The following is a 55698-nucleotide window of genomic DNA, read 5'->3' as shown; positions in this document are numbered from 1 at the left end:
AGCAGGTCGGTGTTGAACCGCCTGCCCTTGTCCTGGACGGAGACGTTGCGGTAGCGCTCGCGCAGCTCGCCGATCTTCTCGACCGCGGTCTTGATGGTCTGCTCGGTGCGGAAGACCATGACGTTCGCGTCCATGCACTCCTGCAGCTCGCGCCGCAGGTCGGCGACCCGCTCGGTGCCGGTGGACTCGCGCAGCCGCTCGACCTGCGAGACGACCAGCTCGGCCGGGTTGTCGGGCAGCGGCACGAAGTCGTGGGCGTGCGCGTACTCGGCGGCGGCGATGCCCGAGCGGCGGCCGAAGACGTTGATGTCCAGCAGCGAGTTGGTGCCCAGCCGGTTCGCGCCGTGCACGGACACGCAGGCGACCTCGCCGGCCGCGTAGAGGCCGGGGACGACGGTGGTGTTGTCGGCCAGCACCTCGCCCTGCACGTTGGTGGGGATGCCGCCCATGGCGTAGTGCGCGGTCGGCTGGATCGGGATCGGGTCGGTGTACGGCTCGATGCCCAGGTACGTGCGGGCGAACTCGGTGATGTCCGGCAGCTTGGCGTCCAGCTGCTCCGGCGGCAGGTGGGTGAGGTCGAGGTAGACGTGGTCGCCCTCGGGGCCGCAGCCGCGGCCCTCGCGGATCTCGGTGTAGATCGCCCGGGAGACGACGTCCCGCGAGGCCAGGTCCTTCATGACGGGCGCGTACTTCTCCATGAAGCGCTCGCCGTCCTTGTTGCGCAGGATGCCGCCCTCGCCGCGGGCGCCCTCGGTGAGCAGGATGCCCATCCGCCAGATGCCCGTCGGGTGGAACTGGAAGAACTCCATGTCCTCCAGCGGCAGCCCGCGCCGGTAGACCGCGGCCTGGCCGTCACCGGTCAGGGTGTGGGCGTTGGAGGTCACCTTGAAGAACTTGCCGGTGCCGCCGGAGGCGTAGATCACGGCCTTGGCCTGGAAGACGTGGATCTCGCCGGTGGCCAGCTCGTACGCGACCACGCCCGCCGACCGCTTGACGCCGTCGACCTCGGTGAGCAGCTGGTCCAGGACGTAGAACTCGTTGAAGAACTCCACGCCCTCCTTGACGCAGTTCTGGTAGAGCGTCTGGAGGATCATATGGCCGGTGCGGTCGGCGGCATAGCACGCCCGGCGGACCGCGGCCTCACCGTGGTTGCGGGTGTGGCCGCCGAAGCGCCGCTGGTCGATACGGCCCTCGGGCGTCCGGTTGAACGGCAGGCCCATCTTCTCCAGGTCCAGGACCGCGTCGATGGCCTCCTTCGCCAGGATCTCGGCGGCGTCCTGGTCGACCAGGTAGTCGCCGCCCTTGATCGTGTCGAAGGTGTGCCACTCCCAGTTGTCCTCCTCGACGTTGGCCAGGGCCGCGGCCATGCCGCCCTGGGCGGCGCCGGTGTGGGAGCGGGTGGGGTAGAGCTTGGTCAGGACGGCGGTGCGGGAGCGCTTGGTGGCCTCGATGGCGGCGCGCATACCGGCGCCGCCCGCGCCGACGATGACGGTGTCGTACTTGTGGATCTGCATGGGGTCGCTTTCCCTGTCCCAGCCCTGGCCTAGCGGATGTTCGGGTCGAAGGTGAAGATCACCAGCGAGCCGAGCGCGATGGTGAACGCCACGGCGGTGAACAGCAGCGTCTTGAGCCAGACCCGGGTGTTGGCCTGCTCGGCGTAGTCGTTGATGACGGTGCGCAGGCCGTTGCCGCCGTGCAGCATGGCCAGCCACAGCATCGCCAGGTCCCAGAACTGCCAGAACGGCGAGGACCAGCGGCCGGCGACGAAGGCGAAGCCGACCTTCTGCACCCCGCCGTCCAGCACCAGCTGGATCAGCAGATGGCCGATGACCAGCACGACGAGCACGACACCGGACAGCCGCATGAACAGCCAGCCGTACAGCTCGAAGTTGGTACGGCTGCTGCGCGGGGTGCGCTTGGTACGGGCCCGCGGCGGCTCGATGACCGGGGCGGGGTTGTCCGGGCTGTACGGGGCGACGCTGGAACCGGTCAGCTCGACGGCGTCGGAGACGTCAGTGGACATGGCTCAGTTCCCCCACAGGACTCGTGCGGCGTGGCCCAGGACCGGGTAGATCGCGCCGAGCATCAGCAGGATCCACAGGCCCACCACCGTCCACAGCATCTGCTTCTGGTAGCGCGGCCCCTGCGTCCAGTAGTCGACGGCGATGATCCGCAGGCCGTTGAGGGCGTGGAAGAGGATCGCGGCGACCAGGCCGTACTCCAGCAGGCTGACGATCGGGGTCTTGTACGTGTGGACGACCTTGTCGTAGTCCTCGGGGGAGACCCGGACCAGCGCGGTGTCGAGGACGTGGACGAACAGGAAGAAGAAGATGAGGACACCGGTGACTCGGTGAGCCACCCACGACCACATGCCTTCCCGGCCGCGGTAGAGCGTTCCAGCCGGCACGGAAAAATACCCTCCGGGAGCGGGGCGAGGGGTGCCGGCTGCAGTTGTCGGTCACGCCCGGCCGGGTACGGTCCACCGGCCCCGGCCATCGTAGCGACGCGATACGGCCTGCGTACCGCGGGGTAGGCCAGGTGTGATCGATCCCGCACGGTCGGGTGAACGCGCCGGCTCGAACGCGCGGAGCAGCCGGCTCCGGCACAGCCGGCGCAGCTGCTCGGCGGTGACGGCGGACTCCTCGTCCGCGTCGTGGCCCAGCCTTTCCCGCAGGGCGGCCAGCGTCTGGTCGAGCGCGGCGGCCGGGTCGGCGGCGGTGGCCTCGTCGAGGGCGAGGATGAAGGCGTGGCCGAACCGGGACTCGTAGTGGGCGTGGGCGGCCCGCAGCGCGGTGTGCACGCTCAGGCCGCCGCGGTCGGCGAGCGCGGCGGGCGTCTCACCGGCGAGCGCCTCGGCGAGATCGCCCGAGGTCAGGTCGTACGCGGCCTCGTCCGCGGCGGCCAGCAGCGCCTCGACCGTCGGATACGGGCGGTGCGCGGCCACCCGACGCGCCCAGCGGTGGCTGCCGCAGCAGGCCAGCAGCACTGCCTCGGCGGCGGTGGGCGGCGCCTGGTTGAACCGCGCCAGCGGGGACGGCGCGGCGTCGGAGTCGGGGGCGCTGGGCAGCAGCGTGGCTCCAGAGTCGTCAGAGGGGATGGCCCCACTCTATGCGGTGCCGCTTCGAACACCGCGGGCGCGTAAACGAAGTTCACCCGTACGGTAAGGGGTGGTCACCCCGGGTTGACCGCCATGGCATGGCGGCAGGCTCCTCGGCGGGGCGCGCGCGGGCGCACGCAGAGCACCCGGGTGATGGCACGCGAGTGACGACGGCCGGGGGCCGCCTCCCCCCACAGGAGCGTCCCCGGCCGCCGACTTGTACGGCGTATCCCAGAGCAAAAGTGTCACAGCCCCTCATGAGGCAGGATTGACCGTGTGTTCGAGGGGGTGGGGCCCGAGGTGGAACTGCACGAGTCGTCTCTGGAAGCCGCGGTCAGCGCGGCGCAGCAAGGTGACGAGGGTGCCTTCCGCACCGTCTACCGCGCCGTCCAGCCGCAGTTGCTCAGCTACGTGCGCAGCCTGGTCGGGCCGGCCGACGCCGAGGACGTCGCGTCGGAGGCATGGCTGCAGATCGCCCGCGACCTGCCCAACTACCGCGGCGGCAGCGGCTCCATCCGCGGCTGGGCGGCCAGGATCGCCCGCAACAGGGCGCTGGACCACATCCGGGCGCGCAGCCGCCGCCCGGTCGCGGGCGGCGGCGTGGACGACCTGGTGCAGCTGCCGGACCGGGCGGACACCGCCGGTGAGGCGCTCGACGCGGTCGCCACCGACCGGGCGCTCGCGGCGATCGCGGCACTGCCGCGGGAGCAGGCGGAAGCGGTGCTTCTGCGGGTGGTGATGGGACTCGATTCAACCAGTGCGGCAAGAGTGCTCGGCAAGCGCGCCGGATCGGTGAGAATGGCCACTCACCGCGGACTGCGCCGGCTCGCCGAGATCCTGGCGGACGACGGCAACGGTTACCAGGAGCAGGAGGGCGGCGAGGGCGGCGGGCAGGACGCGGCGGGACCGCGGCCGGTGCCCGGGCAGCGGTCGGCGGACCGGCGGCACGCGGATGTGACCTATTCCGCGTCCAAGGCGCTGTGAGGGAGTGGGATGAGCGACAACACGCGACGCGAGACCGCATCCACGGGCCTGTCCTCCGCGGGGTCGCCCCGCACCCGCCCCGTCCGGCGTACGCCCCGCCACCCGGCGGCGACCCGCCTCGTACGCGCCGACCGCCGGGCGCCGCGCGGCGGTATGTCCGGCTGGCCCGACGCGGCCACGGCCGAGGCGCTGCTGGCCGGCGGCGCCGCGGGCCCGCCGCCGACCGTGCCGGCCGACCGCCTGGTACGGCTGCTCAGCGCGGCCCGCGAGGTCCGTACGACGCTGGACCCGGCGCGCGAGGCGGCGGCGCTGGCCGCCTTCCGCACCGCCGCGCAGGGGCGTGCGCGGGGCGGGCAGCCGGCGGCCCGGGGCGGGGGGCCGCGGGGGCTGCCCGCCGGGAGCGGGCTGCGGAAGGCCGGGGGCCGGCCGGGTACGGCGGGCGCGGGCGCAGGCGCGGGCGCGGGCGGTGGGCGGTTCGCGGCGTTGCGGGCCGCGTTGGCGGTGCGCCGGCCGCGGTTGATGGCGGCGGCGGTGGTCTCGGCGCTCGCGCTCGGCGGGGTGGCGGTCGGCATGGCCGCAGCCGCGCGGTCGCTGTCGCCCGGCGGCGGGGCCGGCACCGGGCCACTCCAGACCCGGCCGCCCGCGGCGGTGTCCCCGGACGGCGGCCGGGCCGGGCCCTGGACCGCGGGGCCGCCGGCCCGCAGCGCCCGGCCGGCGCCCGCGCCCGGCGGCCCGCACCGGGACCGGCACGCCGACGGCCACCGCCCGCGCGGCTGCCGCGCCGTGGCGGACCGGTCCTGCCCGCCCGGCACGGGGGCGGGCCGGACCGGCGCCGAGCACGGCGACGGCGGCAAGGACGTCAGGGACGGCGGGCACGAGGGGTACGAGGGGTACGAGGGTTACGAGGGGCATGACGGGCGCGAGGCCAAGGAGGGCCGGGACGGCAGGGACGACCGCGGCCCGCGGCACACCCGCCCCGGGCACCGCTCCCTGTCCCGCCCGCCCGGCAGGTGACACTTCCGACGGCCCGTGCGCTGTAGGGAGTAAGGCCGACTGGTCATCGGCCCCGATGACCCCGGTTCTCCCCGTACCGGGGTTTGACACGGAGCGCGGCCGGGCGCAATTCCCCCTGCCCGGCCGCGCTCCTCGTCACCCGTACGGGCGGCTCACCAGTAGACGACGACCTTGTCGCCGACCTTCACCTGGTCGAAGAGCCGCTCGATCGCGGCTTTGTCGCGGACGTTGACGCAGCCGTGCGAGGCGCCCGCGTATCCCCGGGCGGCGAAGTCCGAGGAGTAGTGCACGGCCTGGCCGCCGCTGAAGAACATCGCGTACGGCATCGCCGTGTGGTAGATCGTCGAGACGTGGTCGCGGCTCTTGGAGTTCACATGGAAGAGGCCCTCGCGGGTCGGCGTGTACTGCGAGCCGAACCGGACGTCCATCGTCGCCTGGACCTTGCCGTCGATGACCCAGGACAGCGTGCGGGTGGTCTTGCTGATGCACAGCGCGCGGCCGGTCAGGCAGCGGGAGTCCAGCTTGCCGGGCGCGTTGGCCGGGATCGGCGGGTAGAGCTCCTTGTGCGTCGGGGTGTGCGTGAGCGACTTCAGCTTTGACCAGGTGGTCTGCGTGACGGTGCCGGTCGAGGTCAGGCCGTGCCGCTCCTGGAAGTCGCTCACCGCGTTCTGCGTCACCGTGCCGTAGTAGCCCGTGGGGTTGCGCGAGAACAGGTGCAACTGGCCGAGGCGGGCCTGGAGTTCACGCACCTGGGCGCTGGTCTGGCCCATCGTCATCAGGGCCGCGGGCTTGGCGGGCGGCTTGGTCGTCGCCGGTGTCGTCGGTGTCGCCGAGGGGGAGGGCGCGGCGGTGGTGGCCGGGGTGGTCGGCGCCGGCGTGGTCGTCGCCGGGTCGGTCGTGGCCGGGTCGGTGGTGGGGGCGGCGGTCGTGGCCTGCGTCGTCGCCGCCGGGGCCTTGGAGTCCCCGGCGGTGTCGTCGCCCGGCCCGCACGCGGCGAGTACCGCGGCGGCCAGCGCCGCACCGGCCACCGCCACCGTCGCCCGCTGTCTTCTTCTGCTTCTGCCTCTGCCTGTGGACATTGCCCTCTTTATCCCCCTCGGTCGGCCGCTGTGCCCGCATAGACACGTTTCCGGCCCGCGCGGTTGCGACACCCCGGGACGAGGACTCCGTACTGTGAGGAAGGTCCCAGCCCGCGGGGCTGCACGCTGCACAAAGGCGCCGCTACAGTACGTGGCCGTAACTTCACGTGAGCAGCACCAGCGCAGCGGAGGCGTGCAGCATGACGCGCGAGTCGGAGAGCGGCCTGCCGATCGAACCCGTCTACGGCCCGGAGACGCTGGCCGGATGGGACCCGGCGGACAAGCTCGGAGAGCCCGGCGGGTACCCGTACACCCGCGGGGTCTACCCCACGATGTACACCGGACGGCCCTGGACGATGCGGCAGTACGCCGGCTTCGGCACCGCGTCGGAGTCCAACGCGCGCTACAAGCAGCTCATCGCCAACGGCACGACGGGGCTGTCCGTCGCGTTCGACCTGCCCACCCAGATGGGCCACGACTCCGACGCGCCGCTCGCGCACGGGGAGGTCGGCAAGGTCGGGGTCGCGATCGACTCCGTCGAGGACATGAAGGTGCTCTTCGACGGCATCCCGCTGGACCAGGTGTCCACGTCGATGACGATCAACGCGCCCGCCGCGCTTCTGCTGCTGCTCTACCAGCTCGTCGCCGAGGAGCAGGGGGTGTCCGCCGACAAGCTGACCGGGACGATCCAGAACGACGTGCTCAAGGAGTACATCGCGCGGGGCACGTACATCTTCCCGCCCAAGCCGTCGCTGCGGCTCGTCGCGGACACCTTCGCCTACTGCAAGGCGGAGATCCCCAGGTGGAACACGATCTCGATCTCCGGCTACCACATGGCCGAGGCGGGGGCGTCGCCCGCGCAGGAGATCGCGTTCACGCTCGCCGACGGCATCGAGTACGTCCGGACGGCGGTCGCCGCCGGGATGGACGTGGACGACTTCGCGCCGCGGCTGTCGTTCTTCTTCGTCTCGCGCACCACGATCCTGGAGGAGGTCGCGAAGTTCCGGGCGGCCCGGCGGATCTGGGCGCGGGTGATGCGGGAGGAGTTCGGGGCGCGGAACCCCAAGTCGTGGATGCTGCGCTTCCATACCCAGACGGCGGGGGTGCAGCTCACCGCGCAGCAGCCGGAGGTCAACCTCGTACGGGTCGCGGTGCAGGGGCTTGCGGCGGTGCTCGGCGGGACGCAGTCGCTGCACACGAACTCCTTCGACGAGGCGATCGCGCTGCCCACCGACAAGTCGGCGCGGCTCGCGCTGCGCACGCAGCAGGTGCTCGCGTACGAGACGGACGTCACGGCGACGGTGGACCCCTTCGCGGGGTCCTACGTGGTGGAGCGGATGACGGACGACGTGGAGGCGGCGGCGCTCGGCCTGATGGCGAGGGTGGAGGAGCTCGGCGGGGCGGTCGCGGCGATCGAGCGGGGCTTTCAGAAGTCGGAGATCGAGCGGAACGCGTACCGGATCGCTCTTGAGACGGATGCGGGGGAGCGGGTGGTGGTGGGCGTCAACCGCTTCAAGCTCGACGAGGAGGAGCCGTACGAGCCGCTGCGGGTCGACCCGGCGATCGAGTCCCGCCAGGCCGCGCGGCTCACGTCCCTGCGAGCCGCCCGCGACCCCGCGGCGGTCGCCGCGGCCCTCGCCGCCCTCCGCGCAGCGGCCTCCGGCCCGGGGAATGTCCTCTACCCCATGCGCGACGCGCTGCGCGCGCGAGCCACCGTGGGCGAGGTCTGCAACGCCCTCCGCGACGTCTGGGGCACCTACACCCCCTCCGACACATTCTGACCTCGCGCCAGCGCCAGAGCCTTGCCCCGCCGGGCCTTGGCTTGCGGCTGCCGCCGCGTGGGCGCGACCGCCCGGGGTCTGCGCCTGCGCCGGACGCCGGCAAACCAGGGGCGCGGGGCTGTGTTTGTTGTGCGGCTGGCGCCGCGTGGGCGCGACCGCCCGGGGTCTACGTCTGCGCCGGACGCCGGCAAACCAGGGGCGCGGGGAACTGCGCGACCAGCCGTATGCGGCCTGCAGGTCGTCACCGTCCCAAGGGGGCTGTTCGGTTCGGTCCGGGCCACCGGTCGGTGGTGGGTTGCGCGCGCAGTTCCCCGCGCCCCTGGGTGGTGGCCGTCTGGCGTCGAGGTTGCCCTCCCGGGCGGGGGCTTGCGACTGCGCCGCGGGCCAGCACACCAGGGGCGCGGGGAACTGCGCGGCCAGCCAGTGACCGGCGTGCACGTCGCCACCGTCCGTAAGGGGCTGTTCGGTCCGATCCGGACCACCGGCCGGTGGTGGGTTGCGCGCGCAGTTCCCCGCGCCCCTGGGTGGTGACCGTCCGGCGTCGAGGTTGCCCTCCCGGGCGGGGGCTTGCGGCTGCGCCGCGGGGCAGCACACCAGGGGCGCGGGGAACTGCGCGGCCAGCCAGTGACCGGCGTGCACGTCGCCACCGTCCGAGAGGGGCTGTTCGGTTCGTTCCGGACCACCGGTCGGTGGTGGGTTGCGCGCGCAGTTCCTCGCGCCCCTGGTGGTTGGCGTCCGGCGCAAACGTCAGCCCCGCGCCCCCGAGAAAGCGCCCCGCGGCGCAGCCGCGAGCCCCGAAGCTCCCGGGGGGGGGAGGGGCGGGGTTAGCGGATTTTTTTTTGGAGGGCTCGGGCGCGTTTGGCTACGCGGCGGACTACGCGGTTGCGGGGGACGAAGGAGAGCTTCGCGGGGACGCCGCCCGGGAGGGCGAGGGAGGTGAGGCGGCGGCGCTTGAAGTAAGGCCAGGTCCGCTTCGTGAGGTTCGCCGCAAGCCAGGCGGCAGCCTCCTCGCGCAGGTGCGGGTACGCCGCCGACTGCATGCAGAAGCCGACCGTGCGGACCAGCGGAGTGAGGTCCGCGGCGACGGAGGCCGGCGTGGGCGGGGACCAGGCGCGGACGGCCGCCGGGTCGGCGAGGTCGGGGAGCAGCGCGTGGACGATCGTGACGGGGACGCGGTTGCTGTTCTGGTACGGCGAGAGCCGGTCGAGCAGCAGGCCGGTCCCGGTACGGGCGACGGGGATGCCGTACAGCGCCGACGCGGTCAGCAGCGCGGTGGAGAAGCAGCCGGCGACCAGCGCGGGACGCGCCTTCTGGTAGACCACCTCCGCCAGCACCGGAGTGTTGAGCACCGTGAGCGTGCAGCCCAGCCGCGCCGCCTCGGCGACCAGCGGCTCCGTCCAGCTCGCCGGCGCCGTCGGATGCGGCTTGAAGACGATGTCCTTGTGCCCCAGCGCGGCAGCGCCCCGCACCATCGCCAGGTGCAGCTCCTCCTCTTCCTTGACGGAGAGGATCCGCAGCGCGGACAGGTACTGCCCGAGCAGCAGCGCCGCGCCCTGCGGCACCTCGGCGAGGCTGTCCCCGCCGGCGTACGCGGACGCCTCCGCGACCTCCTGGAGCACCTTGGTGAACTCCGCGCTCGGCACGACCTCGGGCTCCACCCCGAACTCGCTGAGCAGCAGCGGCCGGAGCCCCGGCACGAGATCCAGGTGCAGCAGCCGGTCGATACGGGTGTCCACGAGCAGGCCCAGCTTGTTGCGGGTCGGCCCGTACGACATCAGCCCGTCGGCGTAGACGGAGATCGGCGCGCCGGTGAAGATCTGCGCGAACGCCAGCGACGGCGGCACCTGGATCGACTCCACGACCAGCTCGACGTCGTCGTCCCCGAGCTCCCACGCCATCCGCACATGCCGCTCCCACATGGGGATCTCGTTGACCCGCGGGCTCCAGCCGCCCGGGTGCAGCGGGCTGATCAGCTCGTTCCACGACACGAGCCGGTCGAAGCGGCTGCGCAGCGCCTCGAAGCCGGGCGCCTGGTCCAGGCCCGGGTGCGTCTCGGGCACGCCGGCGTTGTTGCTCACGACCAGGATGCGCCGGTCGGCGGGCGGCAGCGCGTCCGCGTCGATCGCGGCGGCGAGCGTCGCGGCGCCGTAGAGAGTGGACGCCATCAGCAGCTGGGTGGTCATCGCGCGACCGCCGTTCCGCCGGAGGCGACCGCTTCCGCGGCGGCTCCCCGGCCGCCGGCCCCGCCGGAACGCCAGCGCAGCCGGCGGATCTTCGTACTGCGCTCGACGTCCATGGAGTCCAGGACACCGCCGAGCACGTCCTGCGGCAGCCGGCCCAGCGCCGCCGCGGCCACCGTCTTGAGCCGCCGGGCGATGGCCGGCTCGAAGCGGTCTATCTGCTCCAGGTGAAAGACGATCAGCGCGCAGAACTGCCGGATCGCCTTCGGCAGGAATCGGTCGCCGTCCGGGTCCTCGGCCAGCATGTCGAATACGAGTTCGCAGGAGCGGACGAAGTCCAATTGGCGTTCGTCGCCGATGCGGGTGAGCGAGGTCGTGACGTCGCGCCGGTAATGCATTCCCAGCAGGCTGACGACGCCGACGGACTTCGCCGCCAGGTGCATGCGCCAGGCCCACAGCCGGTCCTCGGCGGTCCGCAGCTCCTCGGGCATCCGCATCAGGCCCTGGTCGACCGCGCGCCGGTGGTACGCGCCGAAGGGCAGGTTCGGGTAGTCGACGAGCGAGGGCCGCTCGGCGGGCAGGATGCAGGCGCGCGGGTCGAGGACCGCGCCGCGCCGGCCGTGCGGGGCCCGGACGATCTCCCGCTCGGCGCCGGTGCACTTGACGTGGTCGGTGCGCAGGAAGTCGACGTCCAGCTCCTCCATCGCCCGGGTCAGCTGGGCCAGGTAGCCGGGGGCCATCCAGTCGTCGCCGTCCATGAAGGTGAGGTAGTCGCCCTTCGAGGCGTCGATGCCGGCGTTGCGCAGCGCCGAGACGCCGCCGTGGTCGCGCCGGAGGACGCGCGCGCCGGGGAGGGTGCGGGCCCCCTCTTCGAGCAGCCGGGGCGTCAGATCGGAAGAGCCGTCGTCCATGAGCAGGAACTCGAAATCCGGACGGCTGTTCGCCCGCAGGCTGTGCAGTGCATCGGGTACGAATTGCTGCACGTTGTAGAACGTCACGATGACGGAGAGCTTGACCACTCGATGAATCCTATGGTCTTGCCCGGCGGGGCACTTGGCGAGCGGGGAACGTTTGGGTAAACGGAAAATGTCCAGCCGGTGTTGTGGCTGCTCGGCGGCCTTTCGTGCGAAGTAGCGGCATTCTGTTTACCTCCCGTTGGCCTTCACTTCGTTAATTCCACCCGCCCGCTTCCTACTGTCGGCGTGTGCCAACACGTACGTCAGGCCCGCTGCGGGTCACGGTGATCGCCGACTCGGACACCCGGTGGAAGTGGGGCGCGCTCACCGCGCGCCGGATCGACCCCGAGGCCCGGCTCGACGCGCGCCTGCTGCGTGGCCGCGCCACCCCCACGCCCCGCCAGCTCGCCGAACTCGGCATCCCCGCCGACACGATGGTCGAGCTGACCATGGCGGAGATCCTCGCCGAGACCAGCGCCGACACCTGCGACGTACTGGTGGTCTCCTGCGTCGGCGGCACCGTCCAGGCGCTGCTGCACGGCCTCGGCCACGCCTGGCGCGGCCGTACCCGCCGCCCGGTCGTCGTCACCGGATACGTCGGCGTCGTCTACGAGAAGCTCGCCGACGGGCTGCTGCTGCGCGCCGGTGCGGATGTCGTCCTGGCCAACAGCGCGGACGACGCACGCCGTTTCCGCGAGGTCTACGAGGGCGTCGGCTACCGCACCGGCAGCATCGTCGAGACGGCGCTGCCCTTCCTCGGCGGCGACCCGTACAAGCCTGACGAGAGCCGGCCCTTCACCGTCACCTTCGCCGTCCAGCCGTCGGTGCCCGACAGCCGCAAGGACCGGCTGCACCTGCTGCGCCGGGCCGTCGCGCACGCCCGGCTGCACCCGTCGCGCGAGGTGCTGGTCAAGCTGCGCAGCAAGCCGGGCGAGCACACCACGCACATCGAGGAGCAGCCGTACCAGAAGCTGGTCGCCGCCCTCGAACCGCCGGCCAACGTGCACCTGGTGTACGGCAACATGGCCGAGGTCCTGGACCGTACCGACCTGCTGGTCACGGTCAGCTCGACCGCCGCGCTGGAGTCGCTGCACCGCGGCATCCCCACCGCCGTGCTCACCGACCTCGGCATCCGCGAGGCGCTGGGCAACCACCACTTCCTCGGCTCCGGCTGCTACGCCTCCTGGGACGAGCTCGACGACGGGGCGCTGCCGGTCGCCTCCGAGGAGTGGACGGCCACGCACGGCGTCTCCGGCGCCTCGCCCTACGCGACCTTGCGCGGCCGGGTCGCCGCGCTGCTCGACCAGGCCGAACTGCCGCCGCTGGCCCCCTACTACACGGTACGCACCGCGCCGGGCTACCTCCCCGGCGTCCTCGCCCGGCACGGCCTCGACGCCACGGGCGAGCCCGTCGACGGCTTCACCCCCCGCGAGGCCGGCCCCGTCCGCACGGCGGTCCGCGACTTCGTCCGCAACTCCGCGCGGACCGCTTACCGCCAGGGCGTCCAACGCGTGGCCCCCGCGATCCGCCGCTGGGGCCAGCTGTGAGCGCGGGTCGGCGCCGCCGGGCGCCGGCCAGGGGCGCGGGGACCGCACCGCCCGCCGCATCAGAGCCGCACAGTCATGACAGGAGTCACCCCATGAGCAAAGCCGACCGGGCGCCGGTGGAACCGGCGGGAAGCCACACCGTGCTGGCCGTCATCCCCGCGCGGGGGGGCTCCAAGGGCGTGCCCGGGAAGAACCTCGCGGCGGTCGGCGGCGTGCCGCTCGTCGCCCGCGCGGTGCACGCCTGCCGGCGGGCCAGGCGGATCACGGACGTCGTCGTGTCGACGGACGACCCGTCGATCGCCGAGGCCGCCAGGACCGCCGGCGCCGAGGTCGTGCTGCGCCCCGCGGCCATCGCGGGCGACACCGCGACCAGCGAGGCCGCCGTCCTGCACGCCATGGACGCGTACGAGGCCATGGCCGGCCGCGCGCCGGGCAGCACCGACGTGGTGCTGCTCGTCCAGTGCACCAGCCCCTTCATCACCGCCGAGGAGGTCGACGGCGTCGTCGCGGCCGTCATAGACGGCGGGGCCGACACCGCGCACACCGTCGCCCCCTTCCACGGCTTCATCTGGCGCGAGGCGGCCGAAGGCACCGAGGGCCCCGGCTCCACGCCGGCGTCCGGCTCCGCCTACGGCGTCAACCACGACAAGGCCACCCGCCCCCGCCGCCAGGACCGCCCGCAGGACCTGCTGGAGACCGGCACCGCGTACGCCATGCGCGCCCCCGGCTTCCGCGCCGCGAACCACCGCTTCTTCGGCCGCACGGCCCTCGTGCGCACCGACCCGGCGAAGGTGCTGGAGATCGACGAGCCCGCCGACCTCACCCGCGCCCGCGCCCTGGCCCCGCTGCTGGACCCCACGGCGGCCACCCCGACCCGCGACGACGTCGACGCGGTCGTACTCGACTTCGACGGCACCCAGACGGACGACCGGGTGCTGATCGACGCGGACGGACACGAGGCCGTCACCGTGCACCGCGGTGACGGGCTCGGGATCGCGGCGCTGCGCCGCGCGGGACTGCCCGTCCTCATCCTGTCCACCGAGACCAACCCGGTCGTGGCCGCGCGGGCGAGAAAGCTCGACGTGCCCGTCCTGCACGGCATCGACCGCAAGGACCTCGCGCTCAAGCAGTGGTGCGAGGAGAACGGCATCGCGCCCGAGCGGGTGCTCTACGCCGGCAACGACGTCAACGACCTGCCGTGCTTCGGCCTGGTCGGCTGGCCCGTCGCCGTCGCGGGCGCCCATGACGTCGTACGGGCCGCCGCCCGTGCGATCACCACGGCCGACGGCGGCTTCGGGGCGATCCGCGAGATCGCCGCGTGGCTGCTCGGCCCCACTCTGGCCCGCTGACCCGGCCACCCGCCACCTCTGGCACCCCTGTCATCCCCCATCCCCCTAAGGAACCACCCGTGACCTCTCCTCTCGCTTCCCTTCCCGCCAACCTCCGCCCCGTGGGCTCCCGCCACATCGGCAACGGCCAGCCCGTCTACATCACCGGCGAGATCGGCATCAACCACAACGGCGACCTGGAGAACGCCTTCGCCCTGATCGACGCGGCCGTCGCCGCGGGCTGCGACGCGGTCAAGTTCCAGAAGCGCACCCCGGAGATCTGCACCCCGCGCGACCAGTGGGAGATCGAGCGCGACACCCCCTGGGGCCGTATGACGTACATCGACTACCGGCACCGCGTCGAGTTCGACGAGGACGGCTACCGGGCGATCGACGAGTACTGCCGCAAGCGCGGCATCGACTGGTTCGCCTCGCCGTGGGACGTGGAGTCCGTCGCGTTCCTGGAGAAGTTCGACGTGCCCGCGCACAAGGTCGCCTCCGCGTGCCTGACCGACGACGACCTGCTGCGGGCGCTGCGCGCCACCGGCCGCACGGTGATCCTGTCCACCGGCATGTCGACGCCCAAGCAGATCCGGCACGCGGTGGAGGTGCTGGGCAGCGACAACATCGTGCTCTGCCACGCCACGTCGACGTACCCCGCCAAGCACGAAGAGCTCAACCTGCGGATGATCAACACACTGCAGACCGAGTACCCGAACGTGCCGGTCGGCTACAGCGGCCACGAGGTCGGCCTGCAGACCACGCTCGCCGCGGTCGCGCTCGGCGCGGTCTTCGTCGAGCGGCACATCACCCTCGACCGCGCCATGTGGGGCTCCGACCAGGCCGCCTCGGTCGAGTCGCAGGGCCTGGAGCGGCTGGTGCGCGACATCCGCATCATCGAGACCTCGCTCGGCGACGGCGTCAAGAAGGTCTACGAGGGTGAGCTCGGCCCGATGAAGAAGCTGCGCCGGGTCGCCGGTGTGGTCGCCGAGGCGGAGGCGGCCGAGGCGGACGCCGCGCAGTCCGCGGCCGTCTGAGCCCGTCCGGACCCGTCCGGGCCCGGCCCGCGGGACGCGCGCCCGCTCCCACGCCATGAGCAGCAATGAGCACCGAGTACACCGAGGACAAGGACAGTCGAGGATGACCGCCGCTTCCTCCGCCGGCCGTAAGCCGTCACCCCGCCCGGGGGACGGGACCGTCGCGCTGGTCGAGTCACCTGTGCAGCTGCTCAACGTGCTGGAGTGGGCGCATATACAGCCCGGCGTCCCCGCGGCGCGCGACGGCAGGGCGTACGACCCGCCCGCCGCCGCGCCCGCGGGCCGGGCGACGCCGATACGGGACACCGCCGGCGCGCCGCTCACCGTCGTCGTGCTCTCGCCCGCCGACCCGACCAGCCGCGGGCAGCTGCGGCGGATGGCCGAGCTCGCCCGGGACGAGGGCGTGGCGGTGCGCTGGTACGAGGCCCGCGGCAACCGCGGCGGGCTGCTGCGGACGGCGCTCGCGCTCGCGCCCACGCTGTGGCGGGTGCGGCGGCTGGTCATCGGCGACCCCTTCTCGCGGCTGGTGCAGGTGCTGCTGCCGCTGTGCCGGGCCCGGGAGCTGACCGTCGTCGACGACGGCACCGCCACGATGGAGTTCACCGCGATCCTCGCGCGCGGCGGCCGGCTCGTGCGCTGGCACCGCAGCGGGCGCCGCCGCTCGCCGGCCGACGCCGCCTTCGGCGTCTTCGCCTCCGCCGCCCGGCGCCGGCTCACGCCCGGCGGGAAGCGGCAGGTCGAGCTCTTCAGCGCGATGCCGGCGACGCCGCCGCCCGGGATGGCGCTGCGCGCCAACGCCATGAGCTGGACGCGGGCGCGCTTCGGGCCGCCGCATGTGCTGGGCGGCACCGACCTGATCGGGACGTCGCTGGTGGAGACCGGCGTCGTGGACGCCGAGCACTACCACGCGGTCGTCGCCGACCTGGCCGAGCGGCACGGCGCCACGCGCTACTTCGCGCACCGCAAGGAGGCGCAGGACAAGCTGCACCGGCTCGCCGCCGAGACCGGCCTGGAGATCGTCCGGCCCGACCTGCCGCTGGAACTCGTCGCCCGGCGCGGGCCGACCGGGCGGGCGATCCTGTCCTTCCCCTCCACGGTCGTGCACACCCTGCCGCTCGTCCTGGCCGGCACGGGCGTGGAGCTGACCGTCGTCGACATCGACCCCGCCTGGCTCACCTCCGCGGCCGGGCCCCGCGCGCACACCTTCCTGACCGCGATCACGGAGTCCGCCCAGGCGCCGACCGAGGCTGCGGCCCAGACGTCCGCCCAGGCCCCGACCGAGCCCCCGGCCCAGCCTTCGGCCCGGACCCCGACCGAGCCCCCGGCCCAGGCAGCGGCTCAGCCGCCGGCGAAGGCCCCGGCCCCGTAAGGGAGTTGGGTCCCGCTCACCGACCTTGCCGTTACGGGAGCCCTCGTTCGCCTGTACGTCAGGCCGGCGTAACCTGATGATCAACTCCGTACGACAGAGTGCGGGAATGGTGGCATCGTTACGCGGGCCCGAGCCCGCGCAGCCCTCGACGCCGGGAACGTCCCTCATGCCCGTGCAGCCCTTGACGCAGTCCTTCACCTCGGCGCGCCCCGACGGCCTCGACGGCCCCGAAGCGCTACCGCCCGCCGCGGCGCGGGGCCGGCTGCGCGTCGCCGTCGTGACCAGCGGCGGGGTCGACGGGGACTCCCGCGCCCTGCGCGTCGCCGCAGCCGCGCACGCGGCCGGCTACCAGGTCACCCTCGTGGGCCAGGCGCCGGCCACCGTCGCGCTGCCCGGCATCGAGGTCCGCCGGGTCGCCGTCGCGGGCGTCCTCGGCAACCACCGGGTGCGCAGACCGCGCCCCGGCCTGCGCTGGCCGCTGGCGTACCGCAGCGCGGGCGCGTACGACCACCGCACCGTCCAGCTCGCCGCCGCCCGCCAGCTGCTGGTCACCCGTTCCGCCGAGCTCGACCTGGTGCACCGCCCGCTGCCGCTGCTCGCCCTCGCCCGGGTCGGCCACGCGCTGGCGTGGCTGCGCTACGGCGTACGGGCCGGCTGGACGCGGATGCGGGCGGCGCAGTACCTCGCGGCGGTACGCCGGCGGCGCAGCCCCGTGGCGCGGCTGGACAACCTCATGACGGACCTCGCCCGGCTCGCGCTCGGGCGCCGGGCGTGGCGGCGGCTCGACCCCAGCCTGCTGGACGAGGAGGTCGCCTACGGGCCGGTGCTGGACCAGGTGCGCCCGCACCTCATCCACGCGCTCGGCCACCGGGCGCTGGGCGTGGCGATCCGGGCGGCGCTGCGCGCGGAGGGCGGCGGGCACCGTATCGAGGTCGTGTGGGACGTGCCGCCGCGGATGCCCGCCGCCTCACGCCGGGAGGGCGTGGCCGGCGACGCCCACGAGCGCAGCTTCGCCCGCGAGGCGGACGGCGTCGTCACCGTCGGCCAGGGCCTGGCCCGCGAGCTACGCGCCCGGCACCGGCTGGCCACCACGCCCGCGGTCGTCCGCAACGCCCCGCCGCTGGCCGAGCGCCCGCTCACCCACCCGCACGGCGTGCGCGACCGCTGCCACCTCGCGCCCGAGGTCCCGCTGCTGGTGCACGCCGGGCCGGTCACCGCCGACCGCGGCCCCGGCACCGTCATCGAGGCGCTGCCCAAGCTCTACGACCTGCACGCCGCCTTCGTCGTCCCCGACCCCGCGCACCCGGACGTGGCGGCCCTGCGCGAGCGCGCCGAGCAGCTCGGCGTCCACACCCGCCTGCACGTCCTGCCGTACGTCCCGGTCGCCGAGATCACCGCTTTCCTCGCCTCCGCGGACATCGGCGTCCTCCCGGTCCTGAAGCTCCCGCACCACCAGTCGGTCCTGGCCACCCGCTACTTCGAGTACGCCCACGCCCGCCTCCCGGTCGTCGTCAGCGACGTCCGCGCGATGGCCGCGGCGACCCTCGAACTCGGCAACGGCGAGGTCTTCCGCGCCGCCGACACCGCCGACTTCGTCCGCGCAGTGGGCGCCGTCCTCACCAACCCCCGCCGCTACCGCAAGGCCTACGACCGCGTCGACCGCCTCCGCGAATGGTCCTGGCAAACCGAATCCGCCCCCCTCCTCGACCTCTACACCCGCCTCCTCGGCCCCCGCTCCCGCGCGGAGGCGTAGCGGCCGGGGGCCTCAGGGCGTCAGTGCGTCGAGGTCGAGGCTGATGTCGAAGGGGACGGGCCGCTTGAGGCTGCCGCGGAAGATGCCCGCGGGCACGTAGGTCCGGGTCGGGCCGTCCAGCTCGTAGACGTGGACGACGGGCCGGCTGCCCTCGTCCTCGATGCACCAGTAGTGCGGGATACCGGCCTCGGCGTACTTGCGCAGCTTGACCGTACGGTCCCGGTGCGCCGACTCCGGCGAGACGACCTCGACGACGAGCTGCACGTCCTCGGGGGCGAACCAGGTGCGGTCCTCCTCGTACGCGCGCGTTGTCACCAGCAGGTCCGGCTCGGGGCGGTTGCGGCGGTCGAGGCGGACCGCCACCTCACGGGCCACCCGGCCGCCCTTCGACGCCTGGTCCTCCAGGGCGGCGGCAACCTGGCCGAGCACGGTGTCGTGCCACTGCGGCTCGGGGAGGTGCCGGAAGACGAACGCCCCGTGCATCAGCTCCGTGTGCTTCGGCGCTTCGGGCAGAAGGTCCAGGTCCTCGGCGTACCAGCCCTCGGCTCGGGGCGGTGTCATCCACTCGGGCAGTAGCGGCATGGAGGGAGGCTACCGGGAACCGCTCGCGCCACGTTGCCGTAACAAGCGTGGCGTAGCGTGAGGGGGCGCGGTCGGGGGGTTGTGGGGCGTTGCCTCACGTGGGGGCCGTCGTTGAGGCAGTATGGCGGGGTGTCCGGCCTCAAAAGGGTGGACATACCCCTGAGGATGACCGGGTATGCGCCGATCGGGCGACTTCTTCTCCTCGTGATGTACGTGTTCTTGTCCGATCAGCCCAGAGGAGCCGGTCATGGGGCATACCCTGACTGGGGTGAACGACTCACCCGCAGCGCCGTCCGGTGCGCTGTCCGAAGAAATGCGCGACGAGCTCATCGCGTTCCGGCGTGACCTGCACCGGCACCCGGAGTTGAGCCGGCAGGAGTTCAGGACCACGCAGAAGGTCCGGGAGCGGCTGGAGCAGGCCGGGCTGGAGCCCGAGGTGCTGCCGGGCGGGACGGGGCTGGTGTGCGACATCGGGGCGGACAGCCCCGGGCGGGGGCGGCTCGCGCTGCGGGCGGACCTGGACGCGCTGCCGGTGCCGGACACCAAGAGCGTGCCGTACCGCTCGACCGTCGAGGGCCGGGCGCATGCGTGCGGGCACGACGTGCACACCACCGTGGTGCTCGGCACCGGCCTGGTGCTCGCCGAGCTGGACCGGCAGGGCCGGCTGCCGCGGCCGGTGCGGCTGGTGTTCCAGGCGGCCGAGGAGGTCATGCCGGGCGGCGCGATCGACGCGGTCAAGGCCGGCGTGCTCGACGGGGTGGAACGTATCTTCGCCGTCCACTGCGACCCCAAGGTCGAGGTCGGCCGGATCGGCCTGCGGGTCGGCCCCATCACCTCGGCCGCCGACAAGCTGCTGCTCGCCCTGGACGGCCCCGGCGGCCACAGCGCCCGCCCGCACCTGACGACCGACCTGGTCATGGCCACCGCCAAGCTCGCCACGGAGCTGCCCACCGTGCTGACCCGCCGCGCCGACCCGCGCTCGGGCCTGAGCGTGGTGTGGGGCCGTATCCAGGCCGGGCACGCGGCGAACGTCATCCCGCAGCACGCCGAGCTGGAGGGCACCGTCCGCTGCCTGGACCTCGCCGCCTGGCACGAGGCGCCGGACCTGGTGCACGAGGTCATCGACCAGGTCGCCGCGATGTACCGCGCCAAGTGCGAGATCACCTACCAGCGCGGTGTCCCCCCGGTGGTCAACGAGGCGGTCTCCACCGAGATGCTGCGGGACGCGATGACCGCGCGGTACGGTCTGCACGCGGTCGAGGACACCGAGCAGAGCCTCGGCGGCGAGGACTTCTCGTGGTATCTGGAGCGGGTCCCCGGCGCGCTCGCCCGGCTCGGGGTGCGCCCGGTCGGCGACACCGTCAAGCGTGATCTGCACCAGGGCGACTTCGACGCCGACGAAGGCGCCATCGCGGTCGGCGTGGACCTGTTCACCGGCGTTGCGCTGCTGGTCTGACGCGGTGTGAAGCCTCGGCTACCGGGGCTTCACCCAGCGGTAATGCGTCGATCCGATAACGGGCCTTCATTCGGTCTTTACCTGACATCTACGCGCGTTAAGCTCCCGCGTAGCCAGCGCCGGAACCAGGCGCGTCGTCGTAACGAACACCGAAGGGGACCCTCTCTTGCGCCGGGTATCCAAGATCGCTGCCGCGGGTGTGGTCTCCGCGGCTCTCGCGCTGACCGCCACCGCGTGCGGCAGCAGCACGACGGACGACAGCAAGCCGTCGAGCAGCAGCAGCGCCGGGGGCGGTTCGTCCGCCGGCGGCAAGGGGAAGGGCGTCGGCATCGCGTACGACGTCGGCGGTCGCGGCGACCACTCCTTCAACGACTCCGCCGCCCGCGGCCTGGACAAGGCCGACCAGGAGCTGAACCTGGAGTCCAAGGAGCTGACCGCCGCCAACGGCGAGACCGACTCCGACCGCGAGCAGCACCTGGACGCGATGGCAGCCGCGGGCTACAACCCGGTCATCGCCGTCGGCTACACCTACGGTCCCGCGCTGCAGAAGATCGCCGCGAAGTACCCGAACACCACCTTCGGCATCGTCGACTCGGTCGTGGACCTGCCCAACGTCGACAGCATGACCTTCGCCACCGAGCAGAGCTCGTACCTCGCGGGCGTCGCCGCGGCCCTGAAGACCAAGACCGGCCAGGTCGGATTCATCGGCGGTGTGCAGAACGCGCTCATCGGCACCTTCGACGCGGGCTTCGCCCAGGGCGTCAAGGACACCAAGCCGAACGTGAAGGTCACCAGCGAGTACCTGTACAAGAACGACCCGCGCGGCTTCAACGACGCCGCCTCCGCGGCCGGCAAGGCCCAGGGCATGCTCGACCGCGGCATCGACGTCATCTACACCGCGGCCGGCCTGTCCGGCGACGGCTCGATCCAGAAGGTCGCCGGCAAGTCCGGCGCCTGGGCGATCGGCGTGGACTCCGACCAGTTCCAGGACCCGGCGCTGGCCAAGTACAAGAACAGCATCCTGACCTCGGCGGTCAAGAACGTCGACGTGGCGGTCTACGACCTGATCACCTCGGTGAAGAAGGACAACAAGCCGAAGGTCGGCACCAACACGTACAACCTCGCCAACAACGGTGTGTCGCTCGCCTCCTCCGGCGGCTTCATCGCCGACATCCAGTCGCAGCTCGACGCGGCCAAGCAGAAGATCGTGTCCGGCCAGGTCAAGGTGAACACCACCCCGTGACCCCCGGCGTCTGAGCCAGGGACGTACGGCCACGAGGCCCGGTGGGGGGACTCCGCGGCGGCGCAAGCCGGCACCGCGGGGACCCTGCCGGGCCTCGGTCGCGGTCCGGCCCCCGGATACCCTCACCACCACCCGGCCTTTCCCCCGAGGAGAGTGCGCCATCAACGCGTCCACGAGTCCCCCCGCCGTCGAGCTGCGCGGCATCACCAAACGGTTCCCCGGTGTCGTGGCCAACCACGACATCGCCATCACCGTGCGCAGCGGCACCGTGCACGCCCTCGTGGGCGAGAACGGCGCCGGCAAGTCCACCCTGATGAAGATCCTCTACGGCATGCAGAAGCCGGACGAGGGCACCATCACCGTCAACGGAGAGCAGGTCGCCTTCGGCGACCCGGGCGACGCCATCGCCCGCGGCATCGGCATGGTGCACCAGCACTTCATGCTCGCCGACAACCTCACCGTGCTGGAGAACGTCGTCCTCGGCAGCGAGAAGGCGTACGGCATCGGCGCCCGCGCCCGCGCGCGTATCAAGGAGATATCCGACGCGTACGGCCTCGGGGTGCGGCCCGACGCGCTCGTGGAGGACCTGGGCGTCGCCGACCGGCAGCGCGTGGAGATCCTCAAGGTCCTCTACCGCGGCGCCCGCATCCTCATCCTCGACGAGCCGACCGCGGTACTGGTGCCGCAGGAGGTCGAGGCGCTGTTCGAGAACCTGCGGGAGCTGAAGGCCGAGGGCCTGACCGTCATCTTCATCTCGCACAAGCTCGGCGAGGTGCTGTCGGTCGCCGACGCGATCACCGTCATCCGGCGCGGCACGACCGTCGGCGACGCCGACCCGAAGTCCACCACCGCCAAGCAGCTTGCCGAGCTGATGGTCGGCAGCGAGCTGCCCTCGCCGGAGACCCGCGAGTCCACCGTCACCACCGAGCCGATGCTCACCGTGCAGGGCCTGCGGATGTCGGACACCGACTCCGACGGCGTCGAGCGCATCGTGCTGGACGACATCGCCTTCACCATCCACAAGGGCGAGGTCCTGGGCATCGCCGGCGTCGAGGGCAACGGCCAGGCCGAGCTCGTCGAGGCCGTCATGGGCATGCGCGCCCTCAACGCCGGGGTGCTGACCCTGGACGGCCGGGACATCTCCCGCACCCCCACCCGGGCCCGCCGCGAGCAGGGCATCGGCTACATCCCCGAGGACCGCCACCGGCACGGCCTGCTGCTGGAGGCCCCGCTGTGGGAGAACCGCATCCTCGGGCATGTCACCGAGCGCCCCAACAGCCGCGGGGTGCTCATCGACCCGGGCGCCGCCCGCCGCGACACCGAGCGCATCGTGCGCGAGTACGACGTGCGCACCCCGGGCATCGAGGTGACCGCCGCGTCGCTGTCCGGCGGCAACCAGCAGAAGCTGATCGTCGGCCGCGAGATGAGCCACCTGCCCAAGCTGCTGATCGCCGCGCACCCGACCCGGGGCGTGGACGTCGGCGCGCAGGCGCAGATCTGGGACCAGATCCGGGCCGCCCGCCGCGACGGCCTGGCGGTGCTGCTGATCTCCGCCGACCTCGACGAGCTGATCGGGCTGTCCGACACGCTGCGGGTGATGTACCGCGGCCGGCTCGTCGCCGACGCCGACCCGGCGACCATCACCCCGGAGGAGCTGGGCTCGGCGATGACCGGCGCGGCGGCCGGGCACCTGGTCCACGAGCAGGGCGCCCCGCAGGAACCCGCGGGAGAGCCCGAGCCGGCGCCGCCCGCCGTACCGAAACAGCTCGCCCCGGAAGAGACCGCGGCGGAGAAGGCCGGGGGAGAGGACCGATGAAGAAGTTCGACAAGGACCGGGCGCTGCTGGGCCTGGCCGCCCCGGTGCTCGCCGTGCTGGGCGGCCTGATCGTCACCGGGCTGGTGCTGCTGGCCAGCGGCAAGGAGCCTTTCCACGCCTTCCACCTGATGCTGACCTACGGCAGCAAGTCCGACAGCCAGGTCTACATCCTCAACAAGGCCACCCCGTACTACCTGTCGGGTCTCGCGGTCGCCATCGGCTTCCGGATGAACCTGTTCAACATCGGCGTGGACGGCCAGTACCGCCTCGCGGCCTTCTTCGCCGCCGCGGTCGGCGGCTCGATGTCGATCCCGGGCGCGATCCAGATCCCGGTCATCATCCTGACCGCGATGGCCGTCGGCGCCGCGTGGGCGGCGATCGCCGGTGTGCTGAAGGTGACCCGCGGCGTCAGCGAGGTGATCTCCACGATCATGCTCAACTCGCTGGCCGGCATCGTCATCGGCTACTTCCTCCAGGACGGCCGGCTCGGCGTGACCGACAAGCTGGCGCTGACCACCAGCACCAAGCCGCTGCCGTCCGGCAGCCACCTGTTCAACTTCGCGACCCAGACCGACGCCGTCGACGGCTTCATCGTCTTCGCCGGCGTCGCGGGCCTCGTCTACTGGTTCGTGCTGTCGCGCACCCGCTTCGGCTTTGACCTGCGCTCGGTGGGCCGCTCGGAGTCCGCGGCGCAGGCCGGCGGGGTGAGCGTCAAGAAGATGATCGTCATCAGCATGGTGCTGTCCGGCGCGATGGCCGGCCTGGTCGGCATGTCCACGCTGCTCAACGAGTCGTACAAGTACAGCACCGAATTCCCCACCGGCATCGGCTTCACCGGTATCGCGGTCGCCCTGCTCGGCCGCAACAACCCGATCGGCATCGCGGTGGGCGCCCTGCTGTGGGCCTTCCTGGAGCGCGCCTCCAACGGCCTGGAGTTCGAGGGCTACGACAAGGAGATCGTCGGCGTGATCCAGGGCGCGATCGTGCTCGCCGTCGTCATCGCCTACGAGGTCGTCCGCCGCTACGGGCTGGCCCGCCAGCAACGCCAAGTCGGAGCGGAACTCGCCGCCGCCGGCTCCGTCCAGAAGCAGGAGGTCGCGGCGTGAGCGCCACCGCAGTCCAGACACCGCCGCCCGCGGCGCCGCGCACGGCGGGCCAGAAGAAGGGCCGCACCCGGCTGTCCGTTCCGGTCCTGCTGCTCATCGTGGCCGCCGCGCTCGTCGTGGTCTCCGCGGTCCGGGCGATCGCCGGCGCCGACGACGTCACGTCGTCCGGCCAGATAGCGGGCGCGCTGACCTCCTCGGTGCCGATCGCGCTCGCCGGCCTCGGCGGCCTGTGGGCCGAGCGCGCGGGCGTGGTCAACATCGGCCTCGAAGGCATGATGATCCTCGGCACCTTCTTCGGCGCCTGGGCCGGCTGGGGCCTGAACCCCTGGCTCGGGGTCCTCGCCGGTGTGCTCGGCGGCATGGCCGGCGGCCTGGTGCACGCGATCGTCACCGTGACCTTCGGCGTCGACCACATCATCGCCGGTGTCGCGATGAACATCCTGGCCGCGGGCGTCACCGCGTATCTCGCCAAGCGGATCTTCAACGTCGGCAAGGCGGCGGCGCAGGGCGGCACGCCCAAGCAGTCACCGCCCATCGAGGACATGAAGACCTTCACCGTGCCGGGCCTGTCGCACTGGCTGAGCACCCTGGAGAAGCACCACTGGTTCCTGGTCTCCGACGTCGCCGGCATCGTCGGCGGTGTCGTCACCCGGATCTCCTCGCTGACGCTGCTGGCGATCGTGCTGTTCGCCGCGACCTTCTTCGTGCTGTGGCGCACCTCCTTCGGCCTGCGGCTGCGCTCGTGCGGCGAGAACCCGGTCGCCGCGGAGTCGCTGGGCGTCAACGTCTACCTGTACAAATACGTGGCCGTGATCATCTCCGGCGGCCTGGCGGGCCTGGGCGGCTACTTCCTGGCGGTCGGCACGCACTTCTACCTCGAAGGCCAGACCAGCGGTCGCGGCTACATCGGCCTCGCCGCGATGATCTTCGGCAACTGGCGGCCCGGGGGCCTGGCCATGGGCGCGGGCCTGTTCGGTTACGCCGACAGCCTCCAGCTGCGCAGCGGCAGCGACTCGGTGCACGCGCTGCTCCTGCTGCTCGCGGTGCTGCTGCTGGCCATGGCGGTCTGGAAGTACCTCCGCAAGGCGTACCTGTCGGCGGGCTTCTCGCTGGGCTTCGCGGTCCTGCTGGCAGTCTGGTACATGACCACCGACTCCGTCCCCTCCGAGCTCGTCCAGGCCTCGCCGTACGTCGCGACGCTGCTGGTCATGGGCCTGTTCTCGCAGCGGCTGCGGATGCCGAAGGCGGACGGGCAGCCGTACCGGAAGGGGCAGGGCGGATGAGCACGGCGAACGGCGTACCGGACGTCGACTGGAAGGCGCTGCGCGCCGCCGCCCGGGACGTCATGGAGAAGGCGTACGCGCCCTACTCCGGCTTCCCGGTCGGCGCCGCGGCGCTGGTCGACGACGGGCGCACGGTCGTCGGCTGCAACGTCGAGAACGCCGCGTACGGGGTCGCGCTGTGCGCCGAATGCGGCCTGGTCTCCGCGCTGCACGCCACCGGCGGCGGCCGGCTCACCGCCTTCGCGTGCGTCGACCGCAACGGCGACCCGCTCATGCCCTGCGGGCGCTGCCGCCAGCTGCTGTGGGAGAACGGCGGCCCCGCGCTGCTGGTCGACACCGCGGCGGGCGTCCGCCCGATGAGCGCCATCCTCCCGGACGCCTTCGGCGCGCCCGACCTGGACCGCTAGGTCCCCTAGGTCCGTGTTTACGCGGGCGGCTCCGGACCGGGGCCGCCCGCGCCATCCGACCCGCCCACCACGGCGAGGAAGAACCACCATGGACGTCATTTCCGTCATCCGCGCCAAGCGCGACCGCGCCCGGCTGACCGACGAGCAGATCGACTGGGTCGTCGACGCCTACACCCGCGGCGAGGTCGCCGACGAGCAGATGTCCGCGCTCGCCATGGCGATCCTGCTCAACGGCATGGACCGGGCCGAGATCGCCCGCTGGACCGCCGCGATGATCGCCTCCGGCGAGCGGATGGACTTCTCCGGCCTGGCCCGCCCGACCGCCGACAAGCACTCCACCGGCGGCGTCGGCGACAAGATCACCCTGCCGCTCGCCCCGCTGGTCGCCGCGTGCGGCGCGGCCGTGCCGCAGCTGTCCGGGCGGGGCCTGGGCCACACCGGCGGCACGCTGGACAAGCTGGAGTCCATCCCCGGCTGGCGCGCGTCGCTGAGCAACACCGAGATGCTGGACGTGCTGCGGGACGCCGGCGCCGTCATCTGCGCGGCCGGCGACGGCCTCGCGCCGGCCGACCGCAAGCTCTACGCGCTGCGGGACGTGACCGGCACCGTCGAGTCGATCCCGCTGATCGCCTCGTCGATCATGTCCAAGAAGATCGCCGAGGGCACCGGCTCGCTGGTCCTGGACGTCAAGGTCGGCTCCGGGGCGTTCATGAAGACCCTGGAGGACGCGCGGGAGCTGGCCGCCACGATGGTCGGCCTCGGCACCGACCACGGGGTGCGTACCGTCGCGCTGCTCACCGACATGTCGGTGCCGCTGGGCCTGACGGCCGGCAACGCGCTGGAGGTCCGCGAGTCGGTCGAGGTGCTGGCCGGCGGCGGCCCCGCGGACGTCGTCGAGCTGACCCTCGCGCTGGCCCGCGACATGCTCGCGGCGGCCGGGCTGCCGGACGCCGACCCGGAGAAGGCGCTCGCGGACGGCTCGGCCATGGACGTCTGGCGCCGCATGATCCGCGCGCAGGGCGGCGACCCCGACGCGCCGCTGCCCGCCGCCCGCGAGACCCTCGTCGTCCCGGCCCCGGCGACCGGCGTCCTGACCGCGCTGGACGCCTACGCCGTCGGCGTCGCCGCCTGGCGCCTGGGCGCGGGCCGGGCCCGCAAGGAGGACGCCGTCCAGCTCGGCGCGGGCGTCGAGCTCCACGCCAAGCCCGGCGCCACGGTCCGCGAGGGCGCCCCCCTGCTCACCCTCCACACCGACACCCCCGAGCGCTTCCCCTACGCCCAGGAGGCGCTGGCCGGCGCGATCACCGTCTCCCCCCAGGGCACACCCTTCACCCCGCGCCCGATCGTCCTGGACCGCATCGCGTAAGGGCGGTGGCCGCGGCGCCCATCGGCCGCCGGGGTCCGGCAGGCGCTACGCGCGGAGAGCGCGGCCGAAGCCGGCGGCCAGGGGCATGCGCAGGCCCAGGGGCGGGGGAGCGGCGAGGGCGTCGGCGACGGGGCGGGCGTAGGGCTGGTCGAGGAGGGAGCCGAGGACGAAGTCGGTCGTGAGGGCGAAGACCTCGGCGCGGTGCTGGTGCAGGGCGTAGCCGTCGGAGTGGACCTCGAAGCGGCACACCTGGCGGTTGATCTTCTTGGCCCGCTGGGCGTACCGGTAGGACAGGTCCGGGTCGGTGTGCTCGTCCTGCGTGCCGTGGACCAGCAGCACCCTGCGGCCGATGAGCTGCTTGACCGGCTCGGGCTCCGGGCCGCCGGGCAGCCACGGGGACAGCGCCGCGACCGAGCCGACCGCCGGGTGCCCGGCGGCGTGCAGCGCGGCGCGGGCGCCCATGCCCATGCCGACCAGGCACACGGGCACGTCGCCGTACCGGCGGATCGCCTCGCCCACCGCCCACTCGGCGTCCTCGGCCGGGTGGGCATGGCCGCCGTTCCAGCCGCGGAAGCGGTAGTGGACGACATGCGCGGCGACCCCGTCCTGCTGCCCCTCGCGCACCAGGTGCCGGGCCAGCGGCCACATCACGGCCGCGGCGAGCGGGGAGCGGCGCCGGGTGCTCAGCGCGTCACCGCCGGGGAGCGCGAGCACGACGGCGCGGACGGTCGCGCCCGTGGCGCCGCCGTCCGTCCGCTCCCTGCCCCTGGGCGCCGGCACGAGACCGGGCGTGACCTGCCGCCCGAGTCGTGCGCCACGCGCCGGTAATGCTTGTGAGGCCATGGCGTAACGATGGCAGAAGTGGGGGTGTGCACAGTATGGCCGGGCGGAAAATAGTCGGCCTATTTCCTGGTGTCTACGCGCGTAGGGACTAGGCTTATCGTCATGCAGAAGCCGAAACCGGGCGTTCCGACCCCGGACCAGATCCGCCGAGCCCCCAAGGTGCTGCTCCATGACCACCTCGACGGTGGCCTGCGCCCGGGCACCGTCGTCGACATCGCCCGGGAGACCGGGTACGACGGGCTGCCCGAGACCGACCCCGACAAGCTCGGGATGTGGTTCCGGGACGCCGCCGATTCCGGCTCACTCGAACGGTACCTGGAAACCTTCGCTCATACGTGTGCGGTGATGCAGACTCGTGACGCACTGGTCCGGGTCGCCGCGGAGTGCGCGGAGGACCTGGCCGCGGACGGCGTCGTCTACGCCGAGGTGCGGTACGCGCCCGAGCAGCACCTGGAGGCCGGGCTCACCCTCGAAGAGGTCGTCGAGGCGGTCAACGCCGGCTTCCGGGAGGGCGAGCGGCGGGCCAAGGAGGACGGCAACCGGATCCGGGTCGGGGCGCTGCTCACCGCGATGCGGCACGCCGCGCGCTCGCAGGAGATCGCCGAACTGGCCAACCACTACCGGGATTCCGGCGTCGTCGGCTTCGACATCGCCGGCGCGGAGGCGGGTTACCCGCCCACCCGGCACCTGGACGCCTTCGACTACCTCAAGCGCGAGAACAACCACTTCACCATCCACGCCGGCGAGGCGTTCGGCCTGCCCTCGATCTGGCAGGCGCTCCAGTGGTGCGGGGCGGACCGGCTCGGCCACGGTGTGCGGATCATCGACGACATCGAGGAGGGCCCGGGCGGCGAGGTCTCGCTCGGCCGGCTGGCGTCGTACGTGCGCGACAAGCGCGTGCCGCTGGAGATGTGCCCGACGTCCAACCTCCAGACCGGCGCGGCGGCCTCGTACGCGGAGCACCCGATCGGGCTGCTGCGGCGGCTGTACTTCCGGGTGACGGTCAACACGGACAACCGGCTGATGTCGGGGACGAGCATGAGCCGGGAGTTCGAGCACCTGGTCGACGCGTTCGGGTACACGCTGGACGACATGCAGTGGTTCACCGTCAACGCGATGAAGTCGGCGTTCATCCCTTTCGATGAACGTCTGGCGATGATCAACGAGGTCATCAAGCCGGGGTACGCGGAGCTCAAGGCGGAGTGGCTGTTCGAGGCGGGTCACCGGGAAAGGCCGCTGGCCAGCGGTTCCGCTGCCGCGGAGGGCTGAGGGCGGGGCTCTGCGGGCGGGGGCTTCGCGGCCGGGAGCGCCGGGACGCGCGCGGCGCGGTGTTTGCGCGGTGCGTGACGACCTGGCTACGTTCCGAGGTCATGCAGACCCGAACGAAGAAGACTCTGGCCGCCGGCGTGCTCGGACTGGCCTTCGCGGCGGTTGCCTCCGGCAGTGCGTCGGCGGCCACCACTGATGCCCTCGGCGGGCTGCCGCTCGGCTCCGCCACGAACCTCGTCCCCGGCGCGGCCGACTCCGCCTCCGGCGCGCAGTCCGCCGTCTCCGACGGCACATCCGCCCTGCCGGCGAACGCCCAGGGCCTGCTGCCCTCCGGCAACCACCTCGACGGCAACCAGATCGCCCCCGTCACCGGCCTCCTCGGCGGCCTCCCCCTCGGCTGACCCCCCCCGCCTGACGGCGCCCATCAGGGGCCCAAGGCCGGCGTCCGGCGGCGCATACGACGGGCCCGGTGGCATCCCCCCCGCCACCGGGCCCGTTCCCCCGTACCCCCCGTTCCCCCCTGGTCCGGGAAGACCGCGCCCGAGGGCCCGGCCTCAAAAACCGTCAGGCGACAAGCTCGCCGAAGACGTCGGCCTCGTTGCGGCCGAACGCGAGGGCCTCGTCGTCGCGCAGGCGGCGCAGCGAGCGCCAGATGCTGCTCTTGACCGTGCCGACGCTGATGCCGAGGATGTCGGCGATCTCCGGGTCCGTGCGCCCCTCGTAATAGCGCAGCACCAGCATCGTGCGCTGCTGCTCGGGCAGCCGGGCGAGCGCCTGCCACAGCACCGCGCGCAGCTCCGTACCGCCCATCTCGTCGGTGTCGCCGACCGTCTCGGGCAGCTCCTCCGTCGGGTACTCGCTGAGCTTGCGCCGCCGCCACGCGCTGATGTGCAGGTTGGTCATCGTGCGCCGCAGGTAGCCCCCCACCGCGGCCTTGTCGCTGATCCGGTCCCACGCCCGGTAGGTCGAGAACAGCGCGCTCTGGAGCAGGTCCTCCGCCGCGTAGCGGTCGCCGGTCAGGTGGTACGCCGTCGCGTACAGCGAGGCGCGCCGCTCCTGGACGTACGCCGTGAACTCCGCCGCCGCGTCCTTCGACGGCTCGGCCCCGGGCTCCAGCGGGGTGATGTACGCGGGGCGCTGCCGGATCACCGACGGCGTGGCGGAGGCGCGTCCGGCGCCGCGCACGTACCCCCGTCCGTTCGCGGCGCCGGACTTCTCGGTGGACCGGACGACCGTGTGCGGTCGCGGCGAGTGGACCGCGGCGGCGGTGGTGGTGCCGAGCAGTGCGTTCATGTCGCGCCCCCCTCTGTGGAACCAGCGGACTAGCTGTCGGCGTCGCAGCCTGTGTCGGCGTGCGCTCTTCCGATGTGGCACAAGCCTGCCGGGCCAGTTTCATGAGGAGGTCCGGCGAGTGTCACAGGCCCGTCACAGAGGCCCCGCCAGGGGTGAAGGTGCCGCGTACGAGTTGTCCCCGCACTTCATCACGCCACCAGGAGTAGGCAAGAATGTCCCGCGTGCCTTTCCTGTTGCTGATCGAGGATGACGACGCCATCCGCACCGGTCTCGAACTCGGCCTGTCCCGGCAGGGTCACCGCGTGGTGTCCGCGGCGACGGGCGAGGACGGCCTGAAGCTCCTCAAGGAGCAGCGTCCCGACCTGATCGTGCTCGACGTGATGCTGCCGGGCATCGACGGCTTCGAGGTGTGCCGCCGGATCCGCCGCACCGACCAGCTGCCGATCATCCTGCTCACCGCCCGCAGCGACGACATCGACGTCGTCGTCGGCCTGGAGTCGGGCGCGGACGACTACGTCATCAAGCCGGTGCAGCCGCGCGTCCTGGACGCCCGGATCCGCGCGGTGCTGCGCCGCGGCGAGCGCGACAGCACCGACTCCGCCGCCTTCGGCTCGATCGTCATCGACCGCAGCGCCATGACGGTGACCAAGGACGGCCACGACCTCCAGCTCACCCCGACCGAGCTGCGGCTGCTGCTGGAGCTGAGCCGGCGGCCCGGGCAGGCGCTGTCGCGGCAGCAGCTGCTGCGGCTGGTGTGGGAGCACGACTACCTGGGCGACTCGCGCCTGGTCGACGCGTGCGTGCAGCGGCTGCGCGCCAAGATCGAGGACGTGCCGTCCTCGCCGGTGCTGATCCGTACCGTCCGCGGCGTCGGGTACCGCCTGGACACGCCGCAGTGACCTCGCGCTCCGGTCGCTGGGGGAGCGGGATATTGCGCTGGACGAGCCTGCGGCTGCGGCTGGTCGCCGTCTTCGCCGTGGTCGCGCTGACCGCCGCGGTGTCGGTGTCCGGCATCGCGTACTGGCTCAACCGGGACGCCGTCCTGACCCGCGCGCAGAACAGCGCGCTCAACGACTTCCGCGACTCCCTCCAGCGCAACGCCGCCTCGCTGCCGGTCGCGCCCACGTGCCCGTCGCTGAAGGACGCCGCCGCGCGGATAGGCGACGCGGACACGTACGAAGTGGTGCTGATCAGCACCGCGGCCGACAGCCAGCCGTGCGCCGTCGCGTCCGACCGGGACGTCTTCACGCTCGACGACGTGCCGGCGACGCTGGTGAAGGCCGTCGACACCAAGCACGACGAGGACAACGGCAAGTACCACCTGCACTGGGAGCGCATCTCGCTCCAGGGCCGCCCCTACCTGGTCGCCGGTGCCCGGATCAACGGCGGCGGGCCGACCGGCTACATGCTCAAGTCGCTGGACGCCGAGCGCAAGGACCTCAACTCGCTGGCCTGGTCGCTGGGCATCGCGACGCTGCTCGCCCTGATCGGCTCGGCGCTGCTCGCGCAGGCCGCGGGTGCGGCGGTGCTGCGCCCGGTGCGGCGGCTCGGGGAGGCGGCGCGGGCGCTCGGCGAGGGCCGGCTCGACACCCGGCTGAAGGTCACCGGGACCGATGAGCTCGCGGAGATGTCGCAGACCTTCAACAACGCGGCGGAGGCGCTGGAGAAGCGGGTCGAGGAGCTGAGCGCACGGGAGGCGGCGAGCCGCCGCTTCGTCGCCGACATGTCGCACGAGCTGCGGACGCCGCTGACCGCGATCACCGCGGTCAGCGATGTGCTGGAGGACGAGGCGGAGGCGCTGGACCCGATGATCGCGCCCGCGGTGCGGCTGGTGGTCAGCGAGACCCGGCGGCTGAACGAACTGGTGGAGACGCTGATGGAGGTCACCCGTTTTGACGCCGGGACGGCGAAGCTGCGGGTGGACGAGGTGGACGTCGGCGAGCAGGTCATGGCGTGCATGGACGCCCGGGCGTGGCTGGACTCCGTCGACCTCGACGCGCCGCGCGGGGTGCTGGCGACGCTGGACCCGCGGCGGCTGGACGTGATCATGGCGAACCTGATCGGCAACGCGCTCAAGCACGGCGGGTCGCCGGTGAAGGTGACGGTACGGGAGGTGCCGCCGGCAGGTGGCGTGGCGGGGGCTTCCGGCGCGGGCGGCGGGGAGATCGTGATCGCGGTGTCCGACCACGGGCCGGGCATCCCGGAGGACGTGCTGCCGCACGTCTTCGACCGCTTCTACAAGGCCGACGCCTCGCGGGCCCGCTCCGAGGGCAGCGGTCTTGGCCTGTCGATCGCGATGGAGAACGCGCACATCCACGGCGGCGACATCACCGCCGCCAACGCCCCCGGCGGCGGCGCCGTCTTCACCCTGCGCATGCCGCGCCGCCCGCGCGCCGACACCGAGGGCGGCGGGCAGGCGGCGCAGGGCTACGACGCGGTCAACGGCGAGAGCCGGCCGACGGGGGAGACGGGGGAGACGGGGGAGTCGCCCTCGGGCGAGGGCGGCAACGGCTCGTCGGGGCCGTCCGGTTCCTCCGGCTCGTCCGGTTCCTCGGGCGGGGACGCGGGGGGTGCGCGATGAGACGCCGCGGGTACGTCCGGGGCGGCGCCGTGCTGCTGACCGTGCTGCCGCTGGCCGCCGGCTGCGGTATCCGTACGACGACGGTCCCGGTCGACGCGGGGGCGGCGCCCTCGCGGGTGTCCTGCCAGGTGCCCAAGGTCGAGGACTCGCCGGACGCCGTGGACGCGGCGGTCGAGCAGATCTACCTCGTGTGCGGGGGCCAGACCACGCCGGTCAAGCGCAGCGTCCGGATACGGCCGCAGATCACCGGGCGGGTGGAGCAGGTCAAGGAGCTGGTGGCCCAGCTCCAGCGCAGCGTGACGGCGCCCGAGGACCAGGCGGGCTTCAGCACGACCGTGCCGGGCACCCTGGAGATCCGCGGCCCCCGGGAGAGCGACCCGGCCGACGCGCTGCGCCTGAGCAGCCCCCTGGAGGACCTGCCCTCCTTCGCGCTGGCCCAGATCGTCTGCACGGTGGCCGACAGCGCGCTCGCCTCGCCGGGCGGCACGGTGGTGCTCGGCGGCTCGACGCGGGGCTCGAAGGTCCGCAGCTATACGTGCACGCAGGACCTGCGCACCCGGCCGCAGGCGGCGGACGGCGCGGGCACGGAGGTCTCGCCGTGAGGCGCTGCTGAGACGCTGCGGGCTCAGGGGCTCAGGGGCTCAGGGGCCTCAGGGGGCCTGCGGGGCTGGAGGTGCTCACGCGCCGGGTGCGCTGCCGGGGGTACGGGTGGCGGCTGGCGGCGCGGCGCGCCGGCGTATTGGCGCCGGAAGCGGTGCGTCCTCTTGACGTGCGGACCGTCACACCCCCACCCCTGGAACCGCCCGGCGGTGACGGCGCGTCTTGGCCGGTGTGCAGCACGAAGGCTCCATCAACCGGGTGCGCGCCGCCGGCCTCCTGCTGACAGCGGCCTATCTGGCGTTCACCGGATGGCTGCTGCTGCGCCCGCACTACGTGGCCTGGGTGCCCTCACCCAACCTCCGCCCCTTCAGCACCATCCGCGACGACCTGCGGCTGCCGCCCGTCCAGGCCGCCCGCCACCTGCTGGCCGGCCTCGCCCTGCTGGCACCGCTCGGCTTCCTGCTCCCGATGGCGGGCGGCCGGATCGAGACCTCGGGCGTCGCGTCCTTCCTGCGTACCGTCTTCGCGGGCCTGATGGTCTCGCTGTCGGTCGAGTTCACCCAGACCATGGTCCCGGGCCAGCTCTTCGACGTCGACGCGCTGATCCTCAACACCGCGGGCGTCGCGCTGGCCCACCTCGTCGTCGTACCGGCCCTGCGCCGCCGGCTGCGTCACCCCGGCTGGCAGCTCTTCTCGTCCGTCTCCCACGAGTGCGGCCCCGGGTGCCCGGCGAAGTGCCCGCAGGCGGCGCCGCCCGGCGAGGCGCCGGGGCAGTCCGGCCGCAGCAACAAGGCGCGCGGCGGCTCGGCGCCCTCCCAGCACGTCCACAGCGCGCCGGCGACCGGCTCCCGGAAGTGGTCGTAGACGACGGCGTGGTGCTCCGCGCCGCTGTGCGCCTCCAACGCGCAGACCAGCTCCTCCGCGATCAACTCCCGGTCGACGGTGGGGTAGGTCTGCACGAGCCGGGCCCGCAGCGCCGACGGCAGATCCGCCGTCGCGTCGCAGTATCCGCCCGCGGTCGTACTGGTCATGTCGCTCCTTAGTCGGTCAGTCGGCTGAGCAGCACGCCCAGGGTGACGAACGAGCCGGCGAGCAGCCCGAGGTAGAGGGCGCCGGCGTGCCGCCCGAGCATCCGCAGCACCTTCACCGCGCCACCTCCCCCCACACCGCCTTGCCCCCGGCCCCGACCTCGACGCCCCACCGGTGCCGCGTACACGCCTCGACGAGCCGCAGCCCCCGCCCGTCCTCACCGCTCCCGGCGGCCCGGACCCGCGGCAGCCGCCCGGCGTCCCCGTCATGCACCTCGATCCGCACGCCGCCCCCGCCGCTCAGCCGGCTGAGCCGCGTCTGCACGGTCCGGTCGGGGCCGGGGTTGCGCGCGTGCTCGACGGCGTTCGCGAGCAGCTCGCACAACACGAGCGCGCAGTCGTCCGCGAGGTCGCCGAGCTGCCACTCCCGCAGGATGCCGCGGAGCGCCTGCCGCGCCCGTGGCACGGAGGCGGTGGTCTGCGCCCACTGGTGCACGACGGTGTCGCCGTCCGCCGCCGCCACCGGCACCGGCGAGGCCGATGAGTTCGTGTGCATGGCCGGAACCCTCCTCTCCCTGTGCGCGCTCAGCCGTGCGGTGCGCACGTACGCGCTGTCGGGGACGCCCGTGCGGCCGTCTGATACCCGCACAAAGCGGGCGTTACGTAGCACGTGTGTCCCCCTCAGTAGTGAATTCACTACCGAGGAGAACCAGCCTGACGTAGGGTCAGAATGCGTTTCAAGCTGCTGTTTGCGCGAGGAAGGCGGGCGGGGGCCCATGAACATCAAAGAGCTGGACCCGAAACGATCACTGCGGGCCGCGTACGGAGCGAGCGTGCGCAGTTCGCGAGAGGAGAGGAGCTGGACCCAGCACGACCTGGCAGTCCGCATGGGCTACGGCGACGCCCACATTTCGGCCGTAGAAACTGGCACCAAACCGCCGACCTTGCGGTTTTCGCGCAGCGCGGACATCGCGTTCGGGACGGGCGACAAGTACGAGCGCATGTACCGCGAGATGCGCAACGGCGTGCTGCTGGAGGGCTTCCCGGAGTACGTCGAGTTCGAGGGCCGGGCGTCGGAGATCCGCCTGTTCGAGGTCGGCATCATCCCGGGCCTGATGCAGACCCCGGAATACGCGCGGGTGCTGGCATACAGCGCGGTCCGACGTGGTGAGATCAGCCCGGAGCACGCGGAGGAGCGGGTCACCGTTCTCATGGACCGCCAGGCGAGACTGACGCGCCGCCGCCCGCCCATGGTGTTCGTCGTGATGGACGAGAGCTGCATCCGCCGTACCGTCGGTGGCCGGGAGGTCATGGCATCGCAACTCGACGCCCTCGTCGAGTTCGCCGAACGCGCGACGACGGTGCTCCAGGTGATCCCCTTCGAGTCGGGGGAGCGCCGCTCGTTCGACCTGCCGGTCAACGTGCTGACGCTGCCCGACCGCTCGCTGTTCTCCTACGCCGAGTCGCAGTACCAGGGACGTCTGGAGCGCGAAGAGACCGCTGTCGCACGTACGTTGATGACTTACCATCAGCTACAGGCCGAAGCGTTGTCCCAGGCGGACACCGTGGCCCTGATCGCTGAACTTCGAAAGGGCATCACGTGACGACGAACGACGACTCCCCCCGCTGGTTCAAGTCCTCGTACAGCAACAACGGCGGGAACTGCGTTGAGGTTGCGGTGAACGTCACCGGCACGGTCCCTGTCCGCGACTCGAAGGACCCGGCCGGCCCCTCCCTCTCCTTCACCGCCGACGCGTGGGCGTCCTTCGTGACGGCGGTCCGGCACGGCGACTTCCCGACCGCCTGATCGGCCGGAAGGCACTCTGGCAGGGGGACCCGGAAGTCAGGAACAATCGGACAGGGCAAGCCACTTCGCGACGACGAAAGGGCCCTTCCGTGACGACGACCGAGTCCCCTCGCTGGTCCACGTCTTCCTACAGCAACAACGGCGGCACGTGCGTCGAGGTCGCGCTGAACGTCCCGGGCGCGGTCCCGGTCCGCGACTCGAAGGACAGGTCCGGCCCGGCGTTGTCCTTCACGCCCGACGCGTGGGCGGCCTTCGTGACCGCCGTCCGCGGCGGCGACCTCGGCTGAGGGCGCGGGAGTTCAGCTCATACCGCGGTGGGCGGCCCACAACTGCCCGGCCCGGGAGGCCGCTTCGGCGACCAGCGCGGCCAGCTCGGGCGAGTCGGGGACGGCGAACGAGACGTAGGCACCCCGCCCACCCGCGACGGGGCGGCCGTACGCCTTCACGGCGAGGCAACCGTCCGGCAGCAGCCGCACGTTGAGCGTGCTGAGCGCGAACACCTCACCACGCCGGGTGTCCGTCCAACGCAGCGCCTCCGGAATCGTGACGTTGATCGCCAGAGCACTCACTTCCACCTCATCGCTCATGCCCCAAACAATCCCACGCCCCCGCCCCGGGCCGGGCCCAGCCCTTCGCTAGCCGCGCCTGCCGGATCGCCTCCCCGACATCCGCATCCGCCGGCATGCCCGCCTCCCTGGACTACACCCGGACTACGCCGGGTCCCTCCTCGGCCTACGTGCCCGGTAGTTGACTGTGCGTCACGCAACGGCAGCAGAGCGGCGATACTGCCCATCCAGTCCTGTCGCGCGAAGACGAAAGCCAGGGAGCGCCGTGTACGAGATGCGCCCGGCCGATGCCGGTGACGAGGAAGCCATCGCCGCCATGGTGCGAGCGCGCATGGTCTGGATGCGCGGCCGAGGCGTCCCCGACTGGCCCCGCACCGAGGCCGACGTGGGTATCGTCGCCTCCCAGGCGGCGGACCCGGACTTTCCCGTCTGGGTGCTCGTCCATCACGCTCAAGTCGTCGGCTGCACCACGCTGTTCACGACGACGCCGCAGTGGGGCTGGACTGCCGACGAACTGTCCCAGAGCGCGTACTTCCTGGCCACGTCGTTCACCGAGCCCTCCCGCCGAGCTGACCGGCTCGGCTGCCTCATGGCGTGGTGGGCGCTGGACCGGGCCGCCCGCGAGCGCGTCGTGTGGGTGCGGCGCGGGACGTTCACGCGGCGGCTGATGACCTACTACCGCGACGTGCAGGGGTGGGACCTGGTCCACACCCCGCAGCGCAAGGACCACACTGCCTACTTGATGGCCCGTCGGGCGGAGCGCCTGCCCGAGTTGTCGGCGGTGATCAAGGAATCCGGCACTGCTCAGCACAGGACATGAGGGACCGTGGCCGTCCTCGGCGAACAGCGAGCGTGGCTCGGTGAGTTGAGGAGCAGCAGAAAATGTGGCCCGGGCGGTCGCCGTGGATCCGGCGCCTGACGTTCGCGCTGCCGTCGCGCTCGTCGCCTACAAGGGCGGCCCCCGCCTCCCCGCGTCGCGCTGCTGAACGCGTAAGGACCGCCCCGATGGCCGCCGCGGTCCTGGCCCACCAAGGCGCCGGCACCGTCCAGACCCGGGCTGCGGCCATCCGCGACTGGCACCTCGGCGAAGCCGCCCACCCGGCCATGGTCGCCGCCGCCGCCCGCGCGGGATACGACCTCACCGGCCACCAGGGCGTACAGGTCAGCCCCGAACTGCTGGAATGGGCCGACGTCGTCCTGGCCATGGACGCCGCGGTCCTGGACGCGCTGCGCGCACTGGCGGACGAGGCCACCTCGCCCAAGCTCGCGCTCTACCTCGGCGACCGGGACGTGCCCGACCCCTGGCAGCAGTCCGACGAGGCGTTCACCGCCTGTGTCAGGCTCATCGAGTCCGCGGCCGGGCACCACCTGGTCTCCGTGCAGCCCGGGCAGCCCGGCCCGATCGCCTTCGCCGGCCCGGGGCCCCATCCGGGGGAGGCGGTGACCCAGGCGGGTTCGATCGGGTCCATGCCTGCGCGGGATGCCGGAAAAGTGAGCTTATGGTCATTTCCGGAAGGAAAGGGGCGGAATCTCGCCTCATGGCCATACTGAGGAGGCTCACGAGTGATCCCCTGGCGTGAACGACGTGGACGGACCGGGCGGGCTGGACGGACCGGGTGGCGCGGGCGGACGGCGGCGCTGGCGGTCGGGGCTGCGGTCGCGGCCGGCGTGGTGGGGGTCGCCCCGGCGGCCGTCGCCCTCGATCCGTCGACGACCACCGTGCAGGCGTCGCCCGCGTCGGCGACGACCGGGCAGCTGGTGACGCTGACCGCGACGGTCACATGCACCTCCGACCCGAGCACCGGCCTCGGCGTGACGTTCTTCGACGGCCCGGACCTGCTCGCCACCGCGCCCGTCGGCACGGACGGCGTGTCCACGCTGACGACCGGCTTCACCACCACCGGCACCCACACCATCACCGCCGCCTACAACGGCGACGACGGCTGCGGCGCCTCGAACGACACCACCGACGTCACCGTCTCCGAGGCGCCCCCGACCCCGCCGTCGAACACGCCGGGGTGCCTGCTCTGCGGCCTCATCGACTTCGGCGTCGGCGACATCCACAACGAGATCAACAGCCACAACATCACCACCGTCAACCGCTGAGCCCCCCCGCGGCCCGGGCCCGCAGGCTTTCACGGCCTGCGGCCCCGGGGCCGGAGTCCGGTCAGGGTGCCGGGGTGTCGCACAGGGCGTGGTCGGTCAGCGCCTGGACCGCGCGGTCGACCTTGTCCTGGTCGATCAGGGCGGTCGTGGTCGTGAGGGAGACGGTCACCGCGCGGCTGCCGTCCGCGGAGACGGCCGGGCGGGCGTAGACGCCGAGCCCGTCGCCCTCGTGCATGTCGTACGTGCCGCCGCACGTCAGCGGGACGACGCGCAGCCCCAGGCCGTAACCGCCCTGCGTGCCGGCGGGCGGCACGGGCAGGTCGTCGTACGGGACCGTCGTGCGCATCTGGGCCAGTTGCGCGGGCGGCAGCAGCTTGCCGGCGGCGAGGGCGCGGAAGAAGGTGTCGAGGTCGGCCGGGGTGCTGACGACGCCGGAGTCCGCGGTGTGCTGGAGGCTCTGCTCGGTGAGGTCGGCGGCGGTGCCGTCCGGCAGGGTGATCGTGACGCGCTCGTGCGGCCCGACGAGATAGGGATTCGCGCCGGGGATGTACGTGTGGGTCAGCCCGAGCGGCGCGATGACGCGGTGCTCCACCAGCTCCTGCCAGCTCCGGCCGCCGCTCGCCTGCTGCGCGATCATCGCGGCGAGCAGGTAGTTGGTGTTGGAGTACGCCCAACGGCCGCCGCCGGGCGTGAAGTTCGGCGGGTGGCTCATCGCGACGGCGACCAGGTCCCGCGGCGGGGTGTCGTCGTAGCGGTTGTCGTCGAAGTGGCCGGTGATGCGGTCCTGGACGGCCGGGTCCTCGATGTAGTCGTAGATGCCGCTGGTCTGCTGGAGCAGGTCGCGCACGGTGACGCGGCGCCCGTCGTTGCCGTGGCCGGCCACCACGCCCGGTAGCCAGTGCTCGACGGTGTCGTCCAGCGAAAGCCGCTGCTCGGCGGCGAGTTGGAGGACGACGACCGCGGTGAAGGTCTTGCTCGTACTGGCGATCCGGAACTCCGGGTCCCACGGTACGGGCGCCGTCGAGCCCAGCCCCTGTGTGCCGAGCCTGGCCCGCAGCGGCTGCCGCCCCGAACGGTCCACCCGCGCGACGACGTTGACGTCCCCGCCGCCGGCCGCCCGCACCACCGCGAGGTCCCGGCGCAGATCGGCCGCCGAGTAACCCCGGTGCGGCCCCCGCCCGTCGGCCCCCGCGGGCGCCGCCCCCAGCACCGACGCGGCCAGCGCCACCACCCAGGCGGCACCGATCACCCGCTTCGTCGTCATCCCCGTCCGCATCGCCCAACTCCTCGGTCAGCCCCACCCGTTCGCTCCCGGGCACCCCCCGAGTCAACCGGCCCCGCACCCGCCACGCCCATCCGGCCCACCACCGCCCCGAAGGTGGGGCCAGCCCCACCCCGCGGCACGCCGCACGCGGAATACGAACCCCGGAATTCGCATTTACGCGGCCAAGCGGAACCGCCTCTCCTTGTTGCGCTTCCGGCGCCATATTTCCCTACGGTTTGGATACGTTTAGACGCGTATATGCATATGGCCAGCCCTCGAAACGGCGGCTACGGTTTTCAGCGGCAAATGAATTCGTAATCGCCACGACACGGGAGTGGACCCACATGAAGAAGCTCACCAACCGCATGCTCGGCACCCTCGCCACCAGCGCAGTCGCGGTGGCCATCGCCTGTACGGGCGCGCCTGCCGCCCACGCGGAGCAACAGGCGCCGACCGCCCGCCCGGCCCTGAGCGTGCAGCCTTTCACGGCCCACAAATGCGGAAGCGTGTACTGCGTCAATGTCTACGGCTCAGGTCTGCACGTGGATTACGAAACCGTCGCCCGCGCGAACAACGGCGCGATGAGCGGCTACGTCAACGCCCAGGACGACGACGACTCCTGGCACAAGGCATCCGGCTATTTCGCCGTCACCAGCGGCCTGACCCGCCTCAACATCGACCACAGCTTCTCCAACAACAGCACCTTCTGCGGCGGCGTGAAGTCCACCCCGGACTGGCAGGACTACAAGGACATGGTCTGCGTGACCATCCACAGCTGACCCCACCCACCGCCGCCCCCGCCCCGACCGCCGGGCAGCGGCTCAGGGAGTGGCCGCCGGCGGCGGGAGCGGGGCGATCTCGCGGGCGAAGAAGCGCTCGTACTCCTCGCCGAGCGCGTACAGCTCCTCGAAGCCGGCCGACGTCTCCGCGATCAGGTCCGGGTCGGTGAAGTGGTTGGCCCCCGCCGCGTTCCCGTCCGCGTCGTACTGCACCTCGAACATCGCGACGTCCCCGAGAATCACCACCTCGGGGACGTCGCGGTGCATCTCGACGTCCGCGATCGTCCCCGCGTCGAGCACCCGGATCCGGTCACCCGCCCCGACGCGCAACCGGAGCACGTGCAATTCCCACTGCACATACGGCGTCACCGGGAATTCCACCACCCGTAGCCGCCGCTGGACCACCCCGAGGCGGTCCATTTCCGCCACCTGCTGCGCATACGTATCGCGCCGCTCGCACATGAGCGAAAGCGCCTCGTCCCACCGCCCGGCGGCGAACGCCTCCCAGCTGGCGAATCCGCGCTCCTTGAAATGCTGGCCGCGCTCCAGTTTGTCGAGACGCCGGATTCCGCTTCTGAGGACGCGGTAATACTCTTCGTGGTAGTGGGGGCGGTCCAGGCGCGTGAAGCTTCCCCGGGGAAACGAATCAAACACCGGGGATGTCCGGCTTCGCCGCGACGAGCATGCTCCTGGGGATCACCACGAGCCGTTCGTCCGGCCCGAGCGAGACGCCGGGAGGTAGCCTGTCAGCGAGCGAACTCGTCAAGTCCCGCCCGATCACCGCGATGTCGCCGTTGCTCAGCTCCCACATGTCGGGACAGTCGGGGGTGTCCGACGTGACTCCCAGCTCCTGGGGCGACTTGCCGATGCGCCGCAGGAATGTCGTCCCCGGATCGGCTTCCCAAGGTCGTGGCACGGTGGCCTCCCGCTGCGTGGACCGAATGCCGCAACGCTAGCACCGCGCAGGCCCGCGGCCAGCGGAATTCGCGCGGGTTTCGAAGGGATTCGAAGGAAACAGGCCATCGCGCGACACGAATTCGCGGTGTCGACGCCTGGGCGCCCCCTCCGTAAAGTTGTCGGCGAGCCGCCTGATTCAGGGAGAGCCATGGATCCGGAGATCAGTTCACTCGCGCAGAGCGGTGGAGCCTCACTCGTGGCCCTCATGGCGGCCGACGCCTGGCAGGCGGCACGCGAGGGCGTCGTCCGACTGTGGCGGCGTGTGCAACCCCAGCGTGCCGAAGGCGTGGCCGCCGCGCTGGACGTCGGGCACGCGGAGGTGCTTGCGGCCACGGCAGCGGGCGACCAGGAGGCCTTGGACGAGTTGCGCGCCGAATGGCAGGGCAGGTTCCGGCGGTTGCTGGTCGCCCGCCCTGATGCGGCAGCGGAACTACGGCGGTTGCTGGACGAGATCGGTCCGCCGGCGCCACCCGCGGTTCCCGACGTCACGCAGCACGCCACCGCTTCCGGTCACGGCCGGGTCTACCAGGCCGGACGAGATCAGCACATCACCGGACGATGAGCGGCACCATGGACGGCCGGGCCGCGGACGGCGGCCGGGTCTACCAGTCGGCCGGCGACCAGCGCATCACCGAGCACCACCACCACGGCGGCCGGCCCGCCACGGACGGGCCCGACTCCGTCCGCCGCCCCGCGGTCGGCCGGACGCCCGTGGTGCTGCGCGACCGCAGTGAGGTGCTGACCCGGCTGCGCGAGGGCCTCACGTCCGGCCGAGCCGCCGGTGTCTACGTCCTGCACGGAATGGGCGGCTGCGGGAAGACCGCGGTCGCGCAGGCGTTCTTCGACATCGCCATCCGCGAACACGGGCGGGTGGGCCTGTGGGTCGATGCCGCCGACAGGGCCGGGTTGCGCGCCGGCATGCTCGCAGCTGCCGCGGACCGCGGCGCACGCGACGGGGAGCTGCTGGCGGCCCACCAGGGGCACCGGCCCGCCGCGGACCTCGCCTGGCAGTATCTGGACCGGTCACCTGAGCCGTGGCTGCTGGTGCTGGACAACGCAGACGACCCGGCGATCCTGCGCGACGGCAGCTGGCTGCGCGGCAGCCCGCGCGGCACGGTCCTGGTCACCACCCGCCGGGCTGCCGCCCGCTGGTGGCCCGGCGCGCAGCTGCAGCACATCGGCGTGCTTCCGCGCGAGGACGCCGCGCGCGTGCTGTGTGACCTCGCTCCGTACAGCGGCACCCTGGAAGAGGCGGCGGCGATCGCGGACCGGCTGGGGCGACTGCCCTTGGCGCTCACCCTCGCGGGCGGTTTCCTGGCCCAGCAGGTCATCGACCCCTGGACCATGGACCACTACGGACGGCGGCTCGAAGAGGGCGAGGCGGTCGCGCTCATCGACCGGGGGGCGGACGCCCTGACCGAGGAGGACCCGAGGCATCTGGTGGGCAGGACCTGGCAGTTGACGCTCGACGCGTTCGAGCGGCGCGGACTGCCCGAGGCCGTCTCGCTGCTGCGGCTGCTGGCTCGCCTCGCGCCCGAGCCGCTGCCCCTGTCCGTACTGAACCGGCCGGAGATCTCCGCGGTCCTCCCGCCCGGCCGCGCCGAGACGGCGCTGGGAGCGCTGCTCGACCACTCGCTGACGCAACTGGTCGACCTCGCCGGCCTGCGCTGCGTCCACACTCACGGAGTGCTCCTCGACGCGGTCGCCGCCGCCACACCGCCGGGCCTTCCCGGCGTACTCGACGCGACCGCCGTCCGGTTGCTGGACGCGGCCGTACCGGCTCGTCCGGCAGCCGGCCCGTACGATCCACGGCTGCGGCTGCTCGCCCCGCACGTCCTCACCCTGCTGCGCAGGGCCGCCGCGCCACCCGGGGCGGGCGACGCACTGGCGCTCGCCACCCGCCTGGCCACGGCCCTGCACCGGACCGGGGACTACCTGTCGGCCTGGGAGACGGCGGGCGCGGCGGCAACCTTGGGCGCACGGGCGCTCGGCGAGGAGCACCGCCTGGTGCTGGCCGCACACGCGCGAACCGGACGCTCCCTCTTCCGCCTTGGTCGATACGCCGAGGCCGAGCCGCTGCTCCGCCGGATCCGGGCCGCTCAGTCGAGGCTCCTCGGAGCCGACGACCCCGACACCCTCGACACGGGCCAGGGGCTGCAACTGGTCCTCGGCAACAACGGCAGGCGCGAGGAGGCCGTGACCCTCCTGCGGTCGGTCGTGGCGGCCCGTGAGGTCGTCCTCGGCGCGGGCCACCCCGCGACGTTGCGCTCGCGCACCAGCCTGCTCGCGATGCTCACGGCGGTGGAGATCGCAGCCGAGGCCGAGGCCGACGACACGTTCCTTGCGCTGCCGGAGACCTGCGCCGCGCACCTGGGTCCCGATCACGCGGTCACCTTGGTCGCGCGGCACAACCACGCCCGGGCGCTGTTCGTGCTGGGGCACCACCGGGCGGCCGATGACGAGGTACGGCAAGTAGTGGAGGACTACCGGCGGGTGCTCGGCCCCGACTACCCGGTCGTGCTCGGCGCCCTCCAGCTGTACGCCCAGACCCGGGCGGCGCTCGGCCACTCGGATGCCGCGCTCGGCCTGATGGCCCAGGTCGTGGCGGGACGGGAACGCAATCTGGGCGCGGACCACCACTTCACGGCCGTGAGCCGGGAGTTGCGGGAGAAGCTCGCCTCGGGGCGGTGGAGGCCGCCCAGGGCGGTCTCCGGGGGGTGAGGGTCAGGCTGCGGGGACCGTCTGGGGTGGCGGGGTGAGGACGCGGGTGAGGGCGGTGGGGGTGTCGCAGGGGGTGCAGCCGAGGGCGACCTGGCGGGTGACGATCGCGCGTTCGGCGCGGTAGAGGTGGAAGCCGCGGCGCAGCAGGAAGGGCACGGACTTGCGGCCCTCGCGGATGTCGCGCAGGAAGCGGCGGCGGGCGGTGGTGGAGGGCCGGCCGCGCAGGCAGATCGCGTCGGCGAGGATGCCGAGGTCGCGGCAGCGGGGGACGATCTCCGCGGCGAAGATGCCCTCGGCGACGAAGACCGGGGAGCCGGCCAGGTCGAGGTGGGCGGTGCCGGTGGCGGCGCTGGCGGCGATGTCGTAGACGGGGGTGTCCGCCGCGCCCTGCGCGCACAGCCGGGCCACGGCCGCCACCGCCGCGTCGGCGTTCCAGGACTGCGGCGCGTCCCAGTCCGTCGCCCCGCCCGGCAGCCGGGGGAGGGTGGGGTCGTCGCCGTCCTTGTAGAAGTGGTCGAGGGCGAGCACCGGCAGCCCGGCGCGGGCGGCGAGCGTCGTCTTGCCCGAGCCGGACGGCCCGGCGAGCAGGATCACGCGGGCGGGAAATGAACTCACGGGAAACCATTGTCCGCCATACCCGCCAGGACGAGCCCGCCCGGTCGCCGAACTACCGTACGCGCTCGCCGCGTGACCCGCCGCCGCGCCGCCGCGCCCTCACCACGCGGTGCCGAACGGCGCGACCTGCACCGCGCACACGCTCAGGCCGAGCGGCGCCAGGGTCAGCGCGCGCGCATCGCCGGGGAGCGTGAAGTGGAGGGCGGTGGGGCTGTCCCAGCTCTCGCACGGCGTCCACACCATGGCGAAGCTCGTGGCGGCGCCGGGGGAGAGCACGACGTCGTGCGCGGCCACGCCCGGCGTGCGGGTGACGGGCAGCGGGCGCCGCTCGTCGGCGGCGGTACGGGGCGCGCACGGGGTCGGCGGCAGGGCCGGGGCGACCGTGCCGCAGTCCTGCACGGGCGTGTGACCGGAGGCGGTGACGCCCGGCCAGCCGCGCAGCAGGCACGTCGCGGCGGAGGCGTTGCGCAGCTCCAGCGTCGTGGTGGTGCGACCCACCCGGGAGTTGTCGGTCGCGCCCCGGGCGAGCGTCAGCTGCCCCGCGGTGCACGCCGGGTGACGTGCCGCGTCGGCGTCGGCCCCGGGCGGTACGGTCTTCGGCGCGCCTTTCCTGCCGGGCGCGGCCGGGGGCGCCGACGTGGCCGGCGCGGTCCGGCCCCGCGCGGCAGCCGTACCACCCGCCGCCGTTGCCGTTGCCGCCGTTGTCGTCGCCGTCGGCACCGCCGGTACGGACGCGTCCAGGCCGTCCGCTCCCCGGACGCCGGCCCGGCATCCCGCCACCGCCACGAGCACCGTCAACCCCACCGCGAGGGCCACCCCGCCCCTGCTCTTCCCCACCATTCCCCGCACGGTACGTGCCCCGCCGCCCCCGCCCACCGGGCCGACGCGTCCCGACGCCGGGCCTTTGCCCCCGTTCACCGGCCTGCGTTCCGGCCTCGCACCCGCCGGGCGACTACACACCGCGCGCGATCCGTTACGCTGGGCGCCTGTCGTACGTCCCCGAGCAAGACCCAGGTGCCGCCACATGCCCTCCCTGCGTACCGCCCTCGCCCTGACCCTCACCGCCGCCGCGGCGACCCTCCTGCCGGCCGCCGCGGCGACCGCGGCCACGCCCGACCACACCACCGGCGCGGACCTCGCCTCGTCCGCCCCGGACACGGCGGACACCGGGGGCACCGCGCCGCAGGCCGCCGCCGCCTCGCCGCTGGACGCGCTGCCGCTGGACGCCCTGCCCACCTCCACGGTCACCGGCGCCCTGGCCCCGGGCATCGCCCCGGTGCGCAACCTCACCCTCGACCCGCTGTCCAACACCGGCGTCGACCCGCTGGACAACGGCCTCGGCTCCCAGGTCGCCGACTTCAAGCCGCTGTCGACGACCACCGTCACCGACGAGATCACCCGGGGCGGCAGCCTCGGCACCCTTCCCCTCGTCGGCCCGCTGACGGGCCTGCTGCCGCACTGAGCGCGGGTACGGGGGAGGGCGCCGACCGGGAGCTCAGACGCCGATCGGGTGCCAGACCGTCTTGGTCTCCAGCCACGCCGTCAGCCGGGACGTACCCGGCTCCGCCGCCCAGTCCTCGGCGGCGGGCCGGCGGACCCGCTTGAGGGTGTCCGCCGCCGCGGCCTCCAACTCGACGGCCAGGTCGGCGTCCGCGCCGGCCAGGTCGAGCGCGTTCACGTCGCCGTGCGCGGCCAGCGGCGCCGCCAGCTCCGCCGTACGCCCCGACAGCACGTTCACCACGCCGGACGGCACGTCCGAGGAGGCCAGGACCTCACCGAAGGAGAGCGCCGGCAGCGGAGCGCGCTGCGAGGCCACGACGACCGCGGTGTTGCCGGTGGCGATCACCGGCGCGAGCACCGAGACCAGGCCGAGCAGCGAGGACTCCTGCGGCGCCAGCACCGCGACCACGCCGGTCGGCTCGGGCGTGGAGAGGTTGAAGAAGGGCCCCGCCACCGGGTTCGCGCCGCCCACGACCTGCGCGATCTTGTCCGTCCAGCCGGCGTACCAGACCCAGCGGTCGACGGCGGCGTCCACCGCCGCCGCGGCCCTGGCCTTCGACAGCCCCTCCGCCTCGGCGACCTCGCGCACGAACTGCTCGCGGCGCCCCTCCAGCATCTCCGCGACCCGGTAGAGCACCTGCCCCCGGTTGTACGCCGTCGCGCCCGACCAGCCGGCGACCGCCTTACGGGCCGCGACGACCGCGTCCCGCGCGTCCTTGCGCGACGCCAGCGGCGCGTTCGCCAGCCACTGCCCGCTCTTGGAGTCCGTCACCTCGTACACCCGGCCGCTCTCGGAACGGGGGAACTTGCCCCCGACGTACAGCTTGTAGGTCTTGAAGACCGCAAGACGCGCCTGCTGCTCAGCCATCCCGGACTTCCCGGTCCTCTCGGCTTTCCCGTCCTTCTCGGACCTCTCGGACCTCTCGGAATTCTCGGGCCTCTCGGACTTCTCAGACATCTAGGTACGCCTCCAGGCCGTGCCGACCGCCCTCCCGGCCGTAACCGGACTCCTTGTAACCGCCGAACGGCGACGTCGGGTCGAACTTGTTGAACGTGTTCGCCCACACCACCCCCGCCCGCAGCTTGTTCGCCATCGACAGGATGCGCGAACCCTTCTCCGTCCAGATGCCCGCCGACAGCCCGTACGGCGTGTTGTTCGCCTTCTCGACCGCCTCCGCCGGGGTGCGGAAGGTCAGCACCGACAGCACCGGGCCGAAGATCTCCTCGCGCGCCACCCGGTGCGCCTGCGTCACGCCGGTGAACAGCGTGGGCGCGAACCAGTAGCCCGCCGAAGGCAGTTCGCACGCCGGCGACCAGCGCCGCGCGCCCTCCGCCTCGCCCGCCTCGGCCAGCGCGGTGATCCGGGCCAGCTGCTCGGCGGAGTTGATCGCGCCGATGTCGGTGTTCTTGTCCAGCGGGTCGCCGACCCGCAGTTGGCCCATCCGCCGCTTCAACGACTCCAGCAGCTCGTCCTGTACGGACTCCTGCACCAGCAACCGCGAGCCCGCGCAGCACACATGGCCCTGGTTGAAGAAGATGCCGTTGACGATCCCCTCGACCGCCTGGTCGATCGGCGCGTCGTCGAAGACGATGTTCGCGGCCTTGCCGCCCAGTTCCAGCGTGACCTTCTTACCGGTGCCCGCGACGCTGCGGGCGATGGCCCGGCCGACCTCCGTGGAGCCGGTGAAGGCGACCTTGTCCACGCCCTCGTGCGCCACCAGCGCCGCGCCCGCGTCGCCGTACCCGGGAAGGATGTTGACGACCCCGCGCGGCAGCCCCGCCTGCCGGCAGACGTCGGCGAAGAACAGCGCCGACAGCGGAGTGGTCTCGGCGGGCTTGAGCACCACCGTGTTGCCGGTGGCCAGCGCCGGCGCGATCTTCCACGCGAGCATCAGCAGCGGGAAGTTCCACGGGATGACCTGCCCCGCCACGCCCAACGGCCGCGGCGCCGGCCCGAATCCGGCGTAGCCGAGCTTGTCGGCCCAGCCGGCGTAGTAGAAGAAGTGCGCGGCGACCAGCGGGAGGTCGACGTCCCGGGTCTCGCGGATCGGCTTGCCGTTGTCCAGCGTCTCCAGGACGGCGAGCTCGCGGGCCCGCTCCTGGAGGATGCGGGCGATCCGGAACAGGTACTTGCCGCGCTCGGCGCCGGGCAGCGCGGCCCAGCCCGGGAACGCCCGGCGGGCGGCCCGCACCGCCCGGTCGACGTCCGCCTCGCCGGCCCGGGCGACCTCGGCCAGCACCTCCTCGGTGGCGGGGGAGACCGTCTTGAACACCGTGCCGTCCGCGGCGTCCGCGAACTCGCCGTCGATGAACAGGCCGTAGGACGGTGCCAGGTCGACGATCGCCCGGGATTCGGGCGCGGGGGCGTACGGGAACAGGTTGTTGGCCATGACGATCAGTCCACCGTGACGTAGTCGGGGCCGGAGTAGCGGCCGGTGCTGAGCTTCTGCCGCTGCATCAGCAGGTCGTTGAGCAGGCTGGAGGCGCCGAAGCGGAACCACTCGGGGCTGAGCCAGTCGTCGCCGAGCGTCTCGTTGACCATCACCAGGTACTTGATCGCGTCCTTGGACGTCCGGATGCCGCCGGCCGGCTTGACGCCGACCTGCACGCCGACCGCGTCGCGGAAGTCGCGCACCGCCTCCAGCATCAGCAGCGTGTTCGGCGGCGTGGCGTTGACCGCGACCTTGCCCGTCGAGGTCTTGATGAAGTCCGCGCCGGCCAGCATCGCCAGCCACGAGCAGCGCCGGATGTTGTCGTAGGTGGCCAGCTCGCCGTTCTCGAAGATGACCTTGAGGTGCGCCACCGTGCCGTCGGCCCGTACGCACGCCTGCTTGACCGCGCGGATCTCCTCGAAGACCTCCATGTAGCGGCCGGACAGGAAGGCGCCGCGGTCGATGACCATGTCGATCTCGTCGGCGCCGGCCGCCACCGCGTCCGCGGTGTCCGCGAGCTTGACCGGCAGCGCGGTGCGGCCGGCCGGGAAGGCGGTCGCGACGGAGGCGACGTTGATGCCCGAGCCCTCGCCCAGCGCCTCGCGGGCGGTCGCGACCATGTCCGGGTAGACGCATATCGCGGCGACGTGCGGGGTGCCGGGATCGGTCGGGTCGGGCCGCAGGCCCTTGGCGCACAGCGCCCTGACCTTGCCGAAGGTGTCGGCGCCTTCCAGGGTCGTCAGGTCGATCATCGAGATCGCCAGGTCGATCGCGTACGCTTTCGCGGTCGTCTTGATCGAGCGGGTGCCGAGCCCGGCGGCCCTGGCTTCCAGGCCGACGGCGTCGACGCCGGGCAGCCCGTGCAGGAACCGCCGCAGGGCGGCGTCCGAGGCCGTGACGTCGGCCAGCGCGGCGAGCCGGCCGGGGGCGTCGGGCCCGTATGCGGGAACACTTGAGGACATGGTCACCAGCCCAGCATATCTACGCGCGTAGCGATTCACCACCCTCGGGGTCGGACCCCGCCGCCCTCCCGGCGAGACGCGACCGCAACCGGGTCGTGGCCCGGCCGGGCACCCGCGTCGGGCACAATCGGTCCTTATGACGAGTCCGAGGTCCGACCGCCCGAGCCCGCCGGACGGCGGCGGTCCGGGGCAGCCGCAGTACGCCGACCGCAGCTACCGCTCCGTGGCGGGGATGGTCGGCGGGGCCGGGCTGCTGCTCGTCGCGTGCTGGCTCGGCGCCGACGCCATCGCCCGCGGCAAGGGCCACACCCCCTGGCTCGCCATCGCCGGGCTGCTGCTGGCGCTGCCGCTCGTCATCGCCCTGACGCTGCGGCCCGCGGTCTTCGCCAACAACGACCGGATCCGGGTCCGCAACCCCTTCCGTACGATCACCGTGCCCTGGGAGGGCGTCGACGCGGTGCGCTCGTCGTACACCACCGAGCTGCTGGCCGGCGGGAAGAAGTTCCAGCTCTGGGCGATCCCGGTGTCGCTGCGGGCCCGCAAGCGGGCGGCCCGGCAGGACGCGCGGGCCAAGGCGGCCGGCGACGACGCCTTCACCCCCGGGGGCGGCAAGGGCGCCTTCCGGCGGCCCTCGTACGGCCGGACGACCACGCCGGTGCCCGGCGCCGACCCGACGATCCGGGCCTGGTCCGACCAGGCGCTCCAGGAGCTGCGCGAGCTCGCCGAGGCGCGCGAGTCCGCCACCCGGGACGAGTCGACCGCGCCCGTGGTGCGGTGGTGCTGGGAGGTCCTGGCGCCCGCCGCGGCGGGACTGGTCGTGCTGATCGTCCTGCTCGCCATCGGCTGAGCCCCCGCCCGAGCCCTCACCCGAGCGCGCGCCCGAGCCTGCCCCGAGCACCCCGGGCTCACCCCCGCGCCCGAGCCCCGCCTCGCGCCCGCGCTTCCCTCCGCGCTCGCGGCCCCTTTTTCCACCATCCCCTATGGCATGGTTGCTCCCGTCCTGGGAGGGCTCCCATCGCCCTGAGTGATCGTGCGTGAACGAGGGGCAACTTCAACGTGAAGGATCCCGTGGAGATCCTGTGAGGCAAGCCCCAACTATCAACCGCCCCATACATTGCCCGTGCTGCACAACCGCCACGCAGGCGGTGCATCGCGGCACACCTCCGTAGCGCTGGGGCTGCGGGGGCGTCCGTCAGGGGTGGGGGTGGCGCTGTGACAGGGGACGTCAGGGGGGCGAGTACCAGGGGGACGGGTACTCGATGCCAGGTCGACATCAACGAGGACGGCTGGTTCTCGTGGCGGTTGACCGCGAACAACGGCCGGGTGATCGCGCTGGGGGCGCGTACGTACCAGGACGAGGCGCAGTGCAAGACCGCGTTCGAGGCGCTGTGTACCGGGGCCGACGGGCTGGCCGGCGGTGTGCAGCACGCGGCGGAGTCCAACGGCTGGGTGTGGCGGCTGCGCGGCCCCGACGGCCAGGTGCAGGCGGTGTCCGCCCGCGCGTACGAGCGGCACTCGACGTGCCAGGCCGCCTACGAGCGCTTCCGGGTGCTGCTGCTCGGCCTCGGCGCGGCCGAGGCGGTCCCGTGGGGCGACTCGTCCTGACGCCCCCGCCCGGGTATCCGCACCGCCGCCAGGTGAACTGAAGTTGCCCCTACGGGTGCTGTCGTTCACGTTGGCGTGGAGGTCCCGCCATCGCGTCCCAAGAGCGTCAAGGCGTGACAATGCGAACACGGGCACGAACTGCGGGTGCCGGTACGAGCCCCGAGCCCGGCGCGGCCGACGACCGGGCGCGCCGGCTGCACGGCGACTCCGGGCCCGCCGACCGGCTGTTCCGCGCGGTCGCCACCAGCGGCGGCAGCCTCGTGCTCGCCGTGATGCTGCTGGTCGGCGGCTTCCTGACCTACCGGGCGTGGCAGGCGCTGCGGGTGGCGAAGTGGTCGTTCCTGACCACGGCCGCGTGGGAGCCGGACGCCCATCATGTCGGCATCGCCGCCGTCATCACCGGCACGGTCCTGATCGCCGCCGTCGCGATCGTCTTCGCGGTGCCGCTGGCGATCGGCACCGCGCTCTACATCTCCGAGTACGCCCCGCCGCGGCTGCGCCGGACACTGATCAGCACCATCGACCTGATGGCCGCGGTTCCTTCGGTCATCTACGGCCTGTGGGGCCTGTTCTTCCTCCAGGGCAAGGTGATCGGCCTGGCCCGCTGGCTGTCGACGTATTTCGGCTGGTTCCCGCTGTTCAAGGTCGACAACGCCGACCCGCACGACCCGCTGGCCACCGCGACCGTCTACACCGCCTCGACCTTCATCGCCGGCATGGTCGTGGCGATGATGGTCACCCCGATCATCTGCTCCATCATCCGCGAGGTCTTCTCGCAGGCCCCGGTGGGCGAGCGCGAGGGCGCCTACGCGCTGGGCGCGACCCGCTGGGGCATGATCCGCGCGGTCGTCCTGCCGTACGGCACGGGCGGCATGATCGGCGGCACGATGCTGGGCCTCGGCCGGGCGCTCGGCGAGACCATCGGCGTCTACCTGGTCATCTCGCCGGTCTTCGAGATCCAGCCGCACATCCTCCAGGCGGGCACCAGCTCGGTCTCCTCGCTGATCGCCCTGCGCTACGGCGAGGCGTCGCAGTTCGGCATGTCCGCGCTGATGGCGGCCGGCCTCGCGCTGTTCCTGATGACCCTCGTCGTCAACTTCGTCGCCTCCTCGATCGTCGCCCGCAGCCGATCCGGCGCCACCGCCGAATAGCCGAGCAATCGGCGGAACCAGGAGTTCCCTCGCCATGACCACGGACGCCATGGAAGCCATGGACGCCCCGGACGCCACAGCGGCGCAGCGTACGACCCTCCCGCGGCGCGGGACGGGCGCCGCAGAACCGCGCCGGTCGACGTCCGGGCTGCACGACAGCGACTACTTCGCGGTCTTCGGCGCCGCGGCGGCCTCGCTCGCCCTGACCTGGCTGTTCTTCAGCCGCCTCGCGCCCTTCAGCGGTCTGCTGGGCTTTGTGGTCTTCGCGTACGTGCTGTTCCTGGTGCTCTACGCGATCCTCGTCTCGTACGACGAGGACGGTCCTGCGGTACGCGACCGGATCACCTCGGTGATCGTGCACAGCCTCGCGGCGGTGCTGCTGCTGGCGCTGGTCTTCGTGGTGGTCTACACGATGTGGAGTGGCCGCAAGGCGCTGCCGCACCTCAACTTCTTCACGCAGGACATGACGAACGCCGGCCCGCTGCAGCCGCTGACCATCGGCGGCAGCCGGCACGCGCTGATCGGCACCCTGATCCAGATCGCCATCGCGCTCGCGCTGACCGTGCCGGTGGGCCTGCTCGCCGCGGTGTTCCTCAACGAGGTGCCCGGCCGCTATGCGCGCCTGGTGCGCACCGTCGTCGAGGCCATGACCGCGCTGCCCTCGATCGTGGCCGGCCTGTTCGTCTACGCCACCGCGATCCTCGCGCTCGGCGTGGAGAAGTCCGGCTTCGCCGCGTCGCTGGCCATCTCGGTGATGATGCTGCCGATCATCATCCGCGCCGCCGACGTGGTGATCCGGCTCGTGCCCGGCACCCTGCGCGAGGCGTCGTACGCGCTCGGCTCACCGCGCTGGCGGACCGTGTGGCATGTGGTGCTGCCGACCGCCCGCTCGGGCCTGACCACCGCCGTCATCCTCGGCACCGCGCGCGGGATCGGCGAGACCTCGCCGGTCCTGCTGACCGCGGGATACACCGCGGTCACCAACTACGACCCGGTGCACGGGCCCATGGTGTCGCTGCCGCTGGCCACCTTCGAGTTCGTCAAGTCCCCCCAGCCCACCATGATCGCCCGCGGCTTCGGCACCGCGGCGCTGCTGCTCGTCCTGGTGCTGCTGCTGTTCGTGGCCGCCCGGCTGATCGGCGGGCGCGCCGCCGGCGAGCTGAGCAGGCGGGGGGTCCACCGCCGGGTGGTCGCCTCCCGCCGGGACAAGCGCCGGATGGACGAACGCCGCACCGCCCGTGGGCTCGCCGGTGTAACCGCCGGCGCAGCCGCCATGTCGTACCCCGCCCACCCGGACCGCCCGGAACACCCCGGAACCGGCCCCGCACAGGGAGTTGACGGATCGTGAAGAAGATACGGGCAGCGGCGGCATCCCTCGCGCTGCTCATCTGCTCGCTGCTGATGCTCGGGCCGGCGCCGACCGCGTCGGCCGAGACGTACGCGCGGATCAGCGGCGCGGGCTCCACCTGGAGCCAGAACGCCATCGACCAGTGGCGGCGCGAGGTCGCCCAGTACGGCATGACCGTCGACTACACCGGCAGCGGCTCGACGGACGGCCGCAACCAGTTCAAGCAGAGCACCGTCGACTTCGCCGTGTCCGAGATCCCGTACGGGATGACCGAGTTCGGTGTCCGCGAGGCGCCGCCGACCCGCGGCTACGCCTATATGCCGATCGTGGCCGGCGGTACGACCTTCATGTACAACCTGAAGATCGGCGGCAAGCGGGTCACCAACCTGCGGCTGGACGACGCGACGGTCGCCAAGATCTTCACCGGCGTGATCACCAACTGGTCGGACAAGGAGATCGCGACCGAGAACCCGGGCCTGACGCTGCCGAACCGCAAGATCATCCCGGTGGTCCGCTCCGACGGCTCCGGCTCCACCGCCCAGTTCACGCTGTGGATGTCGAAGACGCAGGGCGCCATCTGGAACAGCTACTGCGCCAAGCTCGGCAAGCCCACGCCGTGCGGCCTGACGTCGTACTACCCGATCAGGCCGGGCTCCGGCTTCATCGCCCAGTCCGGCTCGCTCGGGGTGGCCGGCTACGTCAAGCAGAACTACGCCGAGGGCGCCATCACCTTCGTCGAGTACTCCTACGCGATCGCCGCCCACTTCCCGGTGGTCAAGGTCGAGAACGCGGCCGGCTACTACACCGAGCCGACCCCGAGCAACGTGGCCGTCGCGCTGACCAAGGCGCAGATCAACCAGAACAAGGACTCCACGCAGTACCTGACG

At 72.7% G+C, this 55698-nt stretch carries 56 protein-coding genes (2 of these 56 only partly in view); 36 read left to right on the top strand and 20 right to left on the bottom strand.

The genetic code is table 11. The features are described 5' to 3' along the window. The 4 genes in view from sdhA to HCN08_RS04855 are tightly spaced (at most 51 nt apart) and all read right to left on the bottom strand, a layout consistent with a single transcriptional unit that may run on beyond the window. On the bottom strand, positions 1–1514 hold the 5' portion of the coding sequence (gene sdhA / locus HCN08_RS04870) for a succinate dehydrogenase flavoprotein subunit (protein ID WP_167981580.1). 244 nt of this gene lie to the left of the window's left edge; 1514 of the gene's 1758 nt are visible here — the first part of the coding sequence; the start codon lies at positions 1512–1514; its stop codon lies beyond the left edge, outside the window. 29 nt (positions 1515–1543) lie between these two features. Beyond that, positions 1544–2023, bottom strand: a complete 480-nt coding sequence (locus tag HCN08_RS04865; RefSeq protein ID WP_167981579.1) for a succinate dehydrogenase hydrophobic membrane anchor subunit — start codon at positions 2021–2023, stop codon at positions 1544–1546. Positions 2024–2026: 3 nt separating this feature from the next. After that, positions 2027–2407, bottom strand: a complete 381-nt coding sequence (sdhC, locus tag HCN08_RS04860; protein ID WP_167981578.1) for a succinate dehydrogenase, cytochrome b556 subunit — start codon at positions 2405–2407, stop codon at positions 2027–2029. Positions 2408–2458: 51 nt separating this feature from the next. Beyond that, positions 2459–2986 carry a 2-oxo-4-hydroxy-4-carboxy-5-ureidoimidazoline decarboxylase gene (locus HCN08_RS04855; protein WP_407648669.1) on the bottom strand — a complete coding sequence of 176 codons (528 nt, stop codon included), beginning with the start codon at positions 2984–2986 and terminating at the stop codon, positions 2459–2461. A 387-nt stretch (positions 2987–3373) separates the two neighbouring features. Between HCN08_RS04855 and HCN08_RS04850 the strand changes: the two genes are divergently transcribed. Both HCN08_RS04850 and HCN08_RS04845 read left to right on the top strand, forming a co-directional pair. Next, complete coding sequence (locus tag HCN08_RS04850; RefSeq protein WP_407648668.1) at positions 3374–4081, top strand: RNA polymerase sigma factor; 708 nt, start codon at positions 3374–3376, stop codon at positions 4079–4081. A gap of 9 nt (positions 4082–4090) precedes the next feature. Continuing rightward, a complete protein-coding gene (locus tag HCN08_RS04845; protein WP_167981577.1) occupies positions 4091–5095 on the top strand; it encodes a hypothetical protein in 1005 nt (334 codons plus the stop codon). 152 nt (positions 5096–5247) lie between these two features. On the opposite strand, the gene HCN08_RS04840 is transcribed toward HCN08_RS04845, so the two are convergent. After that, entirely contained in the window at positions 5248–6174 is a 927-nt protein-coding gene (locus HCN08_RS04840) for a L,D-transpeptidase family protein (RefSeq protein WP_167981576.1), read from the bottom strand. Positions 6175–6374: 200 nt separating this feature from the next. On the opposite strand from HCN08_RS04840, the gene HCN08_RS04835 reads away from it, so the two are divergent. Further along, complete coding sequence (locus HCN08_RS04835) at positions 6375–7955, top strand: acyl-CoA mutase large subunit family protein (protein WP_167981575.1); 1581 nt, start codon at positions 6375–6377, stop codon at positions 7953–7955. Between the two features lie 824 nt (positions 7956–8779). Here the strand turns inward: HCN08_RS04835 and HCN08_RS04830 are convergent. Together HCN08_RS04830 and HCN08_RS04825 are read right to left on the bottom strand one after the other, a co-directional pair. Next, a complete protein-coding gene (locus HCN08_RS04830) occupies positions 8780–10138 on the bottom strand; it encodes a polysialyltransferase family glycosyltransferase (RefSeq protein ID WP_167981574.1) in 1359 nt (452 codons plus the stop codon). Then, entirely contained in the window at positions 10135–11154 is a 1020-nt protein-coding gene (locus HCN08_RS04825) for a glycosyltransferase family 2 protein (RefSeq protein ID WP_167981573.1), read from the bottom strand. Before HCN08_RS04825 ends, HCN08_RS04830 begins: the two co-directional genes overlap by 4 nt. Before the next feature lie 185 nt (positions 11155–11339). On the opposite strand from HCN08_RS04825, the gene HCN08_RS04820 reads away from it, so the two are divergent. The 5 genes from HCN08_RS04820 to HCN08_RS04800 all read left to right on the top strand — a co-directional run bounded on the left by HCN08_RS04820 (position 11340) and on the right by HCN08_RS04800 (position 18125). Continuing rightward, positions 11340–12638: a DUF6716 putative glycosyltransferase gene (locus HCN08_RS04820; protein ID WP_322974229.1), complete on the top strand. Its 1299-nt coding sequence runs from the start codon at positions 11340–11342 to the stop codon at positions 12636–12638. Between the two features lie 92 nt (positions 12639–12730). Further along, positions 12731–13987 carry an acylneuraminate cytidylyltransferase gene (locus tag HCN08_RS04815; RefSeq protein WP_167981572.1) on the top strand — a complete coding sequence of 419 codons (1257 nt, stop codon included), beginning with the start codon at positions 12731–12733 and terminating at the stop codon, positions 13985–13987. A gap of 59 nt (positions 13988–14046) precedes the next feature. Further along, positions 14047–15003 carry an N-acetylneuraminate synthase family protein gene (locus tag HCN08_RS04810; protein WP_167981571.1) on the top strand — a complete coding sequence of 319 codons (957 nt, stop codon included), beginning with the start codon at positions 14047–14049 and terminating at the stop codon, positions 15001–15003. A 103-nt stretch (positions 15004–15106) separates the two neighbouring features. Then, positions 15107–16372 carry a hypothetical protein gene (locus HCN08_RS04805; RefSeq protein ID WP_240969751.1) on the top strand — a complete coding sequence of 422 codons (1266 nt, stop codon included), beginning with the start codon at positions 15107–15109 and terminating at the stop codon, positions 16370–16372. Between the two features lie 166 nt (positions 16373–16538). Further along, entirely contained in the window at positions 16539–18125 is a 1587-nt protein-coding gene (locus HCN08_RS04800) for a glycosyltransferase (RefSeq protein ID WP_167981570.1), read from the top strand. 12 nt (positions 18126–18137) lie between these two features. Here the strand turns inward: HCN08_RS04800 and HCN08_RS04795 are convergent, their stop codons facing one another. Then, positions 18138–18707, bottom strand: coding sequence for a Uma2 family endonuclease (locus HCN08_RS04795; protein ID WP_167981569.1), 570 nt, complete (start codon positions 18705–18707; stop codon positions 18138–18140). Between the two features lie 247 nt (positions 18708–18954). Between HCN08_RS04795 and HCN08_RS04790 the strand changes: the two genes are divergently transcribed. The 7 genes from HCN08_RS04790 (at position 18955) to HCN08_RS04760 (ending at position 27384) form a co-directional block, all read left to right on the top strand. Beyond that, positions 18955–20163: an amidohydrolase gene (locus HCN08_RS04790; protein ID WP_167981568.1), complete on the top strand. Its 1209-nt coding sequence runs from the start codon at positions 18955–18957 to the stop codon at positions 20161–20163. A gap of 166 nt (positions 20164–20329) precedes the next feature. Then, complete coding sequence (locus tag HCN08_RS04785) at positions 20330–21406, top strand: BMP family lipoprotein (RefSeq protein WP_167981567.1); 1077 nt, start codon at positions 20330–20332, stop codon at positions 21404–21406. 193 nt (positions 21407–21599) lie between these two features. Then, positions 21600–23222: an ABC transporter ATP-binding protein gene (locus HCN08_RS04780; RefSeq protein WP_206318393.1), complete on the top strand. Its 1623-nt coding sequence runs from the start codon at positions 21600–21602 to the stop codon at positions 23220–23222. Beyond that, a complete protein-coding gene (locus HCN08_RS04775) occupies positions 23219–24328 on the top strand; it encodes an ABC transporter permease (protein WP_167981565.1) in 1110 nt (369 codons plus the stop codon). Before HCN08_RS04780 ends, HCN08_RS04775 begins: the two co-directional genes overlap by 4 nt. Further along, entirely contained in the window at positions 24325–25611 is a 1287-nt protein-coding gene (locus HCN08_RS04770; protein WP_167981564.1) for an ABC transporter permease, read from the top strand. Before HCN08_RS04775 ends, HCN08_RS04770 begins: the two co-directional genes overlap by 4 nt. Further along, on the top strand, positions 25608–26018 hold the full coding sequence (locus HCN08_RS04765) for a cytidine deaminase (protein ID WP_167981563.1): 411 nt from the start codon (positions 25608–25610) through the stop codon (positions 26016–26018). The genes HCN08_RS04770 and HCN08_RS04765 overlap by 4 nt, the downstream gene beginning before the upstream one ends. A gap of 88 nt (positions 26019–26106) precedes the next feature. Continuing rightward, positions 26107–27384 (top strand): thymidine phosphorylase, encoded by a 1278-nt coding sequence (locus tag HCN08_RS04760; protein ID WP_167981562.1) that lies wholly within the window; start codon positions 26107–26109, stop codon positions 27382–27384. Positions 27385–27429: 45 nt separating this feature from the next. Here the strand turns inward: HCN08_RS04760 and HCN08_RS04755 are convergent, their stop codons facing one another. Continuing rightward, entirely contained in the window at positions 27430–28227 is a 798-nt protein-coding gene (locus HCN08_RS04755) for a dienelactone hydrolase family protein (protein ID WP_167981561.1), read from the bottom strand. Positions 28228–28329: 102 nt separating this feature from the next. Between HCN08_RS04755 and HCN08_RS04750 the strand changes: the two genes are divergently transcribed. Both HCN08_RS04750 and HCN08_RS04745 read left to right on the top strand, forming a co-directional pair. Further along, on the top strand, positions 28330–29496 hold the full coding sequence (locus tag HCN08_RS04750) for an adenosine deaminase (RefSeq protein WP_167981560.1): 1167 nt from the start codon (positions 28330–28332) through the stop codon (positions 29494–29496). Between the two features lie 101 nt (positions 29497–29597). Beyond that, on the top strand, positions 29598–29897 hold the full coding sequence (locus HCN08_RS04745) for an ATP-binding protein (protein WP_167981559.1): 300 nt from the start codon (positions 29598–29600) through the stop codon (positions 29895–29897). A gap of 163 nt (positions 29898–30060) precedes the next feature. Here HCN08_RS04745 and HCN08_RS04740 read toward each other — a convergent pair whose 3' ends face one another. Next, entirely contained in the window at positions 30061–30789 is a 729-nt protein-coding gene (locus tag HCN08_RS04740; RefSeq protein WP_167981558.1) for a SigE family RNA polymerase sigma factor, read from the bottom strand. A gap of 221 nt (positions 30790–31010) precedes the next feature. Here HCN08_RS04740 and HCN08_RS04735 point away from each other — a divergent pair, with 221 nt between their 5' ends. The 4 genes from HCN08_RS04735 (at position 31011) to HCN08_RS04720 (ending at position 34834) form a co-directional block, all read left to right on the top strand. Continuing rightward, positions 31011–31688, top strand: coding sequence for a response regulator transcription factor (locus HCN08_RS04735; protein ID WP_322974240.1), 678 nt, complete (start codon positions 31011–31013; stop codon positions 31686–31688). A gap of 32 nt (positions 31689–31720) precedes the next feature. Continuing rightward, positions 31721–33370: a sensor histidine kinase gene (locus tag HCN08_RS04730; RefSeq protein ID WP_206318329.1), complete on the top strand. Its 1650-nt coding sequence runs from the start codon at positions 31721–31723 to the stop codon at positions 33368–33370. After that, entirely contained in the window at positions 33367–33972 is a 606-nt protein-coding gene (locus HCN08_RS04725; RefSeq protein ID WP_167981555.1) for a hypothetical protein, read from the top strand. The genes HCN08_RS04730 and HCN08_RS04725 overlap by 4 nt, the downstream gene beginning before the upstream one ends. 229 nt (positions 33973–34201) lie before the next feature. Then, positions 34202–34834, top strand: coding sequence for a VanZ family protein (locus HCN08_RS04720; RefSeq protein WP_322974228.1), 633 nt, complete (start codon positions 34202–34204; stop codon positions 34832–34834). A 279-nt stretch (positions 34835–35113) separates the two neighbouring features. Here HCN08_RS04720 and HCN08_RS04715 read toward each other — a convergent pair whose 3' ends face one another. Further along, on the bottom strand, positions 35114–35554 hold the full coding sequence (locus HCN08_RS04715; protein ID WP_167981554.1) for an ATP-binding protein: 441 nt from the start codon (positions 35552–35554) through the stop codon (positions 35114–35116). Between the two features lie 220 nt (positions 35555–35774). On the opposite strand from HCN08_RS04715, the gene HCN08_RS04710 reads away from it, so the two are divergent. The 3 genes from HCN08_RS04710 to HCN08_RS04700 all read left to right on the top strand — a co-directional run bounded on the left by HCN08_RS04710 (position 35775) and on the right by HCN08_RS04700 (position 37092). Continuing rightward, a complete protein-coding gene (locus HCN08_RS04710) occupies positions 35775–36602 on the top strand; it encodes a helix-turn-helix domain-containing protein (RefSeq protein ID WP_167981553.1) in 828 nt (275 codons plus the stop codon). Further along, positions 36599–36805 carry a DUF397 domain-containing protein gene (locus HCN08_RS04705; RefSeq protein ID WP_167981552.1) on the top strand — a complete coding sequence of 69 codons (207 nt, stop codon included), beginning with the start codon at positions 36599–36601 and terminating at the stop codon, positions 36803–36805. The genes HCN08_RS04710 and HCN08_RS04705 overlap by 4 nt, the downstream gene beginning before the upstream one ends. An 89-nt stretch (positions 36806–36894) precedes the next feature. Then, positions 36895–37092 carry a DUF397 domain-containing protein gene (locus tag HCN08_RS04700; protein WP_167981551.1) on the top strand — a complete coding sequence of 66 codons (198 nt, stop codon included), beginning with the start codon at positions 36895–36897 and terminating at the stop codon, positions 37090–37092. A gap of 12 nt (positions 37093–37104) precedes the next feature. On the opposite strand, the gene HCN08_RS04695 is transcribed toward HCN08_RS04700, so the two are convergent. After that, the gene (locus HCN08_RS04695; protein ID WP_167981550.1) at positions 37105–37392 is read right to left on the bottom strand and encodes a hypothetical protein; all 288 of its coding nucleotides are present in this window, start codon (positions 37390–37392) and stop codon (positions 37105–37107) included. A 244-nt stretch (positions 37393–37636) separates the two neighbouring features. On the opposite strand from HCN08_RS04695, the gene HCN08_RS04690 reads away from it, so the two are divergent. The 3 genes from HCN08_RS04690 to HCN08_RS04680 all read left to right on the top strand — a co-directional run bounded on the left by HCN08_RS04690 (position 37637) and on the right by HCN08_RS04680 (position 39477). Beyond that, the gene (locus HCN08_RS04690; RefSeq protein WP_167981549.1) at positions 37637–38191 is read left to right on the top strand and encodes a GNAT family N-acetyltransferase; all 555 of its coding nucleotides are present in this window, start codon (positions 37637–37639) and stop codon (positions 38189–38191) included. 185 nt (positions 38192–38376) lie between these two features. Then, positions 38377–38922: an arsenate reductase/protein-tyrosine-phosphatase family protein gene (locus tag HCN08_RS04685; protein ID WP_167981548.1), complete on the top strand. Its 546-nt coding sequence runs from the start codon at positions 38377–38379 to the stop codon at positions 38920–38922. 12 nt (positions 38923–38934) lie between these two features. After that, positions 38935–39477, top strand: a complete 543-nt coding sequence (locus HCN08_RS04680; protein WP_322974227.1) for an Ig-like domain-containing protein — start codon at positions 38935–38937, stop codon at positions 39475–39477. A 61-nt stretch (positions 39478–39538) separates the two neighbouring features. On the opposite strand, the gene HCN08_RS04675 is transcribed toward HCN08_RS04680, so the two are convergent. Beyond that, positions 39539–40753: a serine hydrolase domain-containing protein gene (locus HCN08_RS04675; protein ID WP_167981547.1), complete on the bottom strand. Its 1215-nt coding sequence runs from the start codon at positions 40751–40753 to the stop codon at positions 39539–39541. A 332-nt stretch (positions 40754–41085) separates the two neighbouring features. On the opposite strand from HCN08_RS04675, the gene HCN08_RS04670 reads away from it, so the two are divergent. Continuing rightward, positions 41086–41520 (top strand): hypothetical protein, encoded by a 435-nt coding sequence (locus HCN08_RS04670; RefSeq protein WP_167981546.1) that lies wholly within the window; start codon positions 41086–41088, stop codon positions 41518–41520. 42 nt (positions 41521–41562) lie between these two features. On the opposite strand, the gene HCN08_RS04665 is transcribed toward HCN08_RS04670, so the two are convergent. Together HCN08_RS04665 and HCN08_RS04660 are read right to left on the bottom strand one after the other, a co-directional pair. Further along, entirely contained in the window at positions 41563–42174 is a 612-nt protein-coding gene (locus tag HCN08_RS04665) for a DUF6879 family protein (RefSeq protein WP_167981545.1), read from the bottom strand. Then, a complete protein-coding gene (locus tag HCN08_RS04660) occupies positions 42167–42436 on the bottom strand; it encodes a hypothetical protein (protein WP_167981544.1) in 270 nt (89 codons plus the stop codon). Before HCN08_RS04660 ends, HCN08_RS04665 begins: the two co-directional genes overlap by 8 nt. A 189-nt stretch (positions 42437–42625) precedes the next feature. On the opposite strand from HCN08_RS04660, the gene HCN08_RS04655 reads away from it, so the two are divergent. Beyond that, positions 42626–43039 carry a hypothetical protein gene (locus tag HCN08_RS04655; RefSeq protein WP_167981543.1) on the top strand — a complete coding sequence of 138 codons (414 nt, stop codon included), beginning with the start codon at positions 42626–42628 and terminating at the stop codon, positions 43037–43039. Beyond that, a complete protein-coding gene (locus HCN08_RS04650) occupies positions 43036–45198 on the top strand; it encodes a tetratricopeptide repeat protein (RefSeq protein ID WP_240969750.1) in 2163 nt (720 codons plus the stop codon). The genes HCN08_RS04655 and HCN08_RS04650 overlap by 4 nt, the downstream gene beginning before the upstream one ends. A gap of 3 nt (positions 45199–45201) precedes the next feature. Here the strand turns inward: HCN08_RS04650 and HCN08_RS04645 are convergent, their stop codons facing one another. Next, the gene (locus tag HCN08_RS04645) at positions 45202–45813 is read right to left on the bottom strand and encodes a uridine kinase family protein (RefSeq protein WP_167981542.1); all 612 of its coding nucleotides are present in this window, start codon (positions 45811–45813) and stop codon (positions 45202–45204) included. 99 nt (positions 45814–45912) lie between these two features. After that, entirely contained in the window at positions 45913–46653 is a 741-nt protein-coding gene (locus tag HCN08_RS04640) for a DUF4232 domain-containing protein (protein ID WP_167981541.1), read from the bottom strand. Between the two features lie 184 nt (positions 46654–46837). Between HCN08_RS04640 and HCN08_RS04635 the strand changes: the two genes are divergently transcribed. Then, positions 46838–47275, top strand: a complete 438-nt coding sequence (locus HCN08_RS04635) for a hypothetical protein (protein ID WP_167981540.1) — start codon at positions 46838–46840, stop codon at positions 47273–47275. A 33-nt stretch (positions 47276–47308) separates the two neighbouring features. Here HCN08_RS04635 and HCN08_RS04630 read toward each other — a convergent pair whose 3' ends face one another. The 3 genes from HCN08_RS04630 to deoC form a co-directional block, all read right to left on the bottom strand. Further along, entirely contained in the window at positions 47309–48181 is an 873-nt protein-coding gene (locus tag HCN08_RS04630) for an aldehyde dehydrogenase family protein (RefSeq protein WP_206318326.1), read from the bottom strand. Positions 48182–48263: 82 nt separating this feature from the next. Beyond that, a complete protein-coding gene (locus HCN08_RS04625; protein ID WP_167981538.1) occupies positions 48264–49703 on the bottom strand; it encodes an aldehyde dehydrogenase family protein in 1440 nt (479 codons plus the stop codon). A 5-nt stretch (positions 49704–49708) separates the two neighbouring features. Then, positions 49709–50707: a deoxyribose-phosphate aldolase gene (gene deoC, locus HCN08_RS04620; RefSeq protein ID WP_167981672.1), complete on the bottom strand. Its 999-nt coding sequence runs from the start codon at positions 50705–50707 to the stop codon at positions 49709–49711. Positions 50708–50843: 136 nt separating this feature from the next. Between deoC and HCN08_RS04615 the strand changes: the two genes are divergently transcribed. From HCN08_RS04615 to HCN08_RS04595, 5 genes are all read left to right on the top strand, one after another. Then, a complete protein-coding gene (locus HCN08_RS04615; RefSeq protein ID WP_167981537.1) occupies positions 50844–51554 on the top strand; it encodes a PH domain-containing protein in 711 nt (236 codons plus the stop codon). Positions 51555–51919: 365 nt separating this feature from the next. Further along, positions 51920–52312: a DUF1508 domain-containing protein gene (locus tag HCN08_RS04610; protein ID WP_322974226.1), complete on the top strand. Its 393-nt coding sequence runs from the start codon at positions 51920–51922 to the stop codon at positions 52310–52312. A 119-nt stretch (positions 52313–52431) separates the two neighbouring features. Then, on the top strand, positions 52432–53463 hold the full coding sequence (gene pstC, locus HCN08_RS04605) for a phosphate ABC transporter permease subunit PstC (protein WP_167981671.1): 1032 nt from the start codon (positions 52432–52434) through the stop codon (positions 53461–53463). A gap of 34 nt (positions 53464–53497) precedes the next feature. Beyond that, positions 53498–54811, top strand: coding sequence for a phosphate ABC transporter permease PstA (pstA, locus tag HCN08_RS04600; RefSeq protein ID WP_206318325.1), 1314 nt, complete (start codon positions 53498–53500; stop codon positions 54809–54811). Further along, on the top strand, positions 54808–55698 hold the 5' portion of the coding sequence (locus HCN08_RS04595; protein WP_167981535.1) for a phosphate ABC transporter substrate-binding protein PstS. Its footprint extends 822 nt past the window's final position; 891 of the gene's 1713 nt are visible here — the first part of the coding sequence; it begins with the start codon at positions 54808–54810; its stop codon lies off the right edge, out of view. The genes pstA and HCN08_RS04595 overlap by 4 nt, the downstream gene beginning before the upstream one ends.

Source organism: Actinacidiphila epipremni (assembly GCF_012034175.1).
GTDB classification, from domain to species: Bacteria; Actinomycetota; Actinomycetes; order Streptomycetales; family Streptomycetaceae; genus Actinacidiphila; species Actinacidiphila epipremni.
The sequence above is the reverse complement of the archived record's forward strand: the minus strand, read 5'-3'. Positions and strand labels throughout refer to the sequence as shown.

Coding starts and splice junctions, on each gene's coding strand:
- HCN08_RS04865 (WP_167981579.1), bottom strand. CDS start 2,023: ATGTCCACTGACGTCTCCGACGCCGTCGAGCTGACCGGTTCCAGCGTC.
- HCN08_RS04845 (WP_167981577.1), top strand. CDS start 4,091: ATGAGCGACAACACGCGACGCGAGACCGCATCCACGGGCCTGTCCTCC.
- HCN08_RS04840 (WP_167981576.1), bottom strand. CDS start 6,174: ATGTCCACAGGCAGAGGCAGAAGCAGAAGAAGACAGCGGGCGACGGTG.
- HCN08_RS04835 (WP_167981575.1), top strand. CDS start 6,375: ATGACGCGCGAGTCGGAGAGCGGCCTGCCGATCGAACCCGTCTACGGC.
- HCN08_RS04830 (WP_167981574.1), bottom strand. CDS start 10,138: ATGACCACCCAGCTGCTGATGGCGTCCACTCTCTACGGCGCCGCGACG.
- HCN08_RS04815 (WP_167981572.1), top strand. CDS start 12,731: ATGAGCAAAGCCGACCGGGCGCCGGTGGAACCGGCGGGAAGCCACACC.
- HCN08_RS04805 (WP_240969751.1), top strand. CDS start 15,107: ATGACCGCCGCTTCCTCCGCCGGCCGTAAGCCGTCACCCCGCCCGGGG.
- HCN08_RS04800 (WP_167981570.1), top strand. CDS start 16,539: ATGCCCGTGCAGCCCTTGACGCAGTCCTTCACCTCGGCGCGCCCCGAC.
- HCN08_RS04795 (WP_167981569.1), bottom strand. CDS start 18,707: ATGCCGCTACTGCCCGAGTGGATGACACCGCCCCGAGCCGAGGGCTGG.
- HCN08_RS04790 (WP_167981568.1), top strand. CDS start 18,955: ATGGGGCATACCCTGACTGGGGTGAACGACTCACCCGCAGCGCCGTCC.
- HCN08_RS04775 (WP_167981565.1), top strand. CDS start 23,219: ATGAAGAAGTTCGACAAGGACCGGGCGCTGCTGGGCCTGGCCGCCCCG.
- HCN08_RS04765 (WP_167981563.1), top strand. CDS start 25,608: ATGAGCACGGCGAACGGCGTACCGGACGTCGACTGGAAGGCGCTGCGC.
- HCN08_RS04760 (WP_167981562.1), top strand. CDS start 26,107: ATGGACGTCATTTCCGTCATCCGCGCCAAGCGCGACCGCGCCCGGCTG.
- HCN08_RS04755 (WP_167981561.1), bottom strand. CDS start 28,227: ATGGCCTCACAAGCATTACCGGCGCGTGGCGCACGACTCGGGCGGCAG.
- HCN08_RS04750 (WP_167981560.1), top strand. CDS start 28,330: ATGCAGAAGCCGAAACCGGGCGTTCCGACCCCGGACCAGATCCGCCGA.
- HCN08_RS04745 (WP_167981559.1), top strand. CDS start 29,598: ATGCAGACCCGAACGAAGAAGACTCTGGCCGCCGGCGTGCTCGGACTG.
- HCN08_RS04740 (WP_167981558.1), bottom strand. CDS start 30,789: ATGAACGCACTGCTCGGCACCACCACCGCCGCCGCGGTCCACTCGCCG.
- HCN08_RS04725 (WP_167981555.1), top strand. CDS start 33,367: ATGAGACGCCGCGGGTACGTCCGGGGCGGCGCCGTGCTGCTGACCGTG.
- HCN08_RS04715 (WP_167981554.1), bottom strand. CDS start 35,554: ATGCACACGAACTCATCGGCCTCGCCGGTGCCGGTGGCGGCGGCGGAC.
- HCN08_RS04710 (WP_167981553.1), top strand. CDS start 35,775: ATGAACATCAAAGAGCTGGACCCGAAACGATCACTGCGGGCCGCGTAC.
- HCN08_RS04695 (WP_167981550.1), bottom strand. CDS start 37,392: ATGAGCGATGAGGTGGAAGTGAGTGCTCTGGCGATCAACGTCACGATT.
- HCN08_RS04685 (WP_167981548.1), top strand. CDS start 38,377: ATGGCCGCCGCGGTCCTGGCCCACCAAGGCGCCGGCACCGTCCAGACC.
- HCN08_RS04675 (WP_167981547.1), bottom strand. CDS start 40,753: ATGCGGACGGGGATGACGACGAAGCGGGTGATCGGTGCCGCCTGGGTG.
- HCN08_RS04670 (WP_167981546.1), top strand. CDS start 41,086: ATGAAGAAGCTCACCAACCGCATGCTCGGCACCCTCGCCACCAGCGCA.
- HCN08_RS04655 (WP_167981543.1), top strand. CDS start 42,626: ATGGATCCGGAGATCAGTTCACTCGCGCAGAGCGGTGGAGCCTCACTC.
- HCN08_RS04650 (WP_240969750.1), top strand. CDS start 43,036: ATGAGCGGCACCATGGACGGCCGGGCCGCGGACGGCGGCCGGGTCTAC.
- HCN08_RS04640 (WP_167981541.1), bottom strand. CDS start 46,653: ATGGTGGGGAAGAGCAGGGGCGGGGTGGCCCTCGCGGTGGGGTTGACG.
- HCN08_RS04635 (WP_167981540.1), top strand. CDS start 46,838: ATGCCCTCCCTGCGTACCGCCCTCGCCCTGACCCTCACCGCCGCCGCG.
- HCN08_RS04630 (WP_206318326.1), bottom strand. CDS start 48,181: ATGGCTGAGCAGCAGGCGCGTCTTGCGGTCTTCAAGACCTACAAGCTG.
- HCN08_RS04625 (WP_167981538.1), bottom strand. CDS start 49,703: ATGGCCAACAACCTGTTCCCGTACGCCCCCGCGCCCGAATCCCGGGCG.
- deoC (WP_167981672.1), bottom strand. CDS start 50,707: ATGTCCTCAAGTGTTCCCGCATACGGGCCCGACGCCCCCGGCCGGCTC.
- HCN08_RS04615 (WP_167981537.1), top strand. CDS start 50,844: ATGACGAGTCCGAGGTCCGACCGCCCGAGCCCGCCGGACGGCGGCGGT.
- pstC (WP_167981671.1), top strand. CDS start 52,432: ATGCGAACACGGGCACGAACTGCGGGTGCCGGTACGAGCCCCGAGCCC.
- pstA (WP_206318325.1), top strand. CDS start 53,498: ATGACCACGGACGCCATGGAAGCCATGGACGCCCCGGACGCCACAGCG.